This is a genomic window from Propionicimonas sp. (assembly GCF_034927565.1).
Lineage (GTDB): Bacteria > Actinomycetota > Actinomycetes > Propionibacteriales > Propionibacteriaceae > Propionicimonas.
This window is the reverse complement of sequence record NZ_JAYFPT010000036.1, coordinates 57,672-114,784: the sequence shown is the minus strand read 5'-3', so window position 1 is coordinate 114,784 and position 57,113 is coordinate 57,672. Positions and strand designations below refer to the sequence as shown.

General features: G+C 69.5%; 50 protein-coding genes, 1 other RNA gene and 1 pseudogene (2 of these 52 cut by a window edge). 19 read left to right on the top strand and 33 right to left on the bottom strand.

What is annotated here, in order from left to right; translation table 11 throughout:
• The 4 genes from VB080_RS07595 to VB080_RS07580 form a co-directional block, all read right to left on the bottom strand.
• On the bottom strand, positions 1–638 hold the start of the coding sequence (locus tag VB080_RS07595) for an ABC transporter ATP-binding protein (protein ID WP_323417828.1). It extends 1,459 nt beyond the left edge of the window; 638 of the gene's 2,097 nt are visible here — the first part of the coding sequence; its start codon is at positions 636–638; its stop codon lies off the left edge, out of view.
• Positions 635–1,546, bottom strand: a complete 912-nt coding sequence (locus tag VB080_RS07590; protein WP_323417827.1) for an ABC transporter permease — start codon at positions 1,544–1,546, stop codon at positions 635–637. The genes VB080_RS07595 and VB080_RS07590 overlap by 4 nt, the downstream gene beginning before the upstream one ends.
• Before the next feature lie 5 nt (positions 1,547–1,551).
• Positions 1,552–2,532, bottom strand: coding sequence for an ABC transporter permease (locus tag VB080_RS07585; protein WP_323417826.1), 981 nt, complete (start codon positions 2,530–2,532; stop codon positions 1,552–1,554).
• 154 nt (positions 2,533–2,686) lie between these two features.
• Positions 2,687–3,112, bottom strand: coding sequence for an RDD family protein (locus tag VB080_RS07580; protein WP_323417825.1), 426 nt, complete (start codon positions 3,110–3,112; stop codon positions 2,687–2,689).
• Positions 3,113–3,358: 246 nt separating this feature from the next.
• On the opposite strand from VB080_RS07580, the gene glnA reads away from it, so the two are divergent.
• Together glnA and VB080_RS07570 are read left to right on the top strand one after the other, a co-directional pair.
• Positions 3,359–4,789, top strand: a complete 1,431-nt coding sequence (gene glnA, locus VB080_RS07575; protein WP_323417824.1) for a type I glutamate--ammonia ligase — start codon at positions 3,359–3,361, stop codon at positions 4,787–4,789.
• Positions 4,790–5,161: 372 nt separating this feature from the next.
• Entirely contained in the window at positions 5,162–6,037 is an 876-nt protein-coding gene (locus tag VB080_RS07570; RefSeq protein ID WP_323417823.1) for an aminodeoxychorismate lyase, read from the top strand.
• 328 nt (positions 6,038–6,365) lie between these two features.
• Here the strand turns inward: VB080_RS07570 and VB080_RS07565 are convergent, their stop codons facing one another.
• The 3 genes from VB080_RS07565 to VB080_RS07555 form a co-directional block, all read right to left on the bottom strand.
• On the bottom strand, positions 6,366–7,124 hold the full coding sequence (locus tag VB080_RS07565) for a decaprenylphospho-beta-D-erythro-pentofuranosid-2-ulose 2-reductase (protein WP_323417822.1): 759 nt from the start codon (positions 7,122–7,124) through the stop codon (positions 6,366–6,368).
• Positions 7,121–8,545: an FAD-binding oxidoreductase gene (locus tag VB080_RS07560; protein WP_323417821.1), complete on the bottom strand. Its 1,425-nt coding sequence runs from the start codon at positions 8,543–8,545 to the stop codon at positions 7,121–7,123. The genes VB080_RS07565 and VB080_RS07560 overlap by 4 nt, the downstream gene beginning before the upstream one ends.
• A gap of 201 nt (positions 8,546–8,746) precedes the next feature.
• The gene (locus tag VB080_RS07555; protein WP_323417820.1) at positions 8,747–9,448 is read right to left on the bottom strand and encodes a TetR family transcriptional regulator; all 702 of its coding nucleotides are present in this window, start codon (positions 9,446–9,448) and stop codon (positions 8,747–8,749) included.
• 146 nt (positions 9,449–9,594) lie between these two features.
• Here VB080_RS07555 and VB080_RS07550 point away from each other — a divergent pair, with 146 nt between their 5' ends.
• The gene (locus VB080_RS07550) at positions 9,595–10,302 is read left to right on the top strand and encodes a hypothetical protein (protein WP_323417819.1); all 708 of its coding nucleotides are present in this window, start codon (positions 9,595–9,597) and stop codon (positions 10,300–10,302) included.
• Positions 10,303–10,308: 6 nt separating this feature from the next.
• Here the strand turns inward: VB080_RS07550 and VB080_RS07545 are convergent, their stop codons facing one another.
• The gene (locus tag VB080_RS07545; RefSeq protein WP_323417818.1) at positions 10,309–13,293 is read right to left on the bottom strand and encodes a bifunctional [glutamine synthetase] adenylyltransferase/[glutamine synthetase]-adenylyl-L-tyrosine phosphorylase; all 2,985 of its coding nucleotides are present in this window, start codon (positions 13,291–13,293) and stop codon (positions 10,309–10,311) included.
• Positions 13,294–13,407: 114 nt separating this feature from the next.
• On the opposite strand from VB080_RS07545, the gene VB080_RS07540 reads away from it, so the two are divergent.
• The 5 genes from VB080_RS07540 to VB080_RS07520 all read left to right on the top strand — a co-directional run bounded on the left by VB080_RS07540 (position 13,408) and on the right by VB080_RS07520 (position 18,927).
• Positions 13,408–13,779: a sterol carrier family protein gene (locus VB080_RS07540; protein ID WP_323417817.1), complete on the top strand. Its 372-nt coding sequence runs from the start codon at positions 13,408–13,410 to the stop codon at positions 13,777–13,779.
• A gap of 102 nt (positions 13,780–13,881) precedes the next feature.
• Positions 13,882–15,117, top strand: coding sequence for an efflux RND transporter periplasmic adaptor subunit (locus VB080_RS07535; RefSeq protein ID WP_323417816.1), 1,236 nt, complete (start codon positions 13,882–13,884; stop codon positions 15,115–15,117).
• The gene (locus VB080_RS07530) at positions 15,114–15,821 is read left to right on the top strand and encodes an ABC transporter ATP-binding protein (RefSeq protein ID WP_323417815.1); all 708 of its coding nucleotides are present in this window, start codon (positions 15,114–15,116) and stop codon (positions 15,819–15,821) included. Before VB080_RS07535 ends, VB080_RS07530 begins: the two co-directional genes overlap by 4 nt.
• The gene (locus VB080_RS07525) at positions 15,818–17,044 is read left to right on the top strand and encodes an ABC transporter permease (RefSeq protein WP_323417814.1); all 1,227 of its coding nucleotides are present in this window, start codon (positions 15,818–15,820) and stop codon (positions 17,042–17,044) included. Before VB080_RS07530 ends, VB080_RS07525 begins: the two co-directional genes overlap by 4 nt.
• Positions 17,044–18,927 carry a biotin/lipoyl-binding protein gene (locus tag VB080_RS07520; RefSeq protein WP_323417813.1) on the top strand — a complete coding sequence of 628 codons (1,884 nt, stop codon included), beginning with the start codon at positions 17,044–17,046 and terminating at the stop codon, positions 18,925–18,927. Before VB080_RS07525 ends, VB080_RS07520 begins: the two co-directional genes overlap by 1 nt.
• 111 nt (positions 18,928–19,038) lie before the next feature.
• Here the strand turns inward: VB080_RS07520 and VB080_RS07515 are convergent, their stop codons facing one another.
• Positions 19,039–20,376, bottom strand: a complete 1,338-nt coding sequence (locus VB080_RS07515; protein ID WP_323417812.1) for a glutamine synthetase family protein — start codon at positions 20,374–20,376, stop codon at positions 19,039–19,041.
• A gap of 36 nt (positions 20,377–20,412) precedes the next feature.
• On the bottom strand, positions 20,413–20,646 hold the full coding sequence (locus VB080_RS07510) for a hypothetical protein (protein ID WP_416339614.1): 234 nt from the start codon (positions 20,644–20,646) through the stop codon (positions 20,413–20,415).
• A gap of 39 nt (positions 20,647–20,685) precedes the next feature.
• Here VB080_RS07510 and map point away from each other — a divergent pair, with 39 nt between their 5' ends.
• The gene (map, locus tag VB080_RS07505; RefSeq protein ID WP_323417811.1) at positions 20,686–21,534 is read left to right on the top strand and encodes a type I methionyl aminopeptidase; all 849 of its coding nucleotides are present in this window, start codon (positions 20,686–20,688) and stop codon (positions 21,532–21,534) included.
• Positions 21,535–21,603: 69 nt separating this feature from the next.
• On the opposite strand, the gene VB080_RS07500 is transcribed toward map, so the two are convergent.
• The 4 genes from VB080_RS07500 to VB080_RS07485 form a co-directional block, all read right to left on the bottom strand.
• Positions 21,604–22,509 carry a hypothetical protein gene (locus VB080_RS07500; protein ID WP_323417810.1) on the bottom strand — a complete coding sequence of 302 codons (906 nt, stop codon included), beginning with the start codon at positions 22,507–22,509 and terminating at the stop codon, positions 21,604–21,606.
• Between the two features lie 372 nt (positions 22,510–22,881).
• Entirely contained in the window at positions 22,882–24,561 is a 1,680-nt protein-coding gene (locus tag VB080_RS07495; RefSeq protein ID WP_323417809.1) for an ABC1 kinase family protein, read from the bottom strand.
• Positions 24,562–24,567: 6 nt separating this feature from the next.
• A complete protein-coding gene (locus VB080_RS07490) occupies positions 24,568–25,125 on the bottom strand; it encodes a PadR family transcriptional regulator (RefSeq protein WP_323417808.1) in 558 nt (185 codons plus the stop codon).
• A gap of 79 nt (positions 25,126–25,204) precedes the next feature.
• Complete coding sequence (locus VB080_RS07485) at positions 25,205–25,645, bottom strand: MarR family transcriptional regulator (RefSeq protein ID WP_323417807.1); 441 nt, start codon at positions 25,643–25,645, stop codon at positions 25,205–25,207.
• A 51-nt stretch (positions 25,646–25,696) separates the two neighbouring features.
• On the opposite strand from VB080_RS07485, the gene VB080_RS07480 reads away from it, so the two are divergent.
• Positions 25,697–26,113, top strand: coding sequence for an organic hydroperoxide resistance protein (locus VB080_RS07480; RefSeq protein ID WP_323417806.1), 417 nt, complete (start codon positions 25,697–25,699; stop codon positions 26,111–26,113).
• A 165-nt stretch (positions 26,114–26,278) separates the two neighbouring features.
• On the opposite strand, the gene rnpB is transcribed toward VB080_RS07480, so the two are convergent.
• The 3 genes from rnpB to VB080_RS07465 form a co-directional block, all read right to left on the bottom strand.
• Positions 26,279–26,754: RNase P RNA component class A (rnpB, locus tag VB080_RS07475), an RNA gene on the bottom strand.
• A 139-nt stretch (positions 26,755–26,893) separates the two neighbouring features.
• Entirely contained in the window at positions 26,894–28,327 is a 1,434-nt protein-coding gene (locus VB080_RS07470) for an RNB domain-containing ribonuclease (protein ID WP_323417805.1), read from the bottom strand.
• A gap of 19 nt (positions 28,328–28,346) precedes the next feature.
• A complete protein-coding gene (locus tag VB080_RS07465; RefSeq protein ID WP_323417804.1) occupies positions 28,347–29,081 on the bottom strand; it encodes a zinc ribbon domain-containing protein in 735 nt (244 codons plus the stop codon).
• Positions 29,082–29,285: 204 nt separating this feature from the next.
• Between VB080_RS07465 and VB080_RS07460 the strand changes: the two genes are divergently transcribed.
• A complete protein-coding gene (locus VB080_RS07460) occupies positions 29,286–30,776 on the top strand; it encodes an aminopeptidase P family protein (protein ID WP_323417803.1) in 1,491 nt (496 codons plus the stop codon).
• Between the two features lie 475 nt (positions 30,777–31,251).
• Here the strand turns inward: VB080_RS07460 and gdhA are convergent, their stop codons facing one another.
• Positions 31,252–32,589, bottom strand: a complete 1,338-nt coding sequence (gdhA, locus tag VB080_RS07455; RefSeq protein ID WP_416339616.1) for an NADP-specific glutamate dehydrogenase — start codon at positions 32,587–32,589, stop codon at positions 31,252–31,254.
• A 410-nt stretch (positions 32,590–32,999) separates the two neighbouring features.
• On the opposite strand from gdhA, the gene VB080_RS07450 reads away from it, so the two are divergent.
• Positions 33,000–34,316 (top strand): TrpB-like pyridoxal phosphate-dependent enzyme, encoded by a 1,317-nt coding sequence (locus tag VB080_RS07450; RefSeq protein ID WP_323417802.1) that lies wholly within the window; start codon positions 33,000–33,002, stop codon positions 34,314–34,316.
• Between the two features lie 608 nt (positions 34,317–34,924).
• On the opposite strand, the pseudogene VB080_RS07445 reads toward VB080_RS07450, so the two are convergent.
• From VB080_RS07445 to dapA, 7 genes and pseudogenes are all read right to left on the bottom strand, one after another.
• Positions 34,925–35,425 (bottom strand): annotated as a pseudogene (locus VB080_RS07445) (general stress protein); the annotation flags it as partial.
• A complete protein-coding gene (locus VB080_RS07440) occupies positions 35,422–36,414 on the bottom strand; it encodes a CoA ester lyase (RefSeq protein ID WP_323417801.1) in 993 nt (330 codons plus the stop codon). The pseudogene VB080_RS07445 and the gene VB080_RS07440, both read right to left, overlap by 4 nt.
• Positions 36,415–36,534: 120 nt before the next feature.
• A complete protein-coding gene (locus VB080_RS07435; protein WP_323417800.1) occupies positions 36,535–37,683 on the bottom strand; it encodes an Mrp/NBP35 family ATP-binding protein in 1,149 nt (382 codons plus the stop codon).
• A 72-nt stretch (positions 37,684–37,755) separates the two neighbouring features.
• Entirely contained in the window at positions 37,756–38,265 is a 510-nt protein-coding gene (locus tag VB080_RS07430) for a DUF1003 domain-containing protein (protein ID WP_323417799.1), read from the bottom strand.
• Positions 38,258–39,475 carry a magnesium transporter MgtE N-terminal domain-containing protein gene (locus VB080_RS07425; protein WP_416339615.1) on the bottom strand — a complete coding sequence of 406 codons (1,218 nt, stop codon included), beginning with the start codon at positions 39,473–39,475 and terminating at the stop codon, positions 38,258–38,260. Before VB080_RS07425 ends, VB080_RS07430 begins: the two co-directional genes overlap by 8 nt.
• 185 nt (positions 39,476–39,660) lie before the next feature.
• Positions 39,661–40,074, bottom strand: a complete 414-nt coding sequence (locus tag VB080_RS07420) for a twin-arginine translocase TatA/TatE family subunit (RefSeq protein ID WP_323417798.1) — start codon at positions 40,072–40,074, stop codon at positions 39,661–39,663.
• Positions 40,075–40,338: 264 nt separating this feature from the next.
• Positions 40,339–41,220: a 4-hydroxy-tetrahydrodipicolinate synthase gene (dapA, locus tag VB080_RS07415; protein ID WP_323417797.1), complete on the bottom strand. Its 882-nt coding sequence runs from the start codon at positions 41,218–41,220 to the stop codon at positions 40,339–40,341.
• A gap of 166 nt (positions 41,221–41,386) precedes the next feature.
• Here dapA and VB080_RS07410 point away from each other — a divergent pair, with 166 nt between their 5' ends.
• Entirely contained in the window at positions 41,387–42,046 is a 660-nt protein-coding gene (locus tag VB080_RS07410) for an O-methyltransferase (protein WP_323417796.1), read from the top strand.
• 93 nt (positions 42,047–42,139) lie between these two features.
• Here VB080_RS07410 and glgC read toward each other — a convergent pair whose 3' ends face one another.
• Positions 42,140–43,363 carry a glucose-1-phosphate adenylyltransferase gene (glgC, locus tag VB080_RS07405; protein WP_323417795.1) on the bottom strand — a complete coding sequence of 408 codons (1,224 nt, stop codon included), beginning with the start codon at positions 43,361–43,363 and terminating at the stop codon, positions 42,140–42,142.
• Between the two features lie 154 nt (positions 43,364–43,517).
• Between glgC and glgA the strand changes: the two genes are divergently transcribed.
• Entirely contained in the window at positions 43,518–44,717 is a 1,200-nt protein-coding gene (gene glgA, locus VB080_RS07400) for a glycogen synthase (protein ID WP_323417794.1), read from the top strand.
• Between the two features lie 176 nt (positions 44,718–44,893).
• On the opposite strand, the gene VB080_RS07395 is transcribed toward glgA, so the two are convergent.
• The 4 genes from VB080_RS07395 to dapE all read right to left on the bottom strand — a co-directional run bounded on the left by VB080_RS07395 (position 44,894) and on the right by dapE (position 47,342).
• Positions 44,894–45,067: a DUF3117 domain-containing protein gene (locus VB080_RS07395; RefSeq protein ID WP_323417793.1), complete on the bottom strand. Its 174-nt coding sequence runs from the start codon at positions 45,065–45,067 to the stop codon at positions 44,894–44,896.
• Between the two features lie 82 nt (positions 45,068–45,149).
• On the bottom strand, positions 45,150–45,425 hold the full coding sequence (locus VB080_RS07390) for a DivIVA domain-containing protein (RefSeq protein ID WP_323417792.1): 276 nt from the start codon (positions 45,423–45,425) through the stop codon (positions 45,150–45,152).
• A gap of 17 nt (positions 45,426–45,442) precedes the next feature.
• Complete coding sequence (locus tag VB080_RS07385; protein ID WP_323417791.1) at positions 45,443–46,201, bottom strand: TIGR00730 family Rossman fold protein; 759 nt, start codon at positions 46,199–46,201, stop codon at positions 45,443–45,445.
• 85 nt (positions 46,202–46,286) lie between these two features.
• Entirely contained in the window at positions 46,287–47,342 is a 1,056-nt protein-coding gene (gene dapE, locus VB080_RS07380) for a succinyl-diaminopimelate desuccinylase (RefSeq protein WP_323417790.1), read from the bottom strand.
• A 226-nt stretch (positions 47,343–47,568) separates the two neighbouring features.
• Here dapE and dapD point away from each other — a divergent pair, with 226 nt between their 5' ends.
• The 4 genes from dapD (at position 47,569) to VB080_RS07360 (ending at position 52,050) form a co-directional block, all read left to right on the top strand.
• Positions 47,569–48,489, top strand: coding sequence for a 2,3,4,5-tetrahydropyridine-2,6-dicarboxylate N-succinyltransferase (gene dapD, locus VB080_RS07375; RefSeq protein WP_323417789.1), 921 nt, complete (start codon positions 47,569–47,571; stop codon positions 48,487–48,489).
• A 131-nt stretch (positions 48,490–48,620) separates the two neighbouring features.
• Entirely contained in the window at positions 48,621–49,478 is an 858-nt protein-coding gene (locus VB080_RS07370) for a hypothetical protein (protein ID WP_323417788.1), read from the top strand.
• 62 nt (positions 49,479–49,540) lie between these two features.
• Entirely contained in the window at positions 49,541–51,067 is a 1,527-nt protein-coding gene (locus VB080_RS07365) for a WG repeat-containing protein (protein ID WP_323417787.1), read from the top strand.
• A 2-nt stretch (positions 51,068–51,069) separates the two neighbouring features.
• On the top strand, positions 51,070–52,050 hold the full coding sequence (locus VB080_RS07360; protein ID WP_323417786.1) for a PstS family phosphate ABC transporter substrate-binding protein: 981 nt from the start codon (positions 51,070–51,072) through the stop codon (positions 52,048–52,050).
• 141 nt (positions 52,051–52,191) lie between these two features.
• Here the strand turns inward: VB080_RS07360 and dapC are convergent, their stop codons facing one another.
• Both dapC and fdxA read right to left on the bottom strand, forming a co-directional pair.
• Positions 52,192–53,301 (bottom strand): succinyldiaminopimelate transaminase, encoded by a 1,110-nt coding sequence (dapC, locus tag VB080_RS07355; protein WP_323417785.1) that lies wholly within the window; start codon positions 53,299–53,301, stop codon positions 52,192–52,194.
• Between the two features lie 89 nt (positions 53,302–53,390).
• On the bottom strand, positions 53,391–53,708 hold the full coding sequence (gene fdxA, locus VB080_RS07350) for a ferredoxin (RefSeq protein ID WP_323417784.1): 318 nt from the start codon (positions 53,706–53,708) through the stop codon (positions 53,391–53,393).
• A 106-nt stretch (positions 53,709–53,814) separates the two neighbouring features.
• Between fdxA and VB080_RS07345 the strand changes: the two genes are divergently transcribed.
• Positions 53,815–54,276 carry a hypothetical protein gene (locus VB080_RS07345; protein ID WP_323417783.1) on the top strand — a complete coding sequence of 154 codons (462 nt, stop codon included), beginning with the start codon at positions 53,815–53,817 and terminating at the stop codon, positions 54,274–54,276.
• 250 nt (positions 54,277–54,526) lie between these two features.
• Here VB080_RS07345 and VB080_RS07340 read toward each other — a convergent pair whose 3' ends face one another.
• A protein-coding gene (locus tag VB080_RS07340) for a PIG-L family deacetylase (RefSeq protein ID WP_323417782.1) crosses the window boundary here: on the bottom strand, positions 54,527–57,113 show its 3' portion. Its footprint extends 569 nt past the window's final position; the window shows 2,587 of its 3,156 coding nt (coding positions 570–3,156); its start codon lies beyond the right edge, outside the window; the stop codon is at positions 54,527–54,529.

Here is a 57,113-nt window from a genome sequence, read left to right as displayed (position 1 = left end):
TGCTGGGCCTTCTTGAGCACCTCGAGGATCTGCGCCTGGATGGTGACGTCGAGGGCGGTGGTGGGCTCGTCGGCGATGATCACGTCGGGGTCGTTGGCGATCGCCATCGCGATCATCACCCGCTGCCGCATACCACCGGAGAACTCGAACGGGAACGACTTCACCCGCTGCGCGGGGTTGGGGATGCCCACCAGGTCGAGGAGTTCGACCGCCCGCTCCCACGCCCTGGCCTTGGGGACGTCGTAGTGGGTGAGGATCGTCTCGACGATCTGGTCGCCCACGGTGTAGACCGGGGTGAGCGCAGACAACGGATCCTGGAACACCATCGCCAGGTCACGGCCACGCAACAGCGACATCTCGGCGTCGGTGTTGCCGAGCAACTCATGACCGTGCAGCCTCACCGAACCGGTGATCTTCGTGGTCGGCGGGTGCAGGCCCATGATCGCCAGCGAGGTCACGGATTTGCCCGACCCGGACTCGCCCACGATCGCCATGGTCTCCCCGGCCATCAGGTCGAAGCTGAGGCCGCGGACGGCCCGCACCGGACCGGCCTCACTGGGGAAGGTGACGTGCAGGTCGCGGACCTCCAGGACGCGATCGCCGGCCTTGGTCCTGCGTTCCTTCAGCGGAGTCGTCATGCCTGGCCTCCCGAGGACGAACTGGGGTCAAGAGCGTCGCGCAGCCCGTCCCCGACCGCGTTGACCGACATGACGAGCAGGACGAGCAGGGTGGCCGGCCCGAGGAAGATCCACGGATGCGTGGTGGCCATGCGGGCACCCTCGCCGATCAGCGTGCCCAGCGAGGTGTCGGGCGCCTGGACGCCGAAGCCGAAGTAGGACAGGCCGGTCTCCGACAGGATCGCGTAACCGACGCCGAGGGTGGCGTCGATGATCAGCAGCGATGAGGCGTTCGGCAGGATGTGCCGGGTGATGATCCGGGCCGCCGACAGGCCCATGAACTTGGCGGCCAGGACGTACTCGCGCTCCCGGATCGACAGCGTCATCGAACGGACCACCCGCGCCGACAGCGGCCAGGCGAAGACCGCCAGCAGGACGACCAGCAGCAGCCACGAGTTCTCGCCCTGCGGCGCCCCGCGGGAGGCGACCGCGATCAGGAAGAAGCTCGGCACGACCAGCAAGAGGTCGACGATCCAGAGCATGAAGCGCTCATACCAACCGCCGAGGTAGGCCGCCGATGCGCCCACGAGGGCGGCCAGCGAGGTGGAGATGATCGCCACCATGAAGCCGATCAGCAAGGACTTGCTGAGGCCGCGGACGGTGAGCGCGAGCACATCGCGTCCGGACTGGGTGGTGCCCAGCAGGTGGGCCTGGCTCGGCGGCTTGAGGAAGCTGAGCCGGTCGATCGAGTCGAACTTCCAGTACAGGACGTAGGGCCCGGCAACTGCCAGGAAGACCAGGAAGAGGATCAACAGGGCGCCGGCGACGGCGACCTTGTTGCGCAGGAAGCGGCGCCAGATCAGCGCGCCCCGGGTCAGCCGCTTGGTGTCGGGGGTGGTGATTTCGTCCGCAATGGCTGCTGTTGTCATCGAGTTCACCCCAACCTGACTCGTGGGTCGAGAATGGCGACCATGATGTCGGACAGCACGGCGCCGACCAGGACGCAGACCCCGGCGAAGGCGGTCACCGCGACCGTGCCGTTCACATCGCGGTTCGTAATGGTGTCGACCCCGTACTGCCCCAGGCCGGGGAAGTTGAAGATCCGCTCGGTGAAGGTCGCACCGGTGAACATCGTCGCCACGCTGAACGCGAAGTATGTACCGGTCGGGATCAGAGCGGTGCGCAGGGCGTGCTTGAAGACCGCCTTGCGCCGGGTCAGGCCCTTGGCCCGAGCGGTGCGCACGTAGTCCGCACCGAGGGAGTCCAGCATCAGATTGCGCTGGATCCGGCTCATCGACGCGGCCCCCAGGATGATCAGCACCAGGGTTGGTAAGAACAGGTGTTGCAGGCGGTCGACGAGTTCGGCGAAGGGATAGTCCCCCACGTCCCCGGTCTCACCGATGAACTCGAAGGTGCGGGTGCCGGTGATGTCGTTGTACCAGGTCGCCAGGATCTGTGTCACGTGGCCGACCACGAAGGCCGGAGTGGAGATGATCAGCAGCGAGACGAAGGTCACCACCCGGTCGGAGACCTTGTACTGCCGGGTTGCCGTCCAGGCGCCGAAGGCCACCCCCAGCACGATGCCCAGGATCGTGCCGATCAGCAGCAGCCGCAGGCTGACCCACATCCGGGTGCTGATCTGTTCGCCGACGCTCACGCCGAGCGGGGAGTAGCCCCAGTCCCCGTGGAGCACCCCCGTCAACCAGATCCAGTAGCGTTCGGCCAGCGGGACGGAGTCACTGAGGTTGTACTTCAGCAGTTGGCTCTCAATGATGTCGGGGGCCACCGGGGGTTGCCGCAACTCATAGAGCGCTCGAGGGTTGAGCTGGGTCGCGGCCAGCACGTAGGTGAGCGACACGGCCACGAAAAGCAGGAACAGATAGTTCAAGAATCGACGGCCGATATAGCGGAGCATAAGGCCGAAACTATCTCACAGCCTGGGCATTGCCCCAACTTCCGCGCCGACCCGGGTGTCAGCGTCGCGGCAGCCACCCGGTCGACCGCGCCGCCCACGGGACTGATGCGGGTGTCAGCATCGCACCTGCCACACCGTCGAGGGCACCACCCGCTCAGCGACGGCTGACCACCACCGTTCCCAGCACCAGGTCGTCCAGACCCCGGCGCTCGGCACCGATCACCACCGCCGGCAGGACTGCGCAGACCATGGCCGTGCGGACGAGCGCCCGCCACCAGCCAATCGGGCCGCCCTCGACCCGGACCACCTGGACCCGGGCGAGGATCTGGCCGAAGCTTCCGCCCGCCAGCGCAGTGAGCACCGCCTTCTGGACGAAGAACACCGCCAGGATCATCCACGCCCGCCAGCCCTGGTCGCGCAGCACGCCGACACCAAAGGCTGCCACCGCCACGATCATCGAGGTGCCCCAGTCGACCAGCAGCGCCGCCAACCGGGCCCGCCAGCTCGCCAGCGAACCCCGTCCGTGTTCGGGCAGCCCCAGGGACTGGCCCGGGTACTCCTCGGTCTCCACGTCGCTCATCCCCGCAGAGCCTAGCCGCCCGCCGTCCGTCTCGTCCCCTGGCTCAGGACTGTTCTCCGGTGAGTCGGGTTCGCCGGGCGCCCGATCATCCGCCGCCGCGGTTCGACTGCGGTTCGACAGGATGTCTCCGTCGAACCGGCGCTCAGGTCGGGGCCGGGGCCTGTTACATGGCCGAAACATGGACGCAATCGGCGGGTTACCACGGGTCTATAGCGTGGCGGCGTCCAATCAACCTGTGGAGGCAAGATGTTCCAAGGCGCCGACGACCTGTTGGCCTACATCAAGAACGAGGGTGTCGAGTTCGTCGACATCCGATTCTGTGACCTGCCGGGGGTGATGCAGCACCTGACGGTTCCGTCCTACGCCTTCGGGCCGGACGTCTTCGAGACCGGCATGGCCTTCGACGGTTCCTCGATCCGGGGCTTCCAGAAGATCCACGAGTCCGACATGACGCTGCTGCCCGATCCCAGCACCGCGTTCATCGACCCCTTCCGGACGCACAAGACCCTCGCGCTGAACTTCTTCGTGCACGACCCGCTGACCCATGAGCCCTACAGTCGTGACCCGCGCAACATCGCGCGCAAGGCGGAGAGCTACCTCGCCTCGACCGGGATCGGGGACACCGCGTTCTTCGCCCCCGAGGCCGAGTTCTACGTCTTCGACTCCGCCCGGTTCGAGACCAACCAGCACTCGTCCTTCTACTACATCGACTCCGAGGCCGGCGCCTGGAACACCGGCGCCGAGGACGACGGCACCGGCCGCGCCAACCGCGGCTACAAGGTGAAGTACAAGGGCGGCTACTTCCCGGTGCCGCCGGTCGACCACTTCGCCGACCTGCGCGACGCGATGGTGACCAGGCTGACCGAATCCGGTCTCGAGGTCGAGCGGGCGCACCACGAGGTGGGCACCGCGGGCCAGGCGGAGATCAACTACAAGTTCAACACCATGCTGGCCGCCGCGGACGATCTGATGAAGTTCAAGTACATCATCAAGAACACTGCCTGGGAGGCCGGCAAGACGGCGACCTTCATGCCGAAGCCGATCTTCGGCGACAACGGCTCGGGCATGCACGTCCACCAGTCGATCTGGAATGGCGGGCAGCCGCTGTTCTACGACGAGGCCGGGTATGGCAACCTGTCCGATACCGCGCGCTGGTACATCGGCGGCCTGCTGCACCATGCCCCGTCGCTGCTGGCTTTCACCAACCCGACGGTGAACTCCTACCACCGGCTGGTGCCCGGCTTCGAGGCGCCGGTCAACCTGGTGTACTCCGCCCGCAACCGCTCGGCCTGCATCCGGATCCCGGTCACCGGCTCGAACCCGAAGGCCAAGCGCATCGAGTTCCGCTGCCCCGACCCGTCCTCGAACCCGTACCTGGCGTTCGCGGCCTGCCTGCTGGCCGGCCTGGACGGCATCCAGAACCGGATCGAGCCACTCGCCCCGGTGGACAAGGATCTCTACGAGTTGCCCCCGGAGGAGCATGCCCTGGTGCCGACCGTCCCGGCCAGCCTGGACGGCGTGCTGGACGCCCTCGAACAGGACAACGACTACCTGCAGGCCGGCGGGGTGTTCACCCCCGACCTGATCGAGAACTGGATCGAGATGAAGCGCGCCGACATCGACGCCATCCGGCTGCGTCCGCACCCGCACGAGTTCGAGATGTACTTCGACATGTAGGCATTCGCCGTCGTCAAAGACAGGTGCTACCTGCCGAAGGCCACAGGAAGCCCACAGCGCCCCCGCTTCGCCTCGCGGAGCGGGGGCGCTGTTCTGTGCTGGCAGGCGTCGAGGAAGCGAGCCTCAGCTGACAGCGGGCGGTCGCACAATCCGGTTCCCTGAGGCGGTTCGAGGGGAATGCTCCCTCGTCTCGCCATCCTGAACCGGTTTCTGAATAGCGCCCGCTCTTCGGGGCCTCCGAGACTCGGGTGCGCGAGACCAACCCAGCGCCAGACCGCACCCGGAGGTATCGCGACCGCCGCCGGGGACCATCAGGCGCCAGGATCGTCGCACCCGCCGAACAGCCGGCCGGTGGCACCGTAGGCTGAGGCCGTGAGTGACACTGCACCTGCCCAGCTTCTCGCCGTTCTCGGTCGCGGGGTGGTGGACATCGCCGTTCCCCTGCTCAGCGCCGACGACCTCGGCGTCACCCGCGGGGACGGCTGCTTCGACGCCGTCCGGGTCACCTACGACGCCCGCGGCAAACGGGCCCACTACCTTGAGGAACACCTGGCCCGGCTGGCCCGGTCGGCCGCGGCGCTGCAGATCGAGGCGCCGGCAACCGCCAGCTGGCACGAACTGGTCACCACCTCCCTGGCCGCGTGGAACACCCCGGGAGAAGCAATCTTGAAGTTCGTCCTCACCCGGGGACTGGAGTCGGCGCCGTCCGCACCGGTCGGCTATCTGACCATCACCCAATCCCCCGATCATGCGGCGGCGCGCCGCGGGGTCACGGCGATGACCCTGGATCGCGGCCTGCGCAGCGATGCCTTCACCGAGGCGCCCTGGCTGCTCGGCGGCGTCAAGACGATCTCCTACGCGGTCAACGTGGCCGCCAGGCGCGAGGCGGCCAACCGTGGCGTGGACGAGGCGATCTTCCGCTCGTCCGACGGCTTCTTGCTCGAAGGGCCCACCTCGGGGCTGGTGATCGCCGCCGATGACCGGCTGTGGACCACCCCGACCACAGGGACCGGCGTGCTGGCATCGGTGACCATCGCTGCGCTCTTCGCGGCCGCCCGGCAGCACGAGGTCGCCACCGGCGAGGCGTTGTTCACTCCCGCCGATGCCTACGAGGCGGACGGGATGTGGCTGGTCTCGGCCATCCGCGGGATGCTGCCGGTGGTCGAACTGGACGGCCACGCGATCCACCACGATCCGGCGGTGACCAGCGTGCTGGCCAAGGCGACGGGTTTCCCCGGGATCGCATGAATCGGGCCTGAACAGCCGGTTGCCCGCAGTACTCGAGCCCCCACTCGAACACTGCGGGCAACCGGCCAGTGGTTCATGCCGTCGAACTGCACCCCCCTGCAGGCGTTGGCATAGTGGTAACCACCCAAGGCGTTTGAAGATTCCGGGGGCGCAGGACACCACAGAAAAGTGTCCGTGAAAATCCCCCCAAAGATCTCAACGCCCTTATGGTTCTCCTTTGCAGCAACGACCGCCAGTCGTAGTACTGCGTAGTGAGTCGCTCGGCTGTCCGCGTGCCCGTGACAACGACAATCGCGCGATACGAGCCTCCGGCTCCCCGGCCAGAAGGTCAGATCGGCAGCCGGCGGAAGATCGGCCCCGGGACATGCTTGAGCACCCACATCATCGGACGGAAGAAGGCCGGCACCCAGATCAGCGTGCGACCGTCCCGGGCGGCGTCCACCACGGTCCGGGCGAGCGCCTCGGGAGCGATCACGCCGGGGCCCGGCTTGAGGCCCGTCAGCATCTTGGTGCGGACCTGACCGGGGCGTACCACCAGCACCTTGGGGCCGAACGGCTCCAGCGCCTCGCCCAGCAGCCGGTAGAAGCCGTCGAAGCCGGCCTTGGTGGAACCGTAGACGAAGTTGGAGCGGCGGACGATCTCGCCGGCCACGCTGGACAGGGCGATGATCTGGCCGTAGCCCTGGGCCTTCATCCGCTGGCCGAGCAGCACCCCGACGCTGACCGCGCCGGTGTAGTTCACCTGGGCGAGCGCGACCGCGGCAGCCTGGTCCTGCCAGGCCTGCTCGGCGTCCCCCAGCAGGCCGAAGGCGACGATCGCCACGTCGACGTCGGCGATCTCCCAGGCGGCGTCGATCACGCCGGGGTGGGTGTCGAAGGCTGTGGCGTCGAAGTCCAGGACGTCGACCTCAGAGGCTCCGGCAGCCCGCAGGCCGGCGGCGGCCTCGTCCCGTCCGGGGCTGGGGCGGGCGGCCAGGACGACCCGTAGCGGCTGCTTGGCCAGGTACTCGCCGACGATGGCCAGGCCAATGTCCGAGGTGCCGCCCAGCAGCAGGACGGTCTGGGGGTTTCCGGTGGCGTCGATCACAGTAGCTCCAGTCGGCGGGCGAGGTCGGAGGCGAACACCCGGTGCGGGTCGACGCGGCGCCGGGTGGCGATCCAGCCGTCGATGCCGGGGTACATCGCGTGGAAGGTGGCGGCAGTGGTGCGGGAGTCCTTGGCGGTGTACAACCGGCCGCCGAACTCGAGGACGCGGGCGTCCAGGCTGGCCAGGAACTCGTGCAGGCCCGCCTTGATCGGGAAGTCGACGCAGACGTTCCAGCCCGCCATCGGGTAGGACAGCGGCGCCCGGTTGCCCTCACCGAACAGCTTGAACACATTGAGGAAGGAGTAGTGACCAGATCTCTGGATGTCGGCGATGATTTCCTTGAACTCGGCCACCGCCTCCGGCGGCACCACGAATTGGTACTGCAGGAAACCGTGGCTGCCGTAGGCACGGTTCCAGTCGCCGAACATGTCCAGCGGGTGGTAGAAGCCGGTCAGGCTCTGCACCTTGCCGGTGTAGCTGCCCGACTTGGCGTACCAGAGCGAACCGAGCGCGGTGAAGCTGAGCTTGTTGGCCAGACCGTTGGGAAACACGTCGGGCAGATCGACAAGCGGTTTGGCGTGGAAGCCGAGCGGGTCGGCGGCCAGCTTGGGAGCCTTCTCGCGCAACTGGTCGAGGGTGGCCAGCGAGCCACGGGACAGCGCCGCCCGTCCGAGCTTCGGGGCCGGGGAGATCACGTCGAACCAGGCCGAGGAGTAGTCGTAGCCAGCCTCGGACCCGTCGGAGTGGACGGCGATGGTCTCATCGAGAGTGTGGGTGACCACGCCGTCGGCGACGAAGTAGGCGGTCTCGGTGCGGGTCATGGTAAGCACCGCACGCAGCACGATGCCGGTCAGGCCCACTCCCCCGATAGTTGCCCAGAACAACTCGCCGTCGGGATCGTCGGCCGAGCCGGACCCGGTGAGGTGCAGCACCCGTCCGTCCGCGACCAGGAGTTCCAGGGACGCGACGTGGTTGCCGAAGGAGCCGGCGCTGTGGTGGTTCTTGCCGTGCACGTCGCAGCCGATCGCACCGCCGACGGTGACCTGCCGGGTGCCGGGCAGGACGGGCACCCACAGGCCGTACGGCAGGGCAGCGCGCATCAGGGTGTCGAGACTCACCCCGGCGTCGACGTCGACGGTGCCCGCGACGGGGTCGATCGCGTGAATGGTGTCCAGCGCGGTCAGGTCGACCACGATCCCGCCGGCGTTCTGCGCGACATCACCGTAGGAGCGGCCCAGCCCGCGGGCGAGAATGCCGCGGCGCAGGTGGGCGGGGGCGTCGGCATTGTGGTCGGCGACCTGTGCGACCGCGCGGGCGATCACCTCGACGTCCGGCGTGGAGAGCACCTGCGAGGTGGTGGCGGCCGTCCGCCCCCACCCGGTGAGGCGCTGCGTGGTGGTCGGGAGCTCCAAAGTGGTCATCGTGCCCCAACTCTAGCCGCGGGCGATCGGGCCAGGGGACGGTTCCCCGTCCCCGCGCAGCAGGCGGTCAGCGACAGCGCTGCGCTCCCGACCTCGTGCTGAACAGAGCTACCTCCAGAATGCCGATTCGGCTCGGGGACCGGCCGCCCTGGGCGAGCTGGAAGCAGTTCGGTTCGGGCACGGCGGCACGGGTGAGCCGAGTCAGTCGGCGGGACCGGGGGGACGGTAGCCGACGCGTTCGCTGGCCGGGGCGCGAGGGGTGGGCTTTCGCGAGACGCGGGAGCCCGCCAGCCGGATCGCGCGCTGTGCTGTCGGACCCAGGTCCTCGATGGCGGCGACCAGGTGGTTGAGCCGCTCGAGCGTGCTGAACGCCAGGTCGGCGGCCTCCGGATCGGCGCCGTGGTAGAGCTCGATGCCGACGAAGGCCGCACTCACCAACTGGGCCAGGCCCGCACCGTCGATGGCGGGGCCGACCGGGCTGGTTGCCAGCACCCGTCGGAGCACCTGGTCGACCTCGTCCGTCCAGGACGCCAGCGCGTGCCGGGCGGCCCGAGCCAGCACCGGGTCAGTCTGGGCGCCGGCCATGATCTGGGCCATCACCGTCATCGAGCCGGCCTGCCGCTCCTGGTCGTGGACCCGCCGGGCGATCGCCAGCAGGTCGGACAGCGAGGCGACGTCGGTGAAGGCCTCCCGGTAGAGCGCCACCCGGGCTGCCACGGCCTCGTCGGACGCGGCCTCGATCAACTCGCTGACCGAGGCGAAGTGGTAGAAGATCAGCGCCTGGTTGACCCCGGCTGCCGCCGCGATCGTCCGCGCCGAGGCCCCGCCGACACCCTTCTCACGCACCACCGCCAGCGCCGCGGCGCGCAGCCGCGCCCTGGTGTCCTGCGCACGCGACGTCATGACGGCAGTCTCCTCCATCGCCGGCGCCGACGGACGGCACCACGCCAGATACTTGAGCGAGTGCTCAATCCTAGGTTAAGCTGCAATTGAGCGATCGCTCAACTTCGGTGCCTCTCTGTCCGGCTCGGAAGTCAGGAGGGATTCGGGTGATTCCCATCATGATCGTCTTCGGCCTCGCGCTCGGACGCTGGTGGAAGACCGCCCTGATCACGGCAGCCATCGGCTGGCCACTGCTGCTGCTGACCAGCGTTCCCCTGGAAGGCAGCCTGGCCGACCAGGTCGGCACCCTGCTGAGCGCCGGCCTCCTCGGCGCAGCGAACGCCGCGGTCGGCGTCGCCGTGCACCAGGGTGTGCTGTTCGCCGTCCGCAGTGTCAGGCGCCACCGTCCATCCCCACCGGTCGCCGACCCGTCGGCGCCCACCCCGGACGCGACGAGCACCACGTCCGCAGGCAGTGCCGACAAGGTCGGGACGCGCAGCCCCGCCCGCCCACTGCCAGTTGGCTCCGTGGCCTTCTGGATCCTGGTCGGAGCGATCAGCGCCTTCGGGGTGATCTCAATGCTGAGCATCGGCATCTTCCTGCTCGTTCCCGCGGCCGCGCTGTTCATCGTCGGGGGTGCCCTCGCGGCGATCGACAACCGCGGCCTGCCCGCCGTCCTGACCGGCGCCGCGACGGCCCCGCTCTTCATCGCCTGGGGGAACCGGCACGGCCCGGGCGAGTTCTGCGTCAGCAGTGCCACCTCGCTGAGCTGCAGCGAGCAGTGGAACCCCTGGCCGTTCGTCGCAGCAGGACTCGTCCTGGCGCTCCTCGGGGCAGTGCTCACCTGGTACGCCCTGCGCCGTCCGCCCGGGTGAGTACGGTCAGGGGGCGGGATGCTCGGGAGTGTCCTCTGCGCCCCAGAACAGGCGGTCCATGACCCGGCGGGCGACCCGGGCACGGCGGCGGTAGTCCTCGACCATCAGCGACGATTCGCCCTTGCTGTACCCCAGGCTCTCGGCGACTGCCGACACCTCGCGGGTATCGGACGGGATCGTGTCGGACGCTCGGCCGCGGGACAGCATGATCGCATTGCGGATCCGGCTGGCGGTCGTCCAGGCCTCGGCCAGGGCATGGGCATCATCAGGGTCGATCAGGCCCGCCTCCGCTGCCGCCCACAGCGGCCCGAGCGTGGTGGTCAGCCGAAGTTCGGGGTGGACAGCCGCGTGCTGCAACTGCAGCAGTTGCACCACCCATTCCACATCCGACAACCCGCCGGGACCGAGCTTGGTGTGCCGGCCCGGATCGGTACCGCGGGGCAGCCGCTCGGCCTCCATCCGGGCCTTGAGCAGCCGGATCTCGGTGAGCTGGTGGTGGCTGAGGCCGCCGGACGGATAGCGCAACGGACCGACCAGGTCGAGCAACTGGTCACCCAGTTCGGCGTCACCGGCGCCAACCCGGGCCCGGAGCAGCGCCTGCGCCTCCCAGGTTGACGACCAGCGGGCGTAGTAGGCCCGGTAGGACGCCAAGCTGCGGACGATCGGCCCGCGCTTGCCCTCCGGCCGCAGGTCGACATCGACCCCGAGCGCCGGGTCAGGGCCGGGCCGCGACAGCATCGCCCGTACCCGGCTGATCACCGTGGTGGCCGTGCGAGTGGCCTCCGGGTCGTCGGAGTCGATCACAAACATCGCGTCGGCGTCCGAGGAGTAGGACATCTCCCGGCCACCCCAGCGGCCCAGGGCGATCACGCTGATCCGCGGCACGCTCGCCAGCCCACGCGCCGCGACCGCCAGCGCCGCGTCCACGCTGGCGGTGGCCAGCTCGCTGAGCGCGCGACCCAGCCCCACCAGGTCGAGCCCGCCGAGCAGGTCGGCCATCGCCAGCCGCAGCAGTTCACCGCGACGGACGGCCAGCACCGCCGCCACCGCGTCGTCGGCGTCGGGATGACGCCGGGCGGCCGCCGCCATCTCGGCGGCGATGTCCTCCGCCGAACGGGGCACCAGCCCCTCCGGCTCGCTCAGCCAGGCGGCGCTCTGCGGGTTGCGCAGCAGCAGGTCGACCGCATACCGGCTGGACGACAGCACCTTGGCGAAGTTCTCCGCCGTCGAGCCCTCGTCCCGCAGTGCCCGCAGGTACCAGGGGGTGTCCCCCAGCGCATCGGACACCTTGCGGAAGGCGAGCAGCCCGTGGTCGGGGTTCGGGCCGGCGGTGAACCAGCCCAGCATCGCCGGCAGCAACTGCCGCTGAATCTCCGCCCGCCGGCTCATGCCGGTGCTGAGCGCCTCGATGTGCCGCAGCGCCGCCTTGGGATCGCCATAGCCGAGCGCCCGCAACCGGGTCTCGGCCTCCTGGGAGGTGAGCCGCACCTCCGCGGACGGAATCCGCGCCACCGCCTCCAGCACCGGCGAGTAGAACAGCCGCTGGTGCAAGGACAGCACCCGCCGGGTGGTCGCCCGCCACAGGTGCATCAGGTCTCGGGTCTCGGCCAGGCCGAGGCTGCGCGCCAACCAGCGCTGATTGAGTTCATCGCTGGGCATCAGATGGGTACGTCGTAGCTTGTGGAGCTGGATCCGGTGCTCGAGCAGTCGCTGCAGCCGATAGGCGGTGTCGAGATCGTAGCCGTCGCCGCGTCCGACGTAGCCGTAGGCGATCAGGGCGGCCAGCGCCTCGAAGCTGCCGCGCAGCCGCAACCGCTCGTCCGCACGTCCATGGACCAACTGCAGCAGTTGGACGCTGAACTCGACATCGCGCAGCCCACCGGCGCCGAGCTTGATCTCCCGTTCGGCCTGCGCGGGTGGGAGCAGCGATACCACCCGACGGCGCATGGCCTGGGCCTCGGCGACGAACTGGTCGTCGTCGGCGACCCGCCAGACCATCGGCCACACCATGTCGACGAACTCCTGCGCGAGTTCGACGTCGCCGGCCATCGGACGGGCCTTCAGCATTGCCTGGAACTCCCAGTTCTTCGCCCACTTCTCGTAGTAGGCGCGATGGGAGGCCAGCGTGCGCACCAGCGGACCGGCCTTGCCCTCCGGCCGCAGCGCCGCGTCGACCTGCCAGATGGTGCCGGCGGTGGTATTGGCCGAGCAGATCCGGGTGAGCGCCGAAGCCAGCCGGGTGGCCACCGCGAGCACCCGGTCCGTGCCCGCGACCGGCTCGCCGGCGGCATCACGAGCCGGCTCGGCGAGGAAGAGCACGTCGACGTCGCTGACATAGTTCAACTCCCGGGCGCCGGTCTTGCCCAGCGCCACGACGCCCAGCCGGGCGACCTGCCAGCCGTCGACCTCGCCACGAGCCAGGGCCAGCGCGGCCTCGACGGTGGCATCGGCGAGATCGGCAAGTTCGGCGGCGATGTCCGGCAGGACGGCCATCGCATCCTCGGCGGTCAGGTCACGGGCGGCTATCCGGAGCAGCGCTCGACGATAGGCCCATCGCAGATCATTGGACCGATCGGGCAAAGCCACTGGGGTGGGGTCGTGAGGGTCGGCGTCGATGGCTTCCAGCAACTCGGCCCGCAGCACCTCCAGCGGGCGTCGCGTGATGTCGCCATTCAGCAGCTCCACCTCGTCCACGTGGGCGGCGAGGTGGTGGTTGAGTTCGACGCTGGCACCGAGGACACGAGCCAGTCGCCTGGCCCACGTCGGGTCGGCGCCGAGGGCGGGGATCAGGTCAGCGCGGTTCCGGGCGATCCGGGCCAGCCCGTTGAACGCGAGGTCAGGGTCCGCGGCGGCGGCGAGTTCGTCCAGCAGCGTCGTCCACTGTTGTTCGCCGAGCGCCTCAGCCCAGGCCTCGGCGACCGGGGCGTGGCTGGACGGATCCCCGAACCCCCAACGTGCCAGTCGCGCGGAGAGTGTCTCGGTGCGGGCCATGTCGCGATCGTAACGCCGCCGCACCCCTCGGCGCTGCCGTCGCAGACCGGCCGGTCGACCCGGTTGTCCGTTCTCCCGACCGGACGGGAGGTCTCCCGGCTAGGGTGGCGCACGATGCCCAAGCGAGTCACCACTGCCGAACTGGCCGCCCTCACCACGACCCTGCGCGAGGTGGCGGCCGGGAATCCACCGACCGGTGCTGCGCTGGTGGCCGCCGTCCGCGTGCTGTGCCGGACGCTCGGCGAGCGCCATCCGGGCGGCACCCTGGAGGTGCGGGTGCCGCCGTACGCCGCCGTCCAGCTCGGCATCGGACAGCGCGGCGCCCATACCCGGGGCACGCCGCCGAATGTGGTCGAGACCGACCCCGCCACCATCCTGCAGCTCGCTGCCGGGAGCCTGTCGTGGGCGGTGGCGCTCGAGCGCCACGCGGTCTCGGCCAGCGGCGCCCATGCCGACCTGTCCGGCGTGCTCCCGCTCGCCCGGTAGCGGAAGCACACAGGTCGCTCACAGGCCGCCACGACATCCCACACAGGGCCGCAGCCTAGGTTCGCTGATGTCAGAAGCCACTGCCTGTCGAGAGGACCGCGGATGTCGCCATCCGAACCAGTCACGCCGCTCCCCAGTCGTCCTCGACGCCGCCGCCGCTGGGTGATCCCCGTCGTGGCGGTGGTCGCAGTACTGGGCATCGGCACGACCGCCTGGCTGCTGCTGAAGCCGCAGGCCAGCGCCCAGGAGCGCCCCCGCACCATGACCTTCACGGTTGAGAAGAGCACCCGAACCCAGACCGTCGGGTTGGAGGGGACGCTGAGCCCACGGACCCAGTCCGACCTCAACTTCAGTGTCGGTGGCACCGTCACGAAGGTCTACGTGACCGTCGGCGACACCGTCAAGAAGGGGCAGAAGCTCGCCCGGATCGCTGACGACGATCTGCAGGATGCGGTCGACCTGGCCGAGGCGAACCTGGACACCGCCGAGGCCAACCTCGACGAGGTCGAGGACGACGACGGCTCCGACGCGGCGATCGACGCCGCCGAGGCGCAGGTCGCTGCGGCCAAGGCCGCCCTCGCCAGCGCCACCGACGACCTCGACAACGCGGTGCTGCGCTCCACCATCAACGGCACGGTCGCCACGGTCGACCTCAGCGTGGGCGACACCGTGTCGAGCTCGGGCAGTTCGGGCGGGAGTTCGGGCTCCAGTTCCGCCAGCACGGCCCAGGTCGTGGTGATCTCGACCGCCACCTGGAAGCTGGACGCGACGGTCGGCAGCGCCGACCTGGGAAGCCTGCAAGTGGACCAGAGCGTGGCGGTCCTCCCCGACGGCGCCACCGAGGCCATCGACGGCACCGTGACCTCGGTCGGCATCGTCGCCACCTCCAGCACCGACGGTTCGGCGACCTTCCCGGTCGTGGTCGAACTCGACGGTGAGCACCCGGACCTGTTCTCGGGCACCAACGCCACCGCGACGGTCACGATCGCGGAGTACCCCGACGTGCTGACCGTCCCGACCCTGGCGATCGCCAGCCAGGACGGCACCACCACCGTCACCAAGGTCGACGGCGATACCACCGAGCAGGTCGAGGTGACGATCGGACGGGTCTTCGGCGACGCGACCGAGATCACTGCCGGCCTGGCTGAGGGCGACACCGTCCAGGTCAGCCTGGCGACCGCCAATCAGAGCACCAGCGACTCCCAGACCGAGGAGGAACAGAACGGCGGCCTGCTGGGTGGCGGCCTCGGCGGCGGGGGCGGCATGCCCCCCGACGGCGGAGGCGGCGGCCCGGGCGGCAACAGCGGTGGCGCGCCCGCCGGTGGTGGGAACCGATGACCGCCCTGGCCTTGATGACGGGGGTGCGCAAGGTCTACGACACCGGCGCCGTCCAGGTCGAAGCCCTGTGCGGCATCGACCTGACGGTGGAGCAGGGCGACTACGTCGCCATCATGGGACCGTCGGGTTCGGGCAAGTCCACGCTGATGCACATCATCGGTTGCCTCGACGTCCCCACCTCCGGGCGCTACGAACTGGACGGTGAGGAGGTCGCGGCGATGACCGAGAAGGAGTTGGCGGAGGTCCGCAACCGTAGGCTGGGGTTCGTCTTCCAGAGCTTCAACCTGCTGCCCAGCCTCACCGCCCAGCGCAATGTCGAGCTTCCCCTGGTCTATGCCGGGGTCGCCCAGGCCGAGCGCCGGGAGCGGGCCCGGATCGCACTCGAACGCGTGGGGCTCGGCGAGCGTCGCAACCACCGTCCCGGCGAACTCTCCGGCGGTCAGCAGCAGCGGGTCTCGGTGGCCCGCGCCCTGGTCACCGATCCGGCGCTGATCCTGGCCGACGAACCGACCGGCGCGCTGGACTCGGTCTCCACCCACGACATCCTCGACCTGTTCGATGAGCTCAACGCCTCCGGCCGGACGATCGTGGTCATCACCCACGAGCAGGAGGTTGCCGACCGTGCCCGGCGCACCGTCCACATCTATGACGGCCGGCTGACGGACGCGCCGTTGTCGGCCGCCGCGGGCGGTGATGCCCGATGATGAACTGGAGAGAGACCGCCCGAACCGCCATCGAGGCGCTCAGCGCCCGGCGGATGCGGTCGGCGCTGACCATGCTGGGCATTCTGATCGGGATCTCGGCGGTGATGCTCACCGTCGGGCTGGGGCTCGGAGCCCAGAAGCAGATCTCCGACCAGATCAACTCGCTCGGCTCGAACATGATCATCGTCACCCCGGGGCAGACCAGTTCGGGAGGCTTCCGCGGAGCCGGTCAGGCGACCACCCTGACCACCCGCGACGCCCAGATGCTCGCCGATCCCGAGGTCGCCCCGAGCATCGCAGCGGTGGCGCCGGTACTGACCACCAGCGCGTCCCTGCAGTCAGCGGAGACGACCTGGACCTCCTCGGTGATCGGGACCGTCCCCGACTGGCTCTCGGTCCGCGCCCGGGAGGTGGAGACCGGACGGTTCTTCACCGCCGACGAGGTGACGTCCTCGGCCAATGTGGCGGTGGTCGGGGCCGAGACCGCGTCCGAGTTGTTCACCACCGGCCAGGCGATCGGCCAGGAGATCTCGATCAACGGCCAGCCGTTCACCATCATCGGGGTGCTCGCCGAGGCGGGCTCGTCGGGAACCTCGAACGAGGACGACACCGTCCTGGTGCCGAGCACCAGCTTCGCCGCCCGGCTGTCCACCTCCGGCAGCGCGCTCAGCGTCTCGTCCATCTACCTGCAGGCGGCCGACGCCGACAGCCTTTCCGCCGCCTACCAGGAGGTCAACACCGCGCTGCTCAGCGCGCACGGCGTAACCGCCGACGACGCCGACTTCTCGGTGGGCACCCAGGCCTCACTGGTCGAGGCCGCCACCTCGATCACCGGGGTGCTGACCCTGCTACTGGGCGGCATCGCGGCGATCTCCCTGCTGGTCGGTGGCATCGGCGTGATGAACATCATGCTGGTGTCGGTGAGCGAACGGGTCCGCGAGATCGGCCTGCGCAAGGCACTGGGAGCGACCCCCGGCGTGATCCGGCAACAGTTCCTGGTCGAGGCTGGCATCCTCGGCCTGCTGGGCGGCCTGCTTGGCGTCGGACTGGGCTACGCCGGAGCCGCGCTGCTGTCGCCGAGTCTCGGCATGACCGTTGAGATCTCGCCCGCGGTGACCCTGGTCGCACTGGGAGTCTCCCTGGCGATCGGCCTGGTGGCGGGTGTGTACCCGGCCTCCCGTGCCGCCCGGTTGGCCCCGATCGATGCCCTGAGGAGCGAATGATGAAGCATCCACGTCTGCGCAGCCTGTTGGTCGGCGGGGTGAGCCTGACCGCCGTTGCCGCGATCGGGACGGTGTGGGCGACGACCTCGGTGGCCGCCGACGCCCGGTATGAGACGGCGACCGCCATCACGGGGGACGTCGCGCAGAGCTACCTCGCGACCGGCGCGGTGAGCCGTGCCGGTGTCGTGGAGGCGGCCTTCGGAGCCAGTGGGACGGTGAAGAAGGTCACGGTGGCGGTGGGCGACGAGGTCGCAGCCGGGGACGTGCTCGCCACCCTCGACACCACATCGCTGAAGCTCGCGCTGTTGAACGCCGAGACCGATCTGGCCAAGGCGAAGGCGACGCTGTATGCCGCACGGCATCCGTCCTCATCGTCGGCCTCGTCCGGCGCCAGCAGTTCGGGGAAGGCCCACTCCTCGGCCGGCTCCAGTGGCTCGGGCTCGGCTGCGTCCGGTGGCATCTCGTCCTCGGATGCAGCCAAGCTCTATGAGGCGATCGCGGCCGTGAACGTGGCGACGCTGAACTGGAGCAATCCGGATCAGCCCACCACCTGCGATGCGATCTACACCGCTTTGGTGAATGCCAACGAGCAGACCTCGGACGACAACTCCGACTCCGACGGCACCGGTGGCGACAGCGACTCCAGCGACTCAGGCAGCAGCGACAACGACTCCGGCAACGGTGACTCCGGCAACGGTGACTCCAGCAACGGTGACTCCGGCAGCACTGACTCCGGCAGCACTGACTCCGGCGACAGCGACTCCAGCGATTCGGGCAGCAACGACAGCGACGCCGGCAGCGCTGATTCGGGCACCGGGTCGGACACCGGTGACTCCGGCAGTTCCAGCTCCGGCGACCAGGACTCCGGCAGCGGCTCCGAGAGCAGCGATGACAGCGACTCGAGCGACACCGGCTCGACCGCGGACGACTCCTCGGACCAGGCCACGGCCCTGGCGCTGGTGGTTGACGACATCACCGTTGACGACATCGTGGCCTGTGGCGAGGCCCGCCAGGCACTCGTCCTGGCCAACTCCGTGCTGGCCGACTACTACCAGCAACTGCTCGCCACCGGCACGATCGTGACCGACGACGAAGCGGCTGCGCCCACCGGCGACGACGCGAAGACGACCTCCGGTTCCAGCTCCACCAGCTCGAAGAAGTCCTCCAGTTCCTCGACTTCCACCAGCGTCTCGGCACGAGCGGTCGCCGCCGCCAAGGCCGACGTCCTGAAGGCCCAACAGGCGGTCACGGATGCCGAGACCGCCCTGGCGAACGCCACGTTGGTGGCCCCGGTCGCGGGCACTGTCGGCCTGGTGGGTCTGAGCGCGAGCGGCAGCTCGTCGGCCGGTACCGTGACGATCGTCGGCGAGGGCACAGCCGTGGTCAGCATCGAGGTCCCGTTGGCCACCCGGGCCCTGCTCAGCCAGGGGATGGCGGCAACGGTCACCCCGGCGGGTTCGATGGACTCCCGGACCGGCAGCATCGGCACGATCAGCATCCTCGAGACCGACGGCACCGCGGGCGACTCCCCCACCTACACCACCACCGTCGTGGTGGACGATCCCGACATGACCCTCAAGGAAGGTGCCCAGGCCGCGGTCGAGATCGTCACCCGGACCTCGAGCGGGGTCGTCACGGTCCCTGCCTCCGCCGTCACTCCGACGGGAACCGGTACCGGCACGGTGCAGGTCGTCGAGACCACCTCGGCGAGTTCTGCCGAAACCGTGACCGTCCAGACCGGCGCCGTCGGCGGCGGCCGAGTCGAGGTCACCAGCGGACTGACCGCGGGCCAGCTCGTGGTGCTGTCGGACCGGACGCTGGCCCTTCCCACCGGGAACACCGGTCAGACCCAGCGCGCGATCTCCGCGGGCAGCCGTCGCTGACCCCACGACCCTCACAACGGAACCCTCCCCCACCTGTGTTGCGCGGGAGACACCCGTCGGGGTCAGCCTCTCCGGGCCGGATCGGCTGGGCTCACACCGGATCGGCTGGGCTCACAGGGTCGGCAGCGAGGTGCGGAGTTCCCACTCCGAGACATGGCCACGGTAGGAGTCGTACTCGGCCTTCTTGTTGCGCAGGTAGAAGTCGAAGACGTGCTCGCCCAGGGTCTCGGCAACCAGTTGGGAGTTCTCCATCGCGTCGATGGCGTTGCCCAGACTGCGCGGCAGCGGGGTGATGCCCAGCGCCTGGCGCTGCTTGTCGGTGAGGCTCCAGACGTCGTCCTCGGCGCCCTCGGGCAGTTCATACTCGTTCTCGATGCCGTCCAGGCCAGCCGCGAGCACCATCGCATAGGCGAGGTACGGGTTGGCAGCAGTGTCGATCGAGCGGATCTCGACCCGGGCCGAGCCGCCCTTGTTCGGCTTGTACATCGGCACCCGGACCAGCGCCGACCGATTGTTCTGGCCCCAGCTGATGTAGCTCGGCGCCTCGGCGCCGGCAACCAGCCGCTTGTAGGAGTTCACCCAGGGGTTGGTGACCGCGCTGATTTCGGCGGCGTGCCGCAGCACACCGGCGATGAAGGAGCGTCCGGTCTTCGACAGGTTGTACTCCGCGCTGGCGTCGTAGAAGGCGTTGGTGTCGCCCTCGAACAGCGACACGTGGGTGTGCATCCCCGAGCCCGGCGAGTTCTCCAGCGGCTTGGGCATGAAGGAGGCGAACAGGTTCTGCATCACCGCCACCTCCTTGATCACGATCCGGAAGGTCATGATGTTGTCGGCCATGGTGAGCGCGTCGGCGTAGCGTAGGTCGATCTCCTGCTGGCCGGGGCCGCCCTCGTGGTGACTGAACTCCACCGAGATGCCCATCTGCTCCAGGACGGTGATCGCCTGCCGGCGGAAGTCGGCTCCCGGGGAGGTCGTGGTGTGGTCGAAGTAGCCGCTGGTGTCCGCCGGGGTCGGCACCTGGCCAGGCGTGATCGGCTGCTTGAACAGGTAGAACTCGATCTCGGGGTGGGTGTAGAAGGTGAACCCCATGTTGGACGCCTTCCGCAGTGCCCGCTTCAGCACGAACCGCGGGTCGGCGAAGGACGGCGACCCGTCCGGCAGCCGGATGTCGCAGAACATCCGGGCCGTGCCCTGGGTGGCGCCGCGCCACGGCAGCAACTGGAAGGTCGACGGATCGGGATGTGCCACCATGTCCGACTCGAAGACCCGTGCGAAGCCCTGGATCGCCGAGCCGTCGAAGCCGATCCCCTCGCTGAACGCCCCTTCGAGCTCAGCAGGTGCGATCGCCACCGACTTCAGGAACCCGAGCACGTCAGTGAACCACAGCCGGACGAATCGGACGTCCCGCTCCTCCATCGTGCGGAGGACGAATTCGGTCTGCTTGTCCATGCTGCCAAGTCTGCCCGCGCGCGTGTTTCAGGCAGGTTACGACGAGCCGGTTCTGGGCGATGAATCGGGTTCGTCGTCGTCCTCGTCGGGATCGTTGAACCGCGGGTCGTTCTCCCACTCCAGGTTGCGCTCCTCGACCCGCTCCAGGGCGTGGGCCGCAGCGTCCGCGCTCGGATAGGGGCCCAGCCGTGACCGGCTGCGGCAGCCTTCGTAGGGCTCGACCAGGTGGTGGTCGAGGCACCAGTACCAGTCGCCCTGGCCCATCGTCACCTCCGGAAGCAGTCTGTAGCTGACACTATGATCGCCAGCGTGACGTCCATCAAGCCCTACCCGATTTCCGCCCGCCGTCCGGTCCCGGCAGGCATCCCGCGTCCGGACTATGTCGACCGGTCCGGCCCGGAGCGCTACGACGGTCCGCACGTGCAGTCGGCCGAAGTGATCGAGAAGATGCGGGTGGCCGGACGGATCGCCGCCCAGGCGATGGCGGCCGGTGCGGCAGCGGTCGCCCCCGGCGTCACCACGGACGCAATCGACGCCGTCGTGCATGAGTTCCTGGTCGACCATGGGGCCTACCCGTCCACCCTGGGCTACCGGGGTTTCCCGAAATCCTGCTGCACCTCGGTCAACGAGGTGATCTGCCACGGCATCCCGGACGCCCGCCCACTGGAGGACGGCGACCTGGTCAAGATCGACGTCACCGCCTTCGTGGACGGCGTCCACGGCGACAATTGCGCCACCTACTTCTGCGGCGACGTCGACGAGGAGTCGCGGCTGCTCACCGAACGCACGCAGGAGGCGATGAACCGCGGCATCAGGGCGGTCCGCCCGGGACGTGAGGTGAACGTGATCGGACGGGTGATCGAGGCCTACGCCAAGCGCTTCGGCTACGGCGTTGTCCGCGACTACACCGGGCACGGCGTGCACTCCGCCTTCCACTCCGGCCTGGTGATCCCGCACTACGACGAGCCGGCCGCCGATACCGTGATCGAGGTCGGGATGACCTTCACGATCGAGCCGATGCTCTGCCTGGGCGACTACCGTTCCCACGTCTGGGACGACGACTGGACCGTGGTCACCAACGACGGCTCCCGGGTAGCCCAGTTCGAGCAGTCGCTGGTGGTGACCCCGACCGGGGCGGAGATCCTCACCGTCCCCTGAGCTGGTCGATTCCGCTGGCCGAGTCCGGCGAGACCGCTGCCGTCACTCGAGCAGGTTCGGGGCAGGCCCTCAGCCAGCCTGTTCCAGACAGCGCTTGGCCTTGGCGGCGGCTTTGTCCTGCTTGGTGGGGTTGAGCGGGAAGGAGACCGTCTTTCCCGTCGAGGATGCCTTCTTCGACGGCGCATTGGTGACGAAGTACGCCTGCCTCGGGACATTCTCGGCGGTGAGCCCGGCACCGTTCGGGTTGACCTGGGTGGCAACCACCACCGTCCACCAGGATCCGTTGGCCCGGACCATCCGGCCCTGCGGATAGGTGATTGCGCCGCCGACCTGACCGACCTGTTGGAGATGGTCCAGCAGCTTCCCGCTCACCGCCTTGCAGGTGGCGCCCTTGGCCAGCTTGCCGGTGTAGCCCGCCGGGTCGTCCGGGTCGAGCTTCGGCTTGGGCAGCGGGATCTGCTTCACGCACGCCCGCGCCTTGGCGGCGGCTTCGCCGGCATCGTCGGACAGCGCCCACAGTACGGAGGTGTCACTCGGGTCGTCTCGCAGACCGAGGGTTGGCGAGTCGGTGACGAAATAGGCGTAGGCGGGCACGCTGTCCTCGGTGTAGCCGGAGCTGTTCTGGTGCACCTGTGTGGAGACAGCCACCGTCCACCAACCTCCGGTGGACTTCACCATCGCTCCACGGGGGTAGGTGATCGCCGCGCCGACCAGACCTATCCGCTCGGCCTCGGCGAGTTGGTCGGCGTCCAGCTTCACGCAAGTGGCACCCTTGGCCAGCTTGCCGGTGTAGGGCTTGCCGGTCGACTGCGTCGGGGTGGGCGTTGGTGTCTCGGACGAGGACGGGGGCGGACTGGTCACCAACGGTGGTGGCGGGCTGGCCGGCGGCGGATCCTCGAACATCCAGGCAAGACTGCAGCCCGGCAGCAGGACCGCCGCGAGGACGGCCCCCAGCAGCCCGGCAAGCCTGCGCATAGCCTCAGGCTACGTGACCGGAGGCCGGAAAGCAGCCGCAATCAGCCCGGAGCGCGCATGCCCGGTGGTGACAGCTGATCTGTCAGCCCGGATTCGCCAGTTGCTTCCGGGGCAGCCCGTCCCACCGCACGGCGCTGTAAAGCGCTCCACCGCTGGGAAAACTGTCCAGGTCGTGACCGGGTCAGGGGCGGTGAGGGCGCAGGCGGACGATCCCCGAGGTCGGACCCTGAAGCTCGGCCGGCGACTCAGGGGTGTCGTACCGGGACAGGCTGCTCCAACCGGCAGCCGCGCGGGACCGTGGCCGTCGCGTCCTGGTGAGCGGTCCAATTGCCGTCCTGAACCCGGCTGGCGCGGCCGCCGGGGTTGGCGAACTCAGCGCGGGCCGTGCCCCCGTCCGCCGAAGATCCCGGCGAGCAGCGGTACGAGCGACGCCGCGAGCAGGACCTTCGCCAGCACGGGCTCGGACGCATACAGCAGCGCGCCGGCCACGATCAGCCCGGCGAACACGACCGCTGTGGTCATCCGGCTCAGCGTCTGGTTGAGTTGGCGCACGCGGAGGTCAAGCATCGGGGTCTTGATCATCAGGTCGCCGCGCTCGACCGTGGTGAGGATCCGGTTGGCCCGGGCGGGTAACGCGGTCAGCGACGACAGTACCCGGGTGCCGCCGCTGACCAGGTTCTGCCAGTCGAAGCCGTCGCCGGTCTCCTCGGTGATCAGGCGCGTGGCGTACGGGGTAAGCGCGCTCCACAGGTTGAAATCGGGGTTCAGGCTGGTGCACATGCCCGACAGGATCGCCAGGCTGCGACCCAGCAGCAGCAGGTTCTCGGGCAACTGGAACGGCATGCTCACCATCAGGTCACGGAACTGCAACCCGAAGTTCATCATGTCCTCGTGGCTGATGTTGCGCAGGTCGCTCATGGCCATACCGCCGAAGCGGTCGAACACTTGCGCGCTGGCGAGTTCGAGCAGTGTGGTGTCGGCGGTGGGCAGCAGCACGCCGAGCGATCCGAACGCCTTGACCAGCCGGGGCGCGTCCTGCGTGCCGATGGCGATCAAGGTCTCGCGCAGTCCTGAACGCAGGCCGTCCGGCAGTCGTCCGACCATGCCGAAGTCGACGAAGGTGAGCCGGAAGTCGCCGGGCGATTCCAGCGGCAGCACGAACAGGTTGCCCGGGTGCGGGTCGGCGTGGAAGACGCCGTCGTTGAAGATCTGCTGCAGGTAGGTCTCGACCAGCTTGTCGGCCACCGCCGCCAGGTCGATCCCGGCCGCGGTGATCGCGTCGTGGTCGCCGATCCGGATCGCGGTTACGTCCTCCAAGGTGAGCACGCGCAGCGAGCTGTGCTCCCAGGCCACCTCTGGTACCCGGACGCCCTCGTCGTCGGCGAAGGCCTCGCGGAAGTGCGCGGCGTTGCGGGCCTCGGCCAGATAGTCGATCTCCTCGCCGGAGGTCGTGGCGAACTCCTCGACCAGCGCCGGGACGTCAGCCCGATCGGCGACCGGCTTGTAGCGGGCCAACCAGCCGCCCACCTTGCGCAGCGCCGACAGGTCGACCTCCACGATCTTCTCGATCGCCGGCCGCTGCACCTTGACCACGACGGACGCGAACCCGGTCTCGGCCGCGTCAGAGGCCCGCAGCACCGCGCGGTGCGTCTGCCCCAGGGAGGCCGCTGCCAGCGGGGTGGCCTCGAAGGACGCGAACGCTTCGCTGAGTGGACGGCCGAGGTCAGCCTCAGCGCGATCTCGGATCGCTGCGAACTCGGCCGGCGGCACCTTGTCCTGCAGCCCGGAAAGTTCGTCGGTGATGTCGGCGGGCAGAATGTCGAGGCGGGCGGAGAGGAACTGGCCGACCTTGATCATCAGCCCACCCATCGAGATCGCCAGCTTCCGGAACCGGACCGCCGCTTGCCGGTTCCGCTCGTCGCGCGTCCGGTCGGACAGCCGGGACAGGCCCAGCTTGGGCAGCAGCAGCTCCCAGTAGATGAAGCCGGCGATCAGGATGCCGAAGAACGTGACGATCCGGCGGTATCGCGCGCGAAGGTCGGCGGAGGTCATCGGCGGCTAGTCCTGCGCCAGCAGCGCATAGACCTGCTTGCGGGCAGCGTCCAGGATCTCGATCGTCGCGTCCACCTGGCTTCTGTCGCCCGACTTGCCGACCTGCACCACCGCAGCCGCCAGCCGCCCGCCGGAGTCGCGCAGGCCGAGCAGGCCGGTGACGTCACCCGACGCGGCGGCGACGTCCCACGGCGCGGGCTCTTCGCCCAGCTCGGAGACGGCGGTCGCGCCGGCCTCGGTGAGCGAGAAGACCTTCTTGCCGCCGGTCTCGGTGGCGACGACCAGGCCTTCGTCCGCGAGCTGCTGCAGGGTCGGGTAGATCGAGCCCGCGCTCGGGCTCCACGCCCCGTTGCTGCGCCGGGAGAACTCCTGAATGATCTGGTAACCGTGCATCGGCTGCTCCGCCAGCACGCGCAGGATGGCGGCACGGGTATCGCCGCGCCGGGCGCGGGAGTGCGGTCCGAAGCCGCCGGGACGGTGGCCCGCCATGCCCAGCCCGGCGAGTCCGCGCAGGAAGGAACCGGGATCTTGCGTGCACGAGGCACCGCTGTGAGAATGGGTCATCACTGCCGACCTCCTCAGGTCATATTGCGATATATCGCAGCATATCTCGATCAGCCAAGAGACGATCGGGTGTGTGCGCCTACGTGGTCGCGAGGTCGAGGCTGCACAGCAGTTCAGCCAGCCGTTGCTTCAACTCGGCATAGGCCTGCGGCTCCAGGCCCATCGCCTGGGCGATCGCCGCCGGTACGTGCGCGACCTTTCCACGCAGTTGCCAGCCTGCGTCCGTGGGAGCCACGACGACCCGGCGTTCGTCATGCGCATCCCGGGTGCGGGTGACCACCCCGGATGCTTGCAGCCGCTTGAGCAGAGGGCTCAGCGTGCCGGAGTCAAGCCGCAGCCGTTCACCCAACTCGCCCACCCCCAGCGAACCGGCCTCCCACAGCGCGAGCATCACGAGGTACTGCGGATAGGTGAGCCCGACCTCACCGAGCAACTGGGCGTAGCGGCTGGTCACCGCCCGGCTCACCGCGTACAGCGGGAAACACAGCTGGAGGTCCAACCCCAGCTGAGGGTAGTCCACGCCCGGATCTAGATTTTGCACAATTTGATTGTGCCACATACAGTCGGTCTCATGAAACCTCTCTACACCGCATCAGCTGTGGCCACCGGTGACGGCCGCAACGGCCACGTCCGCTCCGTGGACGGGCTGGTCGACCTCGACGTCCGGACACCTCCCGAGATGGGCGGTCCAGGCGGAGCCCCGAATCCGGAACTGCTGTTCGCCGCGGGCTACGCGGCATGCTTCCACTCGGCACTGCGCCAGGTCGCCCGGGCATCGAAGGCGGACGTCACCGACTCCGAGGTGGTCGCCGACGTGTCGATCGGCCAACTCGACGCCGGCGGCTTCGGGCTCGCGGTGGGGCTCGAGGTGAACCTCCCGAACGTAGATCCCGCGACCGCCCAGGCCCTGATGGAACAGGCCCACCAGGTCTGCCCCTACTCCAACGCCACCCGCGGCAACGTTGAGGTCGCGCTGTCACTGGCCTGAGTAGCGTCGGCCGTGGTCAGTCCATCCGATCATGCCGATGAGCGGGTGTTCTGTAAAAACCGGTTCCGGCTGGCGAGACGAGGGAGCCTTCCCCTCGAACGGCCCCGGGGAACTGGATTGTGCAGCCGGCCCATGCCCACAGCTGCCGCGCACCGGATGGCACGGGGGACGAGCCGGCCTGTAAGCCGGATTCTGTGACTCCGAGGAGTCGGTGATCATCCATCTGCGACGGTTGTCGCCAACCGCCTTCGCCTTGCCGCCCGGAGGCGGTTCGGCGTGCGGCCTACCCGGACGCCTCGCGCGAGCAGCGCTCTGATGGGAACGACGTTCCCATCAAGAGGCTCAATCGGCTCGGGGAGTTGCACCAGGTGCATTCCCACTCGCCTCAATCGCCTCTGACGGCGTCCGCGGGTCCGAAGACCCTTCTTGGCCTTGCTCCGGGTGGGGTTTACCGAGCCATCCCAGTCACCTGGGATGCTGGTGGTCTCTTACACCACCGTTTCACCCTTACCTCGTTGCCGAGGCGGTCTGTTCTCTGTGGCACTGTCCCGCGGGTCACCCCGGGTGGGCGTTACCCACCACCCTGCTCTGTGGAGTCCGGACTTTCCTCAGCTGCACGCTGCGATCACCCGGCCGGCTCGTCCACACGTCAGTCTACCGGCTCGTCCCGGCAGGCGGTGAGCCGGCGGCAGGCCTGTGCCCTCAACGGGCCGGCAGTTCGGCCACCGCAGGACAGCAGAGCGACGCTGGCTCGCCAGAACCGTTCTGCCGAACCCGCTGTCAGGCCACCGTGCGGAAACGCACTGTGCCGGAGACCAGGTCGGCGGTCACCAGCGTGGCGTCGATCGTGCTGCCCAGGACCAGGCGGTTGCCGTCCACCCGCGCCTCCACCGCCGGGTCGTTCAGCTGCAGCGACCCGCGGCGGCGTTCGTGGTCGACCTCAAGCACGTCCCCGCGGAAGGCCTCTCCCACCCGCGAGGCCAGCAGCATCGCCTCGACCCGGTCGATGATCCCCCGCTCGTAGGCGTTCGCCCGGCGGATCGAGTCGGCCATCTCGGTGGCGATGGTCTCCAGCGACGCCTGCACCCATTCGGGCAGCGGCTGCCCCGCGCACAACGCCACGCAGATCTCGGCGGCGTAGCGGTCGACCAGCCGGCGTAGCGGAGCGGTGACGTGCGCGTAGGGCGCGGCGATCGCGGCATGGACGGTCAACGCAGGCGTCTGGCCGTCGCTGAACGGCGCGTAGCCCGCCCCACGGAACAGCAGCGTGCAGGCGTTCAGCATCGCCGCATGCGCGGGACGGGAGGCGTCCAGGCCGCGCACGAAATCGGGATAGCCCACGTGGCGCGGCCAGCGAATGCCGAGCGCGCCGGCCGTCCGCCGCAGCCGTTCGATCCCCGATTCCGGCGCCGGTGGCAGGGTACGCAGGATGCCCGCCCCTCCGGCCAACATGATCGACGCCGCCGCCATCCCGGTGGCCAGCGACAACTCGGCGTTCCAGTTCTCCACTGGCAGCAGATCGCGATAGGCCAGCCGCCAGGTACTGCCGTCGGTCTCGACCTCCTGCGTCGGCACACCCAAGCTCACCCCCTGCCGGGCCGCCTCCAGCTGAAGCCGGAGTGCGCCGATCTCGCGCAGCAGCAGGAACTGCTCGTCCCCGGTCCCGGCATCCAGGGCGTGCTGTACCTCCGGGTAGCCGAGCTTGCGTCGGCTGCGCACCAGCGCGCGGGCCACGTGGACGTCCGTGGTCTGACCGTCGGCGTCCAGTGTGAGTTCCCACACCACCGCCGGCCGGACCTGGCCGGGCAGCAGGCTCGCCTTCCCCTCCGACAGCACCTCGGGGTGCAGCGGGGTGCGGAAGGTGGGTGCGTAGAAGGTCTGCCCGCGGGCGTGGGTCTCCGCGTCCAGCGCACCACCGGGACGGACGAACGCCGCCACGTCCGCGATCGCGTACCGCAGCAGATACCCCGAGCCCTGCCGGCAGAGGTGGAAGGCCTGGTCGAGGTCGGTCGAACCGGGCGGGTCGAGGGTGGCGAAGGCGATGTCGGTGAGGTCACGTGCTGGCAGGACGGGGGCGGCTGCCGCCTGTTCCGCCTCGGCCAGCGCGGCGGCAGGATAGTCGTCGGGGATCTGGAGATCGTCGCGCAGCTGGCGTAGCGCCTCGCGCAGTTCCGGCGGTTCGTCCGGCCGGAGCCAGACCGAGCGGACGGGCATCGCTCAGCTTCCTGATGGCTCAGCCGTCAGCGCGGACGAGGATGCGGTCGCACTCCTCGCAGCGCACCACATCGTCGGCCGGCGCGGCCTGATACCCGGCCAGCGCGCTGGCGGTGGCTTCCAGCTGGCAGCCGCCGCAGCGGCGGCCCTGCAGCCTGCCGACGCCCACGCCGCCACTGCGCTCGGCGATCTTGCGGTAGAGAGTGACCAGGTCGTCGGGCAGACCGGCGGCAAGCTGGTCGCGCGCAGTTCGTTGCTGGGCCAGTTCGGCATCGAGGGCCGCGACCTGCTCGTCCCGAGCCGCGATCAGAGCCCGCAGGTTCTGCTCCCCCTCGGCACGCTGCTCGACCAGCTCGGTGTGTCGCGCGGTCGCCTCCTCGAGCTTCTCCATCGCCTCGAGTTGGACGTCCTCCAGATCGGAGATCCGGCGTTTGAGGTGGTCAATCTCCTCGATCAGGGCGGACAGTTGTTTGGGATCGGTGACCACGCCCTCGTCCAGCCGTCGCTGGTCGCGGGCCTGCCGCTCCTTGACCGGCACCAGGTCGGCCTCGGCCTTCTCGACCTCCAACTCCAGGTCGCCCACCACGGTCTTCGCCGCCACGATCGCGGCGCCGAGTTCGGCGCGGATCTTCTGGCCCTGGGCGATCTGGGCGTGTTCGGGGAGTGATTTCCGGCGGTGCTCCACCTGGGCGATCGTGGTGTCGACCGCCTGAAGGTCGAGCAGTCCGAGTTGCGCCGCTGGGGCAGCCTTCATCGCGCCTCCTTGTGTGTGGGCCAGACTCTACCCGAGCAGCGTCGCCCATCCGGCCAGCCGGTCCCGGGAGACCCGCCGGGACGAAGCCCCCCTCGTCTGGTCGCACCGATGCCCGGCCGAGTCGGCGCTCCCCCACCGCGGGCCAGCCTGCGAGACGGGCCGGCTTTGGCCGGCGTCTTCAACCGGGGTGGTTACGATCAGATCATGACCGACCAGGCGCCCGCAGCGCAGCCAGAACTCCCCAATCGCCAGACCCCGTTCTCCCAGCCCTTCCGGGAATTCATCCCGCAGGATTGGGCGCCCTATCCCGACGAGTTGCCGGAGCCGTTGCCGGCCACTGCATGGACGGCGGCCCGGCAGGACGCGGTCTCGGCGATGTTCCCCGGGCAGCGTCTGGTGTTGCCGGCCGGCGGGTTGAAGCCCCGGTCCAACGACACCGACTACCGGTTCCGTGCGCACTCGGCGTTCGCCCACCTGACCGGGCTGGGCGGCGACCGCGAGCCGGACGCCGTGCTGGTCCTCGAACCGACCGATGCCAGGCACGCCGCTGTGCTGTACTTCAAGCCGCGAGCGCCCCGCACCGACCCCGAGTTCTACTCCGACGCCCGCTACGGCGAACTGTGGGTCGGCCAGCGGGAGTCGCTGGCCGAGATGGCCGCGCTCACCGGCCTGGACGTGGCACCGATCTCCGAACTGGAGACCGCCCTCACCAAGAACTTGCAGGTCACGCCGTTGCGGCTGGTGCGCGAGGCCGACGCCACGTTCAACGCCCACATCGACGCGCTGCGCGCCGAGGCCGGGGTCGACCTGGCCGGGGCGAGCGCCGCCGACCAGGCCTTCGAGGTCGCACTCAGCGAGCTCCGGCTGGTGAAGGACCCGTTCGAACTGGACGAGTTGCGGGCCGCCTGTGCGGCCACCGCCGTCGGCTTCGAGGCCGTCGTGGCCGACCTTCCCGAGGCCGTTCGCCGGGGTCGCGGCGAGCGTTGGGTGGAGGGCATCTTCGGGCTGCACGCCCGCCACCAGGGCAATGCCCTGGGCTACGACACCATCGCCGCCGGCGGGGAACACGCCACCACCCTGCACTGGATCGACAACGACGGCGACCTGGCCCCGGGCGACCTGCTGTTGCTGGATGCCGGGGTCGAGATCGAGTCGCTGTACACCGCCGATATCACCCGGACGCTCCCGGTCTCGGGCACCTTCACCCCGGCCCAGCGCACGGTCTACCAGGCGGTGCTGGAAGCGCAGCAGGCCGGGATCGACGCGGCGCGTCCCGGGGCGAAGTTCTCCGATGTGCACAACGCGGCGATCGCCGTCCTGGCCCGCCACCTGGCGGAGTGGGGCATGCTGCCGGTGAGTGCCGAGCAGTCGCTCGACCCGGTCGAGGGCGGCCAGCATCGCCGCTGGATGGTGCACGGCACCTCGCACCACCTCGGCCTGGACGTCCACGACTGCGCGCTGGCCCGCAACGAGAACTACCGCGGCGGCGTGCTGAAGCCGGGCATGGTGATCACCGTCGAACCCGGGCTCTACTTCAAGAGCACCGATCTGCTGGTGCCCGAGGAGTTCCGCGGCATCGGCGTGCGGATCGAGGACGACATCGCGATCACCTCCGACGGTGCCGAGATCCTCTCCGCGCATCTCCCCCGCCACCCGGACGAGGTCGAGGCCTGGATCGCCGGCATCTGGGGCTGAGCGCGGGCGCTGTTCGGTCAGCGGCCTCGACAACGGCTTTGGCGCGGTCCTGCCCTCACCAAAGCCGGGGCTGGGAGTCAGGGCAGGTGCCCATGAACACTCGGCTACGCCCGGGCGCCCGGATTCTGGAGCGAGCCAGGAACGACCGGGCGCGATCCGCCGCAACCGCGGACGGCCTGCCCCAGCCGCTCGCGCGCGGCGCATGACTTGTTCCGAGCTGTGATCACGGAGCCTCCTCGTCAGCCGCTCGCCCGCGGGGGCGTGTTATGTGCGATGCCGACCCCACCCGGTACGGGGCGGTCAGCCGCTCGCGCGCGGGGGCGTGCTGCACCTCGATATCGCGCTTGAGTTCTTCGGCGGGTCAGCCGCTCGCCCGCGGGGCGTGACGGTCCGTCCTACCGCCCGAGGACAGGAGAGCGGCGGGTTCGACGCAACCGTCCCTGTCGAGGGATCGCCCGGGGCGATCAACTGCGGCTCAGATGACGCCCTGGGCGATCATCGCGTCGGCCACCTTCACGAAGGCCGCACAGTTCGCACCCACCACATAGTTGCCCGGGTGGCCGTAGCGCTCCGCGGCCTGGTAGGCCTCGGTGTGCATGCTGCGCATGATCGCATGGAGCTTGTGCTCGGAGTCGGCGAAGTTCCAGCGTTGGCGGGCGGCGTTCTGGCTCATCTCCAGCGCCGACGTGGCCACACCGCCGGCGTTGGCGGCCTTGCCCGGAGCGAACAGCACGCCAGCGGCCTGGAAGGCGTCCACCGCCTCGGGAAGGGAAGGCATATTGGCACCCTCGGCAACGGCCACCACCCCGTTCGCGATCAGCCGCGCCGCATCCCGGCCGTTCACCTCATTCTGCGTGGCACAGGGCAGCGCGATCTCGGCCGGCACCTCCCAGACCCGCCGTCCGGGGACGAACCGCGCGCTCGGCCGCCGTTCGGCATAGGAGGCGACCCTCAGCCGCTCCTCCTCCTTGACCTGCTTGAGCAGCTCGACATCGATGCCGGCCTCGTCCACCACATAGCCCGAGGAGTCGGACGCGGTGATCGGCAGCGCGCCCAACTGGGCGGCCTTCTCGATGGCGTAGATCGCCACATTGCCCGAGCCTGAGACCAGCACGCGGCGTCCCTCGATCGACTCCCCGCGGACGGCGAGCATCTCCTGCACGAAGTAGACGGTGCCATAACCGGTGGCCTCGGTGCGCACCTCCGCACCACCCCAGCCCGTCCCCTTGCCGGTGAACATGCCGGACTCGTGCCGGTTGGTGATCTTGCGGTACTGGCCGAACAGGTAGCCGACCTCGCGGGCACCCACGCCGATGTCGCCGGCGGGAACGTCGGTGTGCTCACCGAGGTGCCGGTAGAGCTCGTTCATGAAGGCCTGGCAGAACCGCATGATCTCGGCATCGCTGCGGCCGTGCGGGTCGAAGTCGGAGCCGCCCTTAGCGCCACCGATCCCCTGCGCTGTCAGCGCGTTCTTGAAGATCTGCTCGAAGCCGAGGAACTTGATGATCGAGCTGTTCACCGACGGATGGAATCGCAGCCCACCCTTGTACGGGCCCAGCACCGAGGAGAACTGCACCCGGTAGCCGCGGTTGACGTGGATCCGGCCGTTGTCGTCCACCCAGGGCACTCGGAAGATGATCTGCCGCTCGGGTTCCACCAACCGCTCCAGGATCGCCTCATCGAGGTATCGAGGGTTCTCCTCCAGCACCGGGATGATCGAGGCGAGGACCTCGTGGACCGCCTGGTGGAACTCGAAATCCCCCGGGTTCCGCCGCAGTACCGACTCGAAGGCCGGACGGACCGAAGGCGGCAGCGACTCCGGATCGAGGATCTGGTGCATGGTGACGACTTCGGTCACAGACAGTTACCTTCCCTGCATGTCTGCCGGCGCTGGCGGCCAACGGGAGTTCGAGTCTCGCATACAACCCACCCCCCGAGATCACCGGGTTCGCATCGCGGCCACCCGCCACCGCCCCAGCCGCGCGGCAGTACTTCAGCGACTCGTATCGAGGACCTCCCTTGGCGCCGAGCGCCAGGCCCCAGGGACGAGCGCTCGACGCCAAGGCAGGCGGTCGATGCGCGAAGGCAGGCGGTCGATGCGCAGCGGACGGGGGGTGTCCGCCACTGGGCGGATCGCGCCCGGCCGGGCGCGACCGGCCACTAGAGTGCTGCCCGTCCGGCGGCCCGGCCGTCACACCGAAACCAACTGGCGAGGGAGCAGCGTTGTCCGATCCGAAACAGACCAAGGTCGTTCTCGACGAGTCGGAGATGCCGACGCACTGGTACAACATCGTCGCCGACCTTCCGACGCCCCCGCCCCCGCCGCTGCACCCGGGCACGAAGCAGCCGCTGACCCCGGACGACCTGGCCCCGCTGTTCCCGATGGGCCTGATCGAGCAGGAGGCCTCCACCGAGCGCTGGATCGAGATCCCGGCCGAGGTGCACGACATCTACCGGCTGTGGCGGCCGTCCCCGTTCTACCGGGCACGCCGACTGGAGCAGGCTGTCGGCACCACCGCGCGGATCTACTACAAGTACGAGGGCGCCTCCCCGGTCGGCTCACACAAGACGAACTCGGCGGTCCCGCAGGCCTACTACAACAAGGTCGCCGGACGCACTCGCCTGACCACCGAGACCGGTGCCGGGCAGTGGGGGTCGGCGCTGGCCTTCGCCGCCCAGATCTTCGGGCTTGAGTGCGAGATCTGGCAGGTGCGCAGTTCGTACGAGGGCAAGCCGTACCGGCACGTGCTGATGGAGACCTTCGGCGCCTCGGTGCATTCCAGTCCGTCCGAGCTGACCCAGGCCGGACGAGCGCTGCGCGAGAAGTTCCCCGACACCACCGGCTCGCTCGGCATGGCGATCTCCGAGGCCGTCGAGGCCGCGGCGGGCGATCCCAACGCGTCCTATTCGCTGGGCTCGGTGCTCAACCACGTGCTGCTGCACCAGAGCGTGATCGGCCAGGAGGCGATCAAACAGCTCGCCCTGTTCGGCGAACAGGCCGCCGACTACGTGTTCGGCTGCGCCGGTGGCGGCTCGAACCTGGGTGGCCTGGCGATGCCGTTCATCCGGGAGAACCTCGAGGGACGGGCCAACGCGACGATCGTGGCCTGCGAGCCGAAGGCCGCACCGTCCATGACGCAGGGCGAGTACCGCTACGACTTCGGCGACACCGCGGGCCTCACCCCGCTGCTGAAGATGTACTCCCTGGGCGCCGACTTCGTCCCGGCACCGGTGCACGCCGGCGGGCTGCGCTACCACGGCATGGCCCCACTGGTCAGCCACTGCTACCACGAGGGTCTGCTGAACGCGATCGCGGTCCCGCAGCTGGAGGCCTTCGAGGCAGGTGTGCTGTTCTCTCGCGCGGAGGGCATCGTCCCAGCCTCGGAGTCGAACCACGCCATCGCCGGCGCGCTGCGCCAGGCTCGCGCGGCTACCGAGGCCGGCGAGTCCCCGGTGATCGTGATCGGCGTCTCCGGCTCCGGCCAGCTCGACCTGCCGGCCTACTCCGAGTTTCTCGCTGGCCAGATGGTCGACGCCTAGAACGTGTCTCCCTGTCCTTGACCGTCGCGAGCGGGGTCCCGCGGAGTGGCTCACCAGGCACAGGAGGAAGGCGATGTGGCGCATCGCCGACCGACAACAACGCCGCGAGACGCCCACGGGGCACCACGCAGCAGGCCACCGTGGGGATAGAGAGACACGCTCCAGGACCGCGTGTCACGCGCCGCCCGGGCGCGCTCCGACGCGGGCGGCGTCATTACAGGGGCAGTCCCGCCGGATCAGTCCTGCCGGGGCTCGTCCGGCGTGGCTGCGGAGCCGGCAGGCGGGGTGAACCCCGGGTCGTCCTGCGGCGGAGTGCCGAGGCCCGGCTGGGCGTCCCCAGCGGGAGCGGACGGCTGGGACGGATAGCCGGCATCCGGATAGCCGGCCGGCGGCTGCGTGGGCGGGTAGGCGACCGGCGGACGGCCCCCGTCCGCGGAGACCGGCGGATAGCCCACCGGCGGATAACCGGCACCCGGGTAGCCCGCTGGCGGCGCCGACGGATAGCCTGCCGGCGCCGGCGGGTAGCCCATCGGTGGCTGCGGATAGCCCGACGCTGCTGGCACCGGACCGGCCGGCGGGTAGCCGCCGGGAGCCGGCGCCAGTCGCGGATCGAACTGGGACGCCCGTCCACCCGGCACCTGCGCGAGCAGTTCCTTCGCCTGCGCTGCCACCTTGTGCTCGCTGAGCAGTTCGTACCGGGTAGCGACCGTCTGGCTCACGGAGGTGAAGTCGCGCTTGCCCTGGCTCATCCAGTAGCTGAGGGCGGCGAACACGACCCCGATCACGATGCCGATCAGCAGCGCCGAGATCAGCAGGACGACGAAGTTGGCGTCCGGCATGAACAGCCACATCAGCAGGGTGACCATCAGACCGGTGGACAGCCCGCTCTGGACGCCCTGGCCGATCACTGTCCCCCAGCTGCGGCGGCCCAGCACCCGTTCGATCGAGCGCAGGTCGGTGCCGACGATGGCGAGGTTCTCGACCGGGAACTTCTCGTCCGCCAAGTGATCGACGGCCTTCTGTGCCTCGTCGTAGGTGGCAAAGACCCCGATCGACTGGGGGTACTCAAGCTTGAACAGGTTCGACAGCTTCGGTGTCTGCTGGCTCATCGCCCACTCGCCTTCTCGTATTGCTCATCACTGACCTGTACTGACGCTGGCGGGATCGGTCGGTCCGCGCCGGAAACCATGCCGGCCGCTCGCCCGCGGGCCATGATCGCCGCGGCGAGTTTCACCCCGGCCTCGTCGACCATCTCCTCGTCCACCACGATCGCTCCCACCGCGCCGCCGGCGACAGCGGTGGCCTGCGCATAGGCCGCCTGGATGCGCAGCGCCCGGTCGAAGTCGGTCTGCTTCGGGGAGAAGAGCTGGTTGCCGGCCTCGACCTGCGCCGGGTGCAGCACCCACTTGCCGTCGTAGCCGAGCGCCGCCGACAGCGCTGCCGAGCGGCGAAAGCCGTCCACATCCCGGATCGCCACGTAGGGCCCGTCGATGGCCTGCAGACCGTGCGCCCGGGCCGCGACCAGGATCGACATCAGGACGTGGTGGAAGGCATCGGCCGGGTAGCCCTCCGGCTGGTTGCCGACGCTCAGCCCGCCCATCCCCAGACTGGCCATGAAGTCGCCGGGACCGAACACCAGGCTTGCCAGCCGTGGGCTCGCAGCGGCGATCTCGTCGACGTGCAGCAGGCCGACGGCGTCCTCGATCTGGACCTCCAACCCGATCCGACCGACTGGCAGGCCCGCGATCTGCTCGACCTGGGTGAGCAGCAGGTCGAGGGCCTTCACCTGGGCCGCGTCCTGGGTCTTGGGCAGGACGAGGGCGTCGATCCGGGCGCCCGCGCCGCTGACCACCTCGATCACGTCGGCATAGGTCCACGGGCTCTCCCAGCCGTTCACCCGGACGGTGAGCAGCGGTGCGGCGAACTCGCCGGTGTTCAGCGCCCCGACAATCCGCGCCCGGGACTCGACCTTCACCGCGGGCGCCACCGCGTCTTCCAGGTCGAGGAACAGCGCGTCGACGTCCAGCGTCCGGGCCTTGGCGATGAAGCGGTCGGAGGATCCCGGGACGGCGAGCACGGTGCGGCGGGTTGCGGTCACACCACCACCCTATCCATAGCGCCTGTGCGTGCGCCGTACGATCACTGTGCGCGCGGACGCCCGCGCCCGTCCGCGTCACCGCCGTGAGCCGGTTGCTGCAGGTCGACGAAACCGTCCCCGTCAGTTGACGGGGGTCAGGCCCAGTTTGCGGCCGGCGAGGCTGAACCGGCGGGTGGCGAGCAGTTCGGCCACGCCGTCGAGGGCCAGCGAGGACGGGTTGCCCGGCTCGGTGGCGATCAGCGGGACGCCGACATCGCCGCCGGCGGCCATCGCCGGGTCCATCGGAACCTCGGCCAGCAACGGCACGGTGTAGCCGAGCCGCTCGGTGAGCGTCTGGGCCACCGCCTCGCCGCCGCCCTCCCCGAAGACGTTCACCCGGTGCGTGCTGCCGCAGTCCGGGCAGACCACCTGCAGGTAGGCCATGTTCTCGATGACTCCCATCACCTTCTGCTCCAGCATGGAGGCCATCGTCCCGGCCCGCTCGGCAACCTCTGCGGAGGCCTGCTGCGGCGTGGTCACCACGATCACCTCGGCGTTCGGCAGCTTCTGGCCCAGCGACAGCGCGACATCGCCGGTGCCCGGCGGCAGATCGACCAGCAGGAAGTCGAGGTCGCCCCAGTACACGTCGGCGAGGAACTGCTGCAATGCCCGGTCGAGGATCGGTCCGCGCCAGGCGATCACCTGGTCACGGCTGCCCTTCAGCATCCCGATCGAGATCACCGTCAGCCCCATGCTGGGCACCGGCAGGATCATCCCGTCCACCACCGTCGGCACCGCGTCGGCCAGGCCGAGCATCGGCGGGATGGAGTGACCGTAGATGTCGGCGTCCAGCACCCCCACCTGCTTGCCGCGGGCGGCCAGTGCCATCGCCAGGTTGACCGTCACCGAGGACTTGCCCACCCCACCCTTGCCGGAGGCCACCAGGATCACCTGGGTGTGGCTCTCGGGACGGGAGAACGGGATCTCGCGTTCCTCGATGCCGCCGCGGAGGTTCTTCTTCAGCTCGGCCCGCTGCTCGTCGGTCATCGTGCCCAGCGTCAGGTTGACCGCGGTCACCCCGGCCACCTCCTGCACGGCAGCGGTCACGTCCGCCTCGATGGTGGACTGCAGCGGGCAGCCTGCGATGGTGAGCAGCACGGTGACATCGGCCACGCCCTCCTCGGAGACCGCCACCGAGTCGACCATCCCCAGTTCGGTGATCGGACGCCGGATCTCCGGGTCGATGACGGTGGCAAGGGCTTCGTTCACGGCGCTGATGACAGAACTCACGCATCAACCCTAGTCCCGACCGGCAGCAGCCTCCCAACCGGAACCCCGTCCGGGGCGTCCGGTCTGCCGGGCTCAGTCCTCGGCTGCCAGCTTCGCCTTCCCGGCCTCCGGCTCCTCGTGCTGCTCCAACTCGGACAGCAGGTCCTTCAGCTCCGACCGGATGAAGTCGCGGGTGGCGACGTCGTTCATCCTGGCCCGCAGCGAGGCGATTTCCCGAGCCAGGAAGTCCATGTCGGCGCGAGACTGGGCGGCGACCTCACGGTCGTGCTCCATGCTCACCCGGTCGCGGGCCTCCTGCCGGTTGCCGGCGAGCAGGATCAGCGGGGCGGCGTAGGAGGCCTGCAAGGACAGCAGCAGGGTCAGGAAGATGAACGGGAACCCGTCGTTGAAGATGCCGGGGGCGATCTGGTTGGTCACAATCCACAAGACGATGAACACCGTCATCCAGACGATGAACCGCCCGGTGCCCATGAACCGGGCCGCGCTCTCAGCGAAGTCGCCGAAGGCGTCGTCGCTGACCCGGACCCGGGGGATCCACTGACTGCGCCGCCCCGGTGTGTCGAGACGCTCCTGCTTAGCCATCGTTCACCTCCGCCTCCAGCCGGTCCAGCTGCACCCCGCGCCAGTCGTTGGGCAGGATGTGGTCAAGCACGTCGTCCACAGTGACCGCCCCCAACAGCCTCCGCTCGGCGTCCACCACCGGGGCGCAGACCAGGTCGTAGGTGGCGAAGTAGCGCGACACCTGGGCGACGTTCGAGGTCGGCGTCAACGGCGTGATGTCCGGGTCGATCAGCCCCGCCACCAGATTGGACGGCGGCTCGCGCAGCAACCGCTGGATGTGCACCGCCCCCAGATAGCGCCCGGTCGGGGTGTCCAGCGGGGAGCGGCAGATGAAGGCCAGCGCGGCCATCGCGGGGGTGATCTCCTCGCGCCGGACGGCGGCCAGCGCATCGGCGACCGTCGCGTCAGCGGCCAGGATCACCGGCTCGGGGTTCATCAGACCGCCGGCGGTGGCGGCGTCGTAGGACAGCAGCGTCCGGACGTCCTTGGCGTCCTCCGGGGCCATCTTCTCCAGGATGTCCTCGGCTACCTCGGAGTCGAGTTCGGCGATCAGGTCGGCGGCGTCGTCGGGGTCCATCTCCTCCAGGACGTCGGCGGCACGCTCCCGGTCGAGCGTGCCGATGAGCTCGACCTGCTCGTCCTCGGGCAGTTCCTCCAGCGCCTCGGCGAGATGTTCGTCCTCCATCGCCCGCACCACCAGGGCACGGGTGGTGGCGTCCATGTCGTGCAGTTCACGGGCCACGTCGGCGGGCTTCAGCTCGCTCAGCCGCTGGGCGAGTTGCTCGGCGTTGCGCGGCGCCTCGTCCTGGATGAACTCCGGCAGGTCCGACCAGTCGACGATGGTGACGTGGCCGCGCGAGAAGGGACGCCGTCCGCTCTCCCGCAGGGCGACCTCGGCGACTTCCCACTCCCGTCCTCGGGTGTGCTGGATGGCGATGTCGAAGATGGTCTCCGGCTTGTCGCTGTCCCGGCGGGCCACCGTCCGGTCGAACAGGCTGTCGACCGCCAGCATCTCGCCCTCGCGGACCTCGAAGCGTCGAGTGTTGACGATGCCGTTGATGATCACCTGGTGGGCGTCGATACTGCGCACCCTGGCCATCGGGAAGAAGATGCGTCGCAACGCGAAAAGCTCGACGACAAGGCCTTTGACCCGAGGCGGGCGGCTCCCGCCGCGGTTCTGGATGACGACATCGCGGACCTTGCCCACCTGGTCACCGTTCGGATCCAGCATGGGCAGTCCCTTGATCCTCGACACGAAGATCGATGAGGTTGCACCGGCCACACCGGGAGGCTACCCCTTCTACGCGACCGGACGGTATCGCGACGGCAACACTGGGCGGACAGTCTCAACGACGGGCTGACGCCCCGGCTGCCGCAACCTCCGAACCGCCCCGGACAAGGCTGTCCGGCGCACCCTCAGGTGGCCTCGGGGTCGAAGGCGACCACGCGCGGGCCGGTATCCACCGTCGCGTCCGGCGGCCCGCCGGTCTGCCCAACCGCGGACGGCGCGGACTGCCGCACATCGGTGAACTGGCGGGTCGCCTCACTGAGGTCGTGGGCCGCGCCACGTCCGGTCTCGGCCAGTTCCTGCGCGGTCTCGGCGCCCAGCAGTTTCACCCCCAGCGTGCGCGGGTTCAGGTCGGCGAGGTCGAGATCAGCCAGTTCCGGCACCTGCTCACGCAACTGTCCGCGCGCGTCGTTGGCGATGCCCCGCAGGTAATTCAGCACCCGAGCGGTCTTGCGGGCGAGCTCGGGCAGCTTCTCCGGGCCGAAGATGATGACTGCGAGCACCACCAGCAGCAGAATCTCGCCAGCGTTGAAATCGGGCACGCGGCAAGCCTAAGCCCTGTCTCGAAAGCCGGGGCCACGGTGTGGCGGTGGCTTGGGACAAGACAGCCGACCGTGCGGCCGCGATTCTGCAGGTGTCGCGATTCTGCACCTCGATGGCTGTGGCGTGCTCCAAAAGGCCGCTGCGCGCGATCGACCGGCAGGATCACGACATCACTGGCCACCGCCGACCGGCTCACGCGAGTTTCGCACCAAGCTCCGATCAGGATTGCGCCAATCGGTGCGGCGGCCGGCCTGCCCGCTGACTCAGAAGCCGGCCTGGTTGAGGAGGGCGACGAAGGCCGCGGTCTGCTCCTCGGTGGCTTCCAGCAACGGCGGACGGCAGCCGCCGGGGTGGAAGCCCCGGGCCGCGAGCCCGGCTTTGACCAGCATGCAGCCCTGGGTGGCGAACACGCCGGTATAGACCGGCAGCAGCGCCTGGTAAGCCGCCACCGCGGCCTCGACGTCCCCGGCCAGGTAGCTCTCGATCAGCCCGCGGGTGGCCGCCCCGGTGAAGTGCGTCGAGGTGCCGACCACGCCCACCCCACCGACCGACAGCAGCGGCAGCACCATCCCGTCGTCCCCGGCGTAGTAGGCAAGGTTGGTCTGGGCGATCACCTGGGCGGATTGCACCGGCAGTCCCTTGGCATCCTTGACCGCGACGATCCGGTCATGGGCGGCGATCTGAATCATGGTGGCGGTCTCCACCGGAACCCCGGTGCGATGCGGGATGTCGTAGATCACGATCGGCAGGTCGGTGTCGTCGGCGACGGTGAGGAAATGGGCCGCCAGGGCGTCCTGCGGCGGACGGGAGTAGTAGGGCGTGACCACCAGCAGGCCGTGCGCTCCGGCCTGCTGTGCCTGGTGGGCCAGTTCGACCGTGTGACGGGTGTCGAAGGTGCCGACCCCCGCGATCACCTTCGCCCGGTCGCCGACCTCGTCCACAACCGCTTCCAGCAGGGCACGCTTCTCGTCGTCGGTCGTGGTCGGCGACTCCCCGGTGGTGCCGTTGACGACCAGCGCGTCATTGCGCTGCACGTCGACCAGGTAGGCGGCCAACTGGCGGGCTTCCTCGTAATTCACCGAGTCATCGGGTGCGAACGGGGTCACCATGGCCGTCAGGACACGGCCGAAAGGAAGCTCGGTCATGCCCACAGCCTAACCATCAAGGCGGCGTGATCCCGACACCCGGGCGGCGCTGCCGACCGGATCCGGCCTGGTTGTGCCGGTGGCCGGACCGCCGAGTCTGGACGCCGGGTGCAGACCCGCCCTCGCCGGCCGTGCCACCGCTGGGAGGCTTCGCTACGCTGGCGGTGTGAGTCCGACACCGAAGCCGGCGGCTGCACCCGCCGTGGCTGCGGCGAACCTGAACTTCGCCGAGGCCTTCACCACCGAGTCCGCCGCCGCGCTCGCCGCGCGCGCCAAGGCCGCCGATCTCGGGGTGCCTGCGATCAGCAGCGGCACCGCCGCCGTCCTGACCTTCCTGACCGCCACCCTCAAGGCCCGCAGCGCCGTCGAGGTGGGGACCGGGACGGGGGTCTCCGCGGTCGCGCTGCTCGCCGGCATGGCACCCGAAGGTGTGCTCACCAGCATCGACAACGAGCCCGAACTGCAGTTCGAGGCCCGGGCCGTGCTCACCGACGCCGGAATCCCGCAGCGGCGGGCGCGGCTGATCGCCGGCGAGGCGCTCACCGTCCTGCCGAAACTGACCGACGGGGCCTACGACCTGGTCTTCCTCAACGGCGACCCGCTGGAGTATGTCGAGTACGTCGACCAGGCGGTGCCGCTGCTGCGGCCGGGAGGCATCCTGGTGCTGCACCACGCGCTGTGGCAGGGCAAGGTGGCCGACGCCGGCAACGAGGAGGACGAGCCGATCATCATCCGTGAGGCGCTCGACGCGATCACCGCCCTCGACGGCTTCGCCACCGCGCTGCTCCCGATCGGCGACGGACTGGTCATCTCCGTCCGTCCCTAACCACCCTCACTCCCTCGGTTGTGCGGAGTTCCGCCGGGTGCCGAAGCGCGCATTTCCGGCCGAAGTCCGCACAACCGAGGGAGTGAGCTGGGCTCACCAGTGGCCGGGGACGTGGTGGTTCTTCGGGACGACGGTGATGCCGTTCTCGACGAAGAAGCCGCGGGCCCGGTCGTGATCGTGGTTGGTGCCGATCTCCACGCCGTCCGGCACGATCACGCCCTTGTCCAGGATGGCGCGGCGAACCACGGCATTGCGGCCGATCCGGCAACCGCTGAAGATCACCGCCTCCTCGATCCGTGCCCACTTGTCCACCATGACATTCGGCGACAGCACCGAGCGGTCGACGTCGCCGCCGGAGATGATGCAGCCAGCGCTCACGATCGAGTCCTCTGCAGTGCCGCGCAGCGTGAACTTGGCTCCCGGCAGCTGGGCCTGGGAGGTCCAGATCGGCCACTTGCGGTTGTACAGGTTGAACTCGGGTTCGACGTTGACCAGGTCCATGTGGGCGGCATGGTAGGCCTCGATGGTGCCGACGTCCCGCCAGTAGTCGCGATCCTTCTCGGTCGCTCCGGGCACGTCGTTGTTCCGGAAGTCGTAGACGCCGGCATGGCCCTCCGCCACGAAGCCGGGAATGATGTTCCCGCCCATGTCATGGCGTGACTCGGGGTTGGCGGCGTCGGCGATCAGCGCGTCGACGAAAGCCTTGCGGGTGAACACGTAGTTGCCCATGGAGGCGTACGACTCCTCCGGGCTGTCCGGCAGGCCCGGCGGGTCGGCCGGCTTTTCCAGGAAGCGGGCGATCTTCCCGGACGCCTCGGCGTCGATGATCCCAAAGGCGCTCGCCTGGGAGCGGGGAACGCGGATGCCTGCCACGGTGCAGTCCATGCCGGAGTCGATGTGCGCCTGCACCATCGCCTCGACGTCCATCCGGTAGATGTTGTCGGCACCGAACACGACCACGTAGTCGGGATCCTCGTCGCCGATCAGGTTCATCGACTGGTAGATCGCGTCCGCGCTGCCCTGGAACCACTGCCGGCCGGTACGCTGCTGAGCCGGGACGGTGGTCACATAGCTGCCGAGCATGGAGTCCATCCGCCAGGTCAGCGAGATGTGCCGGTCGAGGGAATGGGACTTGTACTGGGTGAGCACGCAGATCTTCGTCAGATCCGAGTTGGCCAGGTTCGACAACACGAAGTCGATCAGGCGATAGGTGCCCCCGAAGGGGACACCCGGCTTCGCTCGGTCGGCGGTTAACGGCATCAGGCGCTTGCCCTCGCCACCGGCCAGGACAATCGACAGGACATTCGGTCGATTCATACTGGAGAACCTAGGGCGTCGGCGGCATCCCCACAAGGAAACCACCGAAAACGACCACACCTGCTGCTGCAGCACCGATCGTCGGCGCCGGTGGCGCGGACCAGTTGCCGGTTTTCGTTGTCCCCTCCCCCGCCGATGTGACACGATCCCGGACATGGGACTACGCGTGTCGATCCTCACCAGGGAGTACCCGCCCTTCATCTACGGCGGGGCCGGCGTCCATGTCGGACAACTCGTGCCGCAGTTGCGCAAATTCGCCGATGACGTCGAGGTGCAGTGCATGGGTGAGCCCCGGCAGGGTGCGACCGCCCATCCCGAGACCTTCCCGGACGGCGCCAACCCCGCCCTGCGGGTACTCGGCGCCGATGTCGCCATGGCCAATGCCATCTCCCCCGAGGTCGACGTCATCCACTCGCACACCTGGTACGCGAACTTCGCCGGACTGGTCGGCTCGAAGTTCCTCGACGTTCCGCACGTCGTCACCTCGCACTCCCTGGAGCCACACCGGCCGTGGAAGGCTGAGCAACTGGGCGGTGGCTACCGGGTGTCGTCGTGGGCGGAGCGGACGGCTTTCGCCGACGCCGCCGCAGTGATCGCGGTGAGCGCCGGGATGCGGGGCGACGTCCTGGACAGCTATCCCGAACTCGACCCCGACCGGGTGCACGTGGTGCGCAACGGCATCGATCCCGAGGAGTTCCGGCCGGACCACGCCACCGACGTGGTGGACGCCCTGGGCGTCGACCGGGACCGTCCGCTGGTGGTGTTCGTGGGACGGATCACCCGGCAGAAGGGGCTGGTGCACCTGGTGCGGGCAGCCAGCCAGTTCGACCCCGATACCCAGTTGCTGCTGCTGGCCGGCGCCCCGGACACCCCCGAGATCGCCGCCGAGTTCGACACCGCCTTCGCCGAACTGAGCCGGGTCCGGGGCGGTGCTGTCACCTGGGTGCAGGAGATGCTGCCGCGGGCCTCCGTCCGTCAGGTACTGACCCATGCCACAGTGTTCGCCTGCCCGTCCATCTACGAGCCGCTTGGGATCGTGAACCTGGAGGCGATGGCGTGTGAGACCGCGGTGGTCGCCAGCGCGGTCGGGGGTATCCCCGAGGTGGTGGTGGACGGCGAGACCGGCACCCTGGTGCCCTACGACCCCAGGCAGGCCGACGACCCGGCCTATATCGCAGCCTTCGAGACCGCCTTCGCCGACCGGATCAACGACCTCACCCGCGACCCGGACAAGGCCCGTCACTACGGCCTGGCCGGACGCCAGCGCTGCATCGACGAGTTCAGCTGGGAGAAGATCGCGCAGGAGACGATCGGCGTCTACCAGCAGGCGATCGCCTTCCACCGCTCCCGCTGACCGGCTGCGTGGTTTGACGGCAACGGTTTCGTCAAACCACCCCGGCGGCCCGCCAAGTGACTCGAATCGGAACCGTCCTCACCTGAGTCACGCGAATCGGCACCGTCCCTGGCGAACCGGGCCGGGGACGACGAAGGGCCCTGGGTGTCCCCGGGGCCCTTTCGCTCAGTCTGGAGTCAGGCGGTGACGACAACGCCTTCCAGAGCCGTCTTGAGTTCGGCTGCCTCGGCGGCGTTCAACTCGATCACCAGCCGGCCACCGCCCTCGGCGGGAATTCTCATGGCGATCACGCGTCCCTCCTTGGCCACCTCGATAGGCCCGTCGCCGGTCCGCGGTTTCATCGCTGCCATCACATACCTCACTTGTTCACTGGGCTCGAACGCACCCCATTATTCCATCAGCGCGCGACAGGAGGGCCCAGACGCGACAGGATCACTCCTGCACGCGGCGCGGAGCCGACTCCGGCTCGACGCCGTCCACCTGCCTGGCGACCCGGTCGAGCAGTTCGTCCACCTGCTGCATCGAGTACCCGCGCAAGGTGACGGAGAACCGCGCGCGGCGCACATCGTCCCCGGTCATCAGCCCCTGCGGCAGGCGTGGCGGTGGGGTGCTGCTCACCGTGGACGGCAACTCCCCCAGACGTCCGCTCGCAGCGACGGCGGCGACACCCAGCACCGCAACGGCAAGAGTCCACAGCAGCCACTCCATGGCACCATGGTACCGGCTCAGAACCCCTGCTCCCCGGCGGCGGGCACTGGTCCGGGTCTGGGATTGGTGACCAGCCGCACCGCTTCGGCCGGGTCATCAGTAACCTGCACCAGATCGAGATCCTTCGCCGCGATATAGCCATCGGCGAGCGTGGACTCCCGCAGCCAGTCCAGCAGTCCACCCCAGAACTGGGAGCCGAAGAGCACCACCGGGAAGGACTTCACCTTCCGGGTCTGCACCAGGGTGAGCGCTTCGTACAACTCGTCGAAGGTGCCGAACCCGCCCGGCATCACGACGAAACCCTGGGAGTACTTCAGGAACATCACCTTGCGGGCGAAGAAATAGCGGAAGTTGATCCCGAGCGAGACGTACTTGTTCAGGCTCTGCTCGAAAGGCAGCTCGATGCCCAGCCCGACCGACACTCCGCCGGCCTGCAGGGCGCCCTTGTTGACCGCCTCCATGATGCCCGGGCCGCCGCCGGTGATGGTGGCGTACCCGGCCTCGGCCAGGCCCCGTCCGATCTCGGTGGCAGCGGTGTACAACGGGTGCTTGCGCGGAGTCCGTGCCGAGCCGAACACGCCGACCGCCGGGCCGAGATCGGCCAGGGTGCCGAAACCGTCGACGAACTCCGCCTGGATCCGCATCACTCGCCACGGGTCGTCGTGGGTCCACTCGGTGTCACCCCGGTTGGCGAGCAGCCACTCGTCGAGGGTGGCCTGCTCGGCCTGCTCGTTGCGCCGGATCACCGATCCCTGGGTTCGCATCCGTCTGCTCATCGCCCCATCATCGCGTACCGGGGCGGACGACGGGCTCCCGGCCACTGAACTGGCCGCTTCCCGGTCACCGCAGGCCGCGGCGGGCTCAGCCCAGCCAGCGCGCCAGCGCGTCCCGGCAGGCGTACAGGTCGGTGACCGGGCAGGCCTCGTCGTCGGCGTGGGCGAGCAGCGGGTCACCCGGGCCGTAGTTGACCGCCGGGACGCCGAGCGCGCTGAATCGGGCGACGTCCGTCCAGCCGAACTTGGCGACCGGCTCACCGCCCACCGCTGCCAGGAAGTCCCGGGCCAGCGGGCGGTCGAGCCCCGGCCTGGCGCCGAGCGCGAGGTCGATGAACTCGAGGTCGTAGCCGTCCATCAACTCCCGGCAGTGCGCCAGGGCGTCCGCCTCGTCCCGGTCGGGCGCGAACCGGAAGTTCACCGTGACAGTGCAACTGTCGGGAATGACATTGCCGGCGATCCCGCCGCGAATGTCGACGGCGTTCATCCCCTCCCGGTAGCTGAGCCCGTCCACCTTGACGGTGCGGGGCCGGTAGGCCTCCAGTCGCCGCAGCACCTCGCCGGCGTCGTGGATGGCGTTGTGGCCACGCCAGGCGCGGGCCGAGTGTGCAGCCCGTCCACGGGTGGTGACGGTGAACCGCAGGGTGCCCTGGCAGCCGCCCTCGACCCGGGCGGAGGTGGGCTCCATCAGAATCGCGAAATCGCCGGTGAGCAACTCGGGGCGGGAGGCGGCGAGCCGGGTGAGCGAGTTGTCGGTGGCCGCCACCTCCTCGTGGTCGTAGAAGATCCAGGTGATGTCCTTCGACGGCTGCTCCAGGGCTGCCGCCAGACCGAGCGCCACCGCCACGCCGCCCTTCATGTCGACGGTGCCGCGGCCGTGGACCAGGCCGTCCGCCAGCCGGGACGGCAGGTTGCCCGCCACCGGGACGGTGTCGAGGTGCCCGGCGATCACCACCCGCTGGTCACGGCCGAGACCGGTACGCGCGATCACGGTGTCGCCGTCGCGCACCACCGCCAGGTGAGACAGCGGGGCCAGCGCGGCCTCGACGGCGTCGGCGAGCGGGCCTTCGTGCCCGCTGACCGACTCGATGTCCACGATGTCGCGGAACAGGCGGACGAGGTCACCGCGCAGGTCGAGGCTCATGACCCCCAAGCGTAGAGCGTGTCTCCTCGTCCCTGGCTGTCGCGAGCGGTGTTCGCCCGGCACGCCACGCAAGACACAGGAGAGCGGCGATGCGGGTGCATCGCCGACCGACGACAACGCAGCCTGCTTCCCACCAGGCCACGCGTGGCAGGCCACCGGGGGATGGGGAGACGCGCTCCAGAACTCCCGGAGTCGGCTGTCGGCGCCCGCAGGTACGCTAGCCGCCATGACCCGACCTGCTGCTGCCTGGGGCCTCGTCTCCGTCCATGTCTCCGGCCAGGTGCTCGACGCCTGGTTCCCCGCCCCTGTGCTGGGCGGCCGCGACGGCAGCCCGGCACCGGCGAGCCTGGTCGCCGCCACCACCGATGACGACGAACGCGGCGTCAGCACCCGGCCCCGGCTGGTCGAGATCGATCTCGACTCCCCGCCCGCCTCGGTGCCGGATGCCTACCTACGGCTGCACCTGCTCAGCACCCGGCTGTGCCAGCCCCGGTCGCTCAACCTCGACGGCCTGTTCGGTGTACTTCCCAACGTGGTGTGGACCAACCACGGCCCGTGCGCTGTCGACGGCTTCGAGGAGGTCCGGGTGAACCTGCGGGCAGCCCGCGGTGCGGTCACGGTGTTCGGGGTGGACAAGTTCCCACGGATGGTCGACTACGTAGTGCCCTCCGGGGTCCGGATCGCGGACGCCGACCGGGTGCGGCTGGGCGCCCACCTGGCGCCGGGGACCACGGTGATGCACGAGGGTTTCGTCAACTTCAACGCGGGCACGCTGGGCACCTCGATGGTCGAGGGGCGGATCTCGGCGGGCGTGATCGTCGGCGACGGCACTGACATCGGTGGCGGAGCGTCGATCATGGGCACGCTGTCGGGCGGCGGCAAGGAGCAGATCAGCATCGGCGAGCGTTGCCTGCTCGGCGCCGAGTCCGGGCTGGGGATCTCCCTGGGGGACGATTGCGTGGTCGAGGCAGGACTGTACGTCACCGCCGGCACGAAGGTCGGCTTCGCCGGCCAGGTGGTCAAGGCCTCCGCCCTGTCCGGCCGCGACGGCCTGCTGTTCCGCCGCAACTCCCAGACCGGGGCGGTCGAGGCCCTGCAGCGCGCAGGCACCGGCGTCGAACTGAACGCCGCCCTGCACGCGAACTAGGGACGCCCGGCGATGCGTGACCTGCAGGTCGAGCCTGCGAACCTCGCTGGTCGGCGAGTCCATGCCGTGGCCCGGGCGAACCCGACGACCGGCAGGCCGCCTTCGGCCGGCAGCCCGAAGGGCCACCCGCGATGAGTCGTCTGAAGCGGCTGGCCGTGGGCGCAGTGGTCGTGCTCACGGTCGCTGCCGTGGCTGTGGGCGGGACGGTGGTCTGGCGGATGCTCAACCGCGAGCCGCTGCCACTGGCTGATCGCTGCACCGCCACCACGAGCACCGGTTCGGCCACCATTACCGCTGACCAGGCCTACTACGCGGCGCTGATCTCCGGGGTGTCGGTAAAGCGAGGGCTGGTGCCACGAGCGGCCAGCATCGCGCTCGCGACCGCCTTCCAGGAATCCGGCCTGCGCAACCTCGACTACGGCCATGCCGACTCCCTGGGCCTGTTCCAGCAGCGGCCCAGCCAGGGCTGGGGAACCGAGTCGGAGATCATGGATCCCTGGTACTCCTCCACCCAGTTCTACAAGGCGCTGGTGAAGGTGAAGGGCTGGAAGGACGGCGACATCAACGACGTCGCCCAGGCTGTCCAGCGCAGCGCCCATCCGGAGGCCTACCGCAAACACGTCGACCGTGCCCGCATCCTCGCCAGCGCGCTGGCCGGCGAGACGCCCGCCGGCTTCAGTTGCCGGATCGGTGAACCGTCCGACCCGAACCCGGACGCGATGGCCTCCTTCCTCACCAAGACCTTCGGCAAGAAGGTCAGCGTCGAGACCGGCGCCGACCGGCTGGTGGTCACCGCCGACGAGCCCCGCACGGCCTGGTCGGTCGCCCATGCGGCGGTGGCCGGAGTGGCCGAGTACGGCGTGACCGGGGTGGAACTGGGAAACTGGCACTGGACCCACGACCCGCGCTCGGCCGCCGCTTGGCACGGCACCGGAAGCACCGACGCCGAGGTGGTCGTGCTGACCTTCCCCGAGTCGCCGGCTCGCTGAAGAATCCCGAAGATCTCGCTGTGAGGCGCAACGAACGAGCCTGCCACCACCATGATCATGGCGTGAGGACAAGCTGGTGGCGACCTGCGGTGCCGGCCCTGGCCACCGCCCTGGCGCTCGGACTGGCCGGCTGCACCCCGACCGCCCCGCAGCCCTCCAGCCTCCCCGGCCCGTCCGGCAGCAACTCGGCCCCGACCCCACCGGCCACGGGCCCCACGGCGCCACCACCCACCCCGACATCGACCACCACCGACTATGCCGGCCCGTCGCCGATGCCCGCGGCGGACGGCGGCCCGATGCTGTGGCCGACCAGGACCACCACCACGGTCTACCTCGACGGCTGGGCGACCGACCAGGACCGGTTCGGCTTCGTCGACACCACCGGCAGCCTCGTCGTCCCACCCCGCTACGACAACTACGAGTACTGCCGGGACGCGAACGGCCGGGCCTCGCTCGTCCTGGCCGGCTCCGGGGACGAGCACGCCGACATCCTGGATCTGTCGGGCACGGTGACCGGCACGATTCCCGGCCGGTTCACCGACTGCACCGACGACACCTACGCCACCTTCAGCGAACAGGTCAGTGAGACCGGGCCGTTCGACGTCGGCAACGGGCTGTACGACCTGCGGTCGCACACCGTGCTGCTGCCGCTGAAGAAGAACCGGGTGGTCACCGCGCTGGACCGGCGGACGGTGAACGTCCACGAGGCCACCGGCGAGTACTTCCTCGACCTGGAGACCGGCAAGCGCACCCCCCACCTGGGCTACCTGGCCGACTACTCCGCCCCGCTGCACGACGGCGCCGACCCCAGCCTCATCCCGGCCACCGATCAGCCGCCCGATGCCGACACCGGCCGCGAGCCGCGAATGGGCTACCTCGACCGCACCGGCCGCTGGGCGCTGAAGCCGTCGCTAGGACGTACCGACGGCTTCCACGGCGGCTATGCCGTGGTGGAGAAGGACCAGAAGGAGTACTTCATCGACACCTCCTTCAAGCGTCTGCCCGGGGACTGGTCCTCCATCAGCTACCTGGGGTGGGGCTACCAGGTCTCCCGGGACGCGAACGGCGTCGAGTTGAACGGCCTGCTCGGGCCTGACCTGACGGTCATCCTGAAGCCGCAGCAGGCCGAGATCGACTGCGGCTGGAATCCCGGCAGCGCCTGCGGCATCCATCCCCGCTCCGGACGGGCCCAGTTGCTGCTGGTGCCGGAACTCACCCTGGCCGGCACCCCGGACGGCTTCAGCGACGTGCTGTCCCGCACGCTGTTCACCGACGCCACCCCCGACAGCCCGGCGACCCACGTCCTCAACACCGCCACCGGGAAGACCTTCTTCCTGGACCGGCCCTCCTTCTGTGGTGCCAGCGCCGGGTGGGTGAGCTGCAGCCCGATGGAGGACGGCGCCCCGCCAGCCGTCTACGATGCCGACGGCAAGCGCTCCGGATTCCGCGAGGTGGTGGTGGTCGAGGATGCCACCGCGGGCACCGACTCCGCCTACGCCTGGACGGTGGCAGGCCGCTACCAGGGCTTTATCGACCGCACCGGCGGCTGGCTGTACCGCGAGAGCCGCTACACCTTCCTGGAGGACTGATCATGTCCCGTCGCCTCGTCACCTTCGCGGCCGTCCTGGCCGTAGCGCTGGCCGGCTGCACCGCCCCGCCCACGTCCACCGGCACCCCGACAAGCACTCCCGTGCCCAGCTCACCGTCGGCGAACTCGCCGTCCGTGAGCCCGACGCCCTCGACCCCGCCCCCGGCGAGCCCGACGTCCACGTCGTATCCGTTCACCTTCGGCACCCTGCCGAAGTTCGATGGCTCGACGGCCAACATCCCGTTGATCTCGATGGTGATGCAGCGGCTGACCGGAGCGAGCCAGGCCGAGGCAGACAACGCGGTCAGCGTCACCACCACCCCGAACGCCTATCGGGCGCTGGTGGACGGCTCAGCCGACCTGCTGCTGGTCTACGAGGCGGACGCGTCGGTGAAGAAAGAGGTCGCCGAGTCCAAGGTGAAGCTGGAGTCGCACCCGATCGGCCGGGACGCCCTGGTCTTCTTCACCAACGCCGACAACCCGGTGACCTCGCTGACCACCGAGCAGTACCGGGCCATCTACAGCGGCACGATCACCAACTGGAAGCAGGTCGGCGGCAAGGACGCCCCGATCGTCGCCTACCAGCGGCCGGAGGAGTCCGGTTCGCAGGCCCTGATGCGCAAGTACGTGATGGGTGACCGGACGATGGCCAAGGCGCCCAGCGAACGGATCACCGCCGACATGGGCGAGATCATCGACGGCGTCTCCAGCTATGCCAACACCGCCAACGCCCTGGGCTACTCGGTCTACTACTACTTGGCCACGATGTACGCGGTCGAGGGCATCCAGATGCTCGAGGTCGGCGATGTGATGCCGTCCGCCGAGACCATCGGCAGCGGCCAGTACCCGTACGTGAACGACTTCTTCGTGATCATCCGGGCAGACGAGCCGGCGAACAGCCCGGCCCGCCGGGTGATGGAGTGGCTGCTCTCCCCCGAGGGCACCCAGGCAGTCAAGGATGCCGGGTACGTCCCGGCGGGCTGACCCGACTCCTGTCGCGATTCTGCGGCTCGATTGCTGCGCGGGCCGAAATCAAGGCTGCCGGGACATCGAGACGCAGAATTGCGACACCATCCTGACCGGATGGCGCAGCGCAGCCGGCGCAGTTCCGGCGTCCCGCCCGGGCTACTGGAGGGCAGCCGCGTGCAGCCGGTCGGATGCGGCCTCGATCTGCTCGTCGGTGGCGGTCAGCGCCACCCGGACGAACTGCCGTCCGGCCTCGCCGTAGAAATCGCCGGGGGCGACCAGGATGCCCAGGCCGGCCAGGTGCCGTACCGACGCCCTGCCGTCCTCGCCACGGGTGCACCACAGGTAGAGCGAGCCCTCGGAGAACTCGATCCGGTAGCCGGCGGCCTCCAGCGCGGGACGCAACAGCGCCCGGCGGCGCAGGTAGCGTGCCCGTTGCTGCTCGACATGGGCGGTGTCGCCCAGCAGCGCGGTCATCGCGGCCTGGATCGGGGCAGGCAGGATCATCCCGGCGTGCTTGCGGACCTCAAGCAGTTCGGCCACCACCCGCGGGTCGCCGGCAACGAAACCGGCCCGGTAACCGGCGACATTCGACCGTTTCGACAGCGAGTGGACGGCCAGCAGACGCTCGTGCGAGCCGTCGTTCACCGCGGGATGCAGGACGGAGACCGGCTCGGCCTCCCAGCCGAACTCGCCGTAGCACTCGTCACTGGCCAGCAGCGCGCCGGCCGCGCGGGCGGCCGCCACCCAGGCCCGGGTCTGGACGACAGAAAGGATCCGGCCGTGCGGGTTGGCCGGGGAGTTGATCCAGATCAGTTTCGGCCGCAGGCTCGCCGCCTCGGCCGGGTCGTCGGTGGCCACCACCTGTGCCCGGGCGATCCGGGCTCCGACGTCATAGGTCGGATAGCCGGTCGCCGGGATCACCACGGTGTCGCCGGCGCCCAGCCCCAGCAGGGTGGGCAGCAGCGCCACCAGTTCCTTGGTGCCCAGTACCGGCAGCACACCGGCGTCGTCCAGCCCGGCGGCCTGCCAGCGAATGGCGAGGTAGTTGATGATCGCCCGGCGCAGTTCTGGCGTCCCCCAGGTGGCCGGGTAGCCGGGGGCGTCGGCGGCCGCCTGCAGCGCGGCCTGCGCGACCTGCGGGGTCGGGTCGACCGGGGTGCCGACCGAGAGATCGACCAGCCCGTCCGGGTGTGAGACCGCCAGCGCCCGTGCGTCAGCCAGCGTGTCCCAGGGGAAGTCCGGCAGCGAGGACGCAAGCGGGTTCATCGGCGCGGGCCTTTCCGCCCGCCACAGCGGCAGGCCATCGGGGCAGGGATGCCCGGTAGAGCGCGACTCCCGGCGCGGGGAGACAGGTTCTAGCCCTGTGGCGGCAGCGCCACCACGACCGGGTGGTCGTAGTCGACCGGGCCCTGCCGGGCGGCGCCACCCGGGGAACCGATCTCGGCGAAGAACTCGGCGTTGACGTCGAGGTACTCGGTCTGGTCGTCGGGCAGGTCGTCCTCGTAGAAGATCGCCGAGACCGGGCAGACCGGCTCGCAGGCGCCGCAGTCGACGCACTCGTCAGGATGGATGTAGAGCATGCGATTGCCCTCGTAGATGCAATCGACGGGACATTCCTCCACGCAGGCGCGGTCCTTGATGTCCACACAGGGCTGCGCGATCACGTAGGTCATTCCATGCTCTCCTCAATCGACTTCGGGCCCTACTCTACAACTCATGACGCGACGCACACCGGGCGGGACACACGACGTCCCAACCGTTGAGGGAGTACGGGTTACGGTGCGTTTCGCGGTGCCCGAAGGCGGCACCCGGGATGTGGTCGGTTTCGTCACCGGCAGCGATGACGAAACCCTCACCGTGCTGGACCGCCGGGGGGTCGAGCACACCATCGTCCAGGCCGCGATCGTCGCCGGCCACCAGGTGCCGGTCTCGCGCGGGCGCGACCCCTTGCGGATGGAGCCGGACCTGCTGGACGGCATGGCGGCCCGGGCCGGGGTGTCCGGGCGCCGGTTCGTGATCCGACTGTTCGACCTGCTCGCCGGCCGACCGACCGTCGCCCGGGTGTCCGCGCCACGGATCGGGCTGGTCGACGGTGAGTGGGTGACCACCTCCCCCGACCAGGACCTGGTGGCGGTGGCCTGGTGGGCGGCACGCTCCGGTGTCCGCAGCATGCAGGTCCGCACTGACGACCCCGGCCAGATCGGCGCCCTGCTCGCGCTCGGGTTCACCGAGCTTCGCTGAGCCGCGGCAACTGCCCCGCCCTGGCCGACCTCCTGCGGCACCGGCTACCCCGGACGGCAGGGTGTCCCGCCCGCAAACCTGGACGGGACACCCGTCGTGCCGTCCCCCACGCCACCCTGTCGCTCCCGCACCGGTGGTGAGCCCTGCGGCCGGTGGGATCCCCGCCTTCACGGCCTAACAGGGGTTGCTCGCCGAGGATGACCTGGTGTCAACCCTGCAGCGGGCGGACGGAAGTCGGCCAGTGCCACTGCTAGCGATGCGACCTCCCCTTCTCCACCACCGGGAAACTCCACGCGTTCACGCTGCCGACAGCACTCGCGCCCGGCTTGTGCCCGGGGAAGGGCCAGCGACCCAGCCGGTACCAGGTGCCGAACGGGGTCGACACCTTCGTGGCCTGGCGGACCGAGTCGCTCTGGATGAAGGACACCAGCAGATAGCTCCCCTTGCCGAGCCGCGCGGCGGCGTCGGCATCGAGTTGCAGGGTGAGGGTGCCCTGACCGGTCCGGGTGATCGCCGCCTCGGTACTGCCGAGCAGGTGACCGCCCATGTCAGGCGCCCACGGCGCTGCGGTGCCGTCGGAGGCAGAGCAGGCGTCGAAGCCGTAGACGTCCCCGGCACAGCTGGACTTCCAGACCTTGACGAAGCTCGGGTCGCCCGTCCAGACGTACACCCGCGCCGTGCCTCGGGCCGAGGTGCGGTAATCCACCCGCACCGTCTTCCCGTTCAGCGAGACCGTGCCCAGCTTCATCGCGTTACTCGGCTGCAGCCCGGACATGGTCACCCCGCGGACAGCCGACTGGTAGATCGTCTGCGGGGACTCCACCCCCTCCAGGGCGGTGTCCGGGATGATCGCCGGCGGTGCGACCGTCGTCCGTCCGGTCGGCGGGGTGTAGCCGGCGAGGTAGGCGTGGCCCCAGCGGTAGGGCTCGGACTGCTGGCTTCCGAAGGCCGACCAGGCGTTGCGGGTCTGGCCGATGAAGTCCTGGGTGTCGGAGTCATAGGGGGTCACGTTCAGCCCCAGGTAGGTGGGGTCGACCACATTGGTCGCCGGGTTACCGGTCGGCGCCTGGCTGGTGGGGCCGACGGCGGCCGGCAGGTCGGCGAGCGGGATCTTCAGCTCGATGTCGTAGCCGCCACCGGTGTACTTCCCACCGGAGACGTCCACCCGCGAGACCACCTCGACGCCGGGAGCGTTCGGGGCGTCCTCGACGGTCGCGGCCAGCGGACCGGTGGCGAAGCCCTGGTGGTTGTCGGCGTCGCGTTCCCAGCACGGGCCGTCCACACCATTGCCGTTGGCCCCGGTGGGATCGTCGGTGTACGGGAACACCCCGAGCTTGAAGGTGGTCGAGGTGTCGGCCGAGTTGCCGCGCGGATCGAGCAGCACCTCCACTGAATCGACCAGCCAGTGCCCGAAGCACCGCTCGGGGCTGGCCGCCGCGCTCGCCACGTCGTCGGTCACATGGACGTGGGCGTACAGGGCATCGTCGAACCAGCCCAGCTGGGCGACGCTACCGGTGCCGCAGTCGACGCCGTCCGGGGCGCAGGCCTCTCCCTCCCAGACCTTGGCCAGGGAAAGCGGGTCACCGGTGTAGAGGTCGTCCTGCACCCCGTCGATCGCCGGTGCCGCGGCGAGCTGTGGAATTGTCACGCTCGGCACCAGGTACATCGTCAGGGTCTCGCTGGACTGGCCGCCGGAGTAGCTGGTGACGGCGGTGATCGGGACCGTGCGTCCGCCCGGATCGGACGGATCCGTACTGGTCACCACGAAGTCCACGCTTGTGGTCTGGCCCGCTGCCAGCGGCCCGTAGGGCTTCGAGGTCGCATCGACGACGAAGCCGTCCGGCACGGTGAGGGTGACGGTGCCCGACTGCGAGGCCTGGGTGTGGTTGGTCACCTCGACCGTCTCGGTGACCGACTCGCCGGCCCCGATCCGTCCCAGCGCCGTCGAGCGGCCGCCGACGTAGGCATTGTTGTCGGCCATCCACTGTTCGTACTCGGCGAGATTGCCCCATCGCTGGAACCGTCCCTCGATCCCGGACACGAGCTCGACCCGGGTGTCGTTGTAGCCGGTGACCCGGCCGCCGGTGTAGGTGGCCCCGAGCTTGAAGACCGCGTTCGCGGCATCGGCGGTAGGCGTCACGGTGAAGCGGGCGGTGGTGGCCTTCCGGTCGCCTACTCCGCTGACCTTCACCGGGCCCGAAACCTTCCAGCCGGACGGGACGTTGAGCGCCACCTTTCCGGCCGGCAGCGTGCCCTTGCCGGACTTCAGCGAGACCGTCACGGTGAACGGCTCACCCGCCGACTGGTAGTACGCAGCCGGCTCGACCGACAGCGTCGATCCGAGCGGCATGCCGCCGGGATCGGGGATCACCGCACCGTAGAGGATGGCGTTGTCCTTGGCCGAGGCGGTCGCCGCGTTCGGCTGGAGCGGGACGCCCGACCACAGCACGCCGAAGCGCTGGCAGGTGGGCTGCACGACCCCCTTCTGCATCGAACGGGCCTGGGTGGCGTGCGCCGCCGCTCCCTCACCCCCGACCTGCGCCCAGGTCTTGGCGCTGCCTGCCGGCTGCCCGGCGGTGTTGCCGGCGGCCCAGGTGTAGGGCGACTCGTAGCCGGTCCAGGTACCGACCACGGTGAACGGGTTGTTCGCGTCCGGGACGAAGCCGGTATTGCAGTTGGGCGCGGACGTGCCGCCGGTGCCGGCGGTGATGCCGGAGGTGAACCGCAGGATCGACATGTCGGCCAGGATCTTCTTGACCTGCCAGGTCTTGACCGCGCCGACCCCGGTGAGCTGCTCGGGGAACTTCTTCGGATCCGCCGCCGCGGCGGCGGCCGTC

Excerpts from the sequence above, each read along its gene's own strand:
- VB080_RS07590 (WP_323417827.1), bottom strand. The coding sequence starts at position 1,546 with ATGACAACAGCAGCCATTGCGGACGAAATCACCACCCCCGACACCAAG.
- VB080_RS07585 (WP_323417826.1), bottom strand. The coding sequence starts at position 2,532 with ATGCTCCGCTATATCGGCCGTCGATTCTTGAACTATCTGTTCCTGCTT.
- VB080_RS07580 (WP_323417825.1), bottom strand. The coding sequence starts at position 3,112 with ATGAGCGACGTGGAGACCGAGGAGTACCCGGGCCAGTCCCTGGGGCTG.
- glnA (WP_323417824.1), top strand. The coding sequence starts at position 3,359 with ATGTTCCAAGGCGCCGACGACCTGTTGGCCTACATCAAGAACGAGGGT.
- VB080_RS07560 (WP_323417821.1), bottom strand. The coding sequence starts at position 8,545 with ATGACCACTTTGGAGCTCCCGACCACCACGCAGCGCCTCACCGGGTGG.
- VB080_RS07555 (WP_323417820.1), bottom strand. The coding sequence starts at position 9,448 with ATGACGTCGCGTGCGCAGGACACCAGGGCGCGGCTGCGCGCCGCGGCG.
- VB080_RS07545 (WP_323417818.1), bottom strand. The coding sequence starts at position 13,293 with ATGGCCCGCACCGAGACACTCTCCGCGCGACTGGCACGTTGGGGGTTC.
- VB080_RS07540 (WP_323417817.1), top strand. The coding sequence starts at position 13,408 with ATGCCCAAGCGAGTCACCACTGCCGAACTGGCCGCCCTCACCACGACC.
- VB080_RS07535 (WP_323417816.1), top strand. The coding sequence starts at position 13,882 with ATGTCGCCATCCGAACCAGTCACGCCGCTCCCCAGTCGTCCTCGACGC.
- VB080_RS07530 (WP_323417815.1), top strand. The coding sequence starts at position 15,114 with ATGACCGCCCTGGCCTTGATGACGGGGGTGCGCAAGGTCTACGACACC.
- VB080_RS07525 (WP_323417814.1), top strand. The coding sequence starts at position 15,818 with ATGATGAACTGGAGAGAGACCGCCCGAACCGCCATCGAGGCGCTCAGC.
- VB080_RS07520 (WP_323417813.1), top strand. The coding sequence starts at position 17,044 with ATGAAGCATCCACGTCTGCGCAGCCTGTTGGTCGGCGGGGTGAGCCTG.
- VB080_RS07515 (WP_323417812.1), bottom strand. The coding sequence starts at position 20,376 with ATGGACAAGCAGACCGAATTCGTCCTCCGCACGATGGAGGAGCGGGAC.
- VB080_RS07500 (WP_323417810.1), bottom strand. The coding sequence starts at position 22,509 with ATGCGCAGGCTTGCCGGGCTGCTGGGGGCCGTCCTCGCGGCGGTCCTG.
- VB080_RS07495 (WP_323417809.1), bottom strand. The coding sequence starts at position 24,561 with ATGACCTCCGCCGACCTTCGCGCGCGATACCGCCGGATCGTCACGTTC.
- VB080_RS07490 (WP_323417808.1), bottom strand. The coding sequence starts at position 25,125 with ATGACCCATTCTCACAGCGGTGCCTCGTGCACGCAAGATCCCGGTTCC.
- VB080_RS07480 (WP_323417806.1), top strand. The coding sequence starts at position 25,697 with ATGAAACCTCTCTACACCGCATCAGCTGTGGCCACCGGTGACGGCCGC.
- VB080_RS07470 (WP_323417805.1), bottom strand. The coding sequence starts at position 28,327 with ATGCCCGTCCGCTCGGTCTGGCTCCGGCCGGACGAACCGCCGGAACTG.
- VB080_RS07465 (WP_323417804.1), bottom strand. The coding sequence starts at position 29,081 with ATGAAGGCTGCCCCAGCGGCGCAACTCGGACTGCTCGACCTTCAGGCG.
- VB080_RS07460 (WP_323417803.1), top strand. The coding sequence starts at position 29,286 with ATGACCGACCAGGCGCCCGCAGCGCAGCCAGAACTCCCCAATCGCCAG.
- VB080_RS07430 (WP_323417799.1), bottom strand. The coding sequence starts at position 38,265 with ATGGCTAAGCAGGAGCGTCTCGACACACCGGGGCGGCGCAGTCAGTGG.
- VB080_RS07425 (WP_416339615.1), bottom strand. The coding sequence starts at position 39,475 with ATGCTGGATCCGAACGGTGACCAGGTGGGCAAGGTCCGCGATGTCGTC.
- dapA (WP_323417797.1), bottom strand. The coding sequence starts at position 41,220 with ATGACCGAGCTTCCTTTCGGCCGTGTCCTGACGGCCATGGTGACCCCG.
- glgC (WP_323417795.1), bottom strand. The coding sequence starts at position 43,363 with ATGAATCGACCGAATGTCCTGTCGATTGTCCTGGCCGGTGGCGAGGGC.
- glgA (WP_323417794.1), top strand. The coding sequence starts at position 43,518 with ATGGGACTACGCGTGTCGATCCTCACCAGGGAGTACCCGCCCTTCATC.
- VB080_RS07395 (WP_323417793.1), bottom strand. The coding sequence starts at position 45,067 with ATGGCAGCGATGAAACCGCGGACCGGCGACGGGCCTATCGAGGTGGCC.
- VB080_RS07390 (WP_323417792.1), bottom strand. The coding sequence starts at position 45,425 with ATGGAGTGGCTGCTGTGGACTCTTGCCGTTGCGGTGCTGGGTGTCGCC.
- VB080_RS07385 (WP_323417791.1), bottom strand. The coding sequence starts at position 46,201 with ATGAGCAGACGGATGCGAACCCAGGGATCGGTGATCCGGCGCAACGAG.
- dapE (WP_323417790.1), bottom strand. The coding sequence starts at position 47,342 with ATGAGCCTCGACCTGCGCGGTGACCTCGTCCGCCTGTTCCGCGACATC.
- dapD (WP_323417789.1), top strand. The coding sequence starts at position 47,569 with ATGACCCGACCTGCTGCTGCCTGGGGCCTCGTCTCCGTCCATGTCTCC.
- VB080_RS07370 (WP_323417788.1), top strand. The coding sequence starts at position 48,621 with ATGAGTCGTCTGAAGCGGCTGGCCGTGGGCGCAGTGGTCGTGCTCACG.
- VB080_RS07360 (WP_323417786.1), top strand. The coding sequence starts at position 51,070 with ATGTCCCGTCGCCTCGTCACCTTCGCGGCCGTCCTGGCCGTAGCGCTG.
- dapC (WP_323417785.1), bottom strand. The coding sequence starts at position 53,301 with ATGAACCCGCTTGCGTCCTCGCTGCCGGACTTCCCCTGGGACACGCTG.
- fdxA (WP_323417784.1), bottom strand. The coding sequence starts at position 53,708 with ATGACCTACGTGATCGCGCAGCCCTGTGTGGACATCAAGGACCGCGCC.